Raw genomic sequence first — 57,007 nt, forward strand, 5'->3', positions numbered from 1 at the left:
CCTGCCAGACGAGGCCGGCCGCCGCAGGATGTTCGAGCACATCCGGTCGCTGTAGGCCGGGTCGGGCTGCGCAGGTCGGGCCACGCAGGCTGCATCGCACAAAATAATGCTTCTGGGGTCATAAAATTTTTTGTATTTGGAATTATTGCATCGCACAATCCATCCAGTTAGTATCTGAACCGTCTCCTCCACCCTCCTCCTTAGGTGTGGATTTCAGCCCGGACCGTCAAGCGTCCGGGCTTTTTCTTTTCGGCGCCCCTGTCGCGCCCTTCCTTCATCGCCATGCAAGCCTCGCCGGCGCCGGACGGCCCGGAGCGATCGCGGCTTCGCGCGCAGCTTCATTCCGGCAGCTGCCGGTCGGCTTGCTGCCACCCCCCGATTCTGCTATTAAGTCGCCTCTACCATTCACCAACCTACGGAAGTTGAGATTCATGGCTGACGATACCCTGCACAAACAATTCCCGCCCTACGTTCCCGCCGCTGGCGAGGAATACATGAGCGAGAAGCAGATCGCCCACTTCCGCGAAATCCTGGGCTCGCTGAAGGGTGAATTGATGGAGGACATCGAACGCACCGTGCACACGATGCAGGACGAAGCCACCGTGTTCGCCGACCCCAACGACCGCGCCAGCCAGGAATCCGACATCGCACTCGAACTGCGCAACCGTGACCGCGAGCGCAAGCTGATCAAGAAGATCGACGAAGCCCTCGGGCGACTCAATGACGGCGAGTACGGCTACTGCGACAGCTGCGGCGTGGAAATCGGCCTGAAGCGCCTGGAGGCCCGTCCGACCGCCACGCTGTGCATCGACTGCAAGACCCTGGAAGAAATGCGCGAACGCCAGGTCGCCAGGTAAACACCAACCGCTGCTCCAACGAAAAAGGACGCCGTGGCGTCCTTTTTCGTTGGAGCGTGCACCGCAGCGGACCGGAATCCGCTGCGCGCCGCCAGCCTATCCTCAGCCGGCGTTCTCGTTCAGCAGCGCCTTCATGCTCAGGCGGATCTTGCCGCGCTCGTCGGTCTCCAGCACCTTCACGCGCACCACCTGGCCTTCCTTGACGTAGTCGGAGACGTTGTTGACGCGCTCGTTGGCGATCTGCGACACGTGCAGCAGGCCGTCGCGGCCCGGCATGATGTTGACGATGGCGCCGAAGTCGAGCAGGCGCACGACCGGACCTTCGTAGACCTTGCCGACTTCGACTTCGGCGGTGATCGCCTCGATCTTCGCCTTCGCCGCCTGGGCGCCTTCGGCGCTGACCGACGAGATCGTGATCTGGCCGTCGTCCTCGATCTCGATCACGGTGCCGGTTTCTTCCTGCAGGCCACGGATCACCGCGCCGCCCTTGCCGATCACGTCGCGGATCTTCTCGGGGTTGATCTTCATGTTGATCATGCGCGGCGCGTATTCGGACACCTCGCCGCGCGAAGCGCCCAGCGATTCCTTCATGATGCCGAGGATGTGCAGGCGGCCGGACTTGGCCTGGTCCAGCGCGACCTGCATGATGTCCTTGGTGATGCCCTGGATCTTGATGTCCATCTGCAGGCCGGTGATGCCGTTCTCGGTGCCCGCGACCTTGAAGTCCATGTCGCCGAGGTGGTCCTCGTCGCCCAGGATGTCGGTCAGCACGGCGAAACGGTTGCCTTCCTTGATCAGGCCCATGGCGATGCCGGCGACGTGGTCCTTCAACGGCACGCCGGCATCCATCATCGCCAGCGAGCCGCCGCAGACCGAAGCCATCGACGACGAACCGTTGGACTCGGTGATCTCGGACACCACGCGCACGGTGTAGGAGAAGTCCTCGGCCTTCGGCAGCATCGCCACCAGCGAGCGCTTGGCCAGGCGGCCGTGACCCACTTCGCGGCGCTTGGTGACGCCGAAGCGGCCGGTTTCGCCGGTGCAGAAGGGCGGGAAGTTGTAGTGGAGCAGGAAGCGCTCCTTGTACTCGCCGGCGATGGCGTCGATGATCTGCTCGTCGCGGCCGGTGCCCAGCGTGGCGACGACCAGCGCCTGGGTCTCGCCTCGGGTGAACAGCGCCGAACCGTGGGTGCGCGGCAGCACGCCGGTGCGGATCGTGATCGGACGCACGGTGCGGGTGTCGCGGCCGTCGATGCGCGGCTCGCCGTTCAGGATGCGGCTGCGGACGATGCCCGATTCGATGTTGAAGAAGATGTCCTTCAGCTCGGTGGCCGCCGGCGGGTTGTCGACGCCTTCGCTCAGCGCCGCCGCCACGCGCTTGCGGATCTCGCCCAGGCGGGCCGAGCGCTCCTGCTTGCTGGTGATGCGGAAGGCTTCTTCCATGTCGGCCTTGGCCAGTTCGGTGACGCGGGCGATCAGCGCGTCGTTGCCCGCCGCTGCCTGCCAGTCCCATTCGGGCTTGCCGGCGACTTCGACCAGTTCGTTGATGGCCTTGATCGCGTTCTGCATCTGCTCGTGGCCGAACACGACCGCGCCCAGCATGACCTGCTCGGGCAGCTCCTGCGCTTCGGACTCGACCATCAGCACGGCGGCCTGGGTACCGGCGACCACCAGGTTCATCTGGCTGGTCTGCAGCTCGGTCGCGGTCGGGTTCAGGATGTACTGGCCGTCGGCATAGCCGACGCGGGCGGCACCGATCGGGCCGTCGAACGGAATGCCCGAGATCGCCAGCGCGGCGGAGGCGCCGATCATCGCCGGGATGTCGGCGTCGATTTCGGGGTTCAGCGACAGCACGGTCACGATCACCTGGACTTCGTTCATGAAGCCTTCGGGGAAAAGCGGGCGGATCGGGCGGTCGATCAGGCGCGAGGTGAGGATTTCCTTCTCGCTCGGGCGGCCTTCGCGCTTGAAGAAGCCGCCGGGGATGCGGCCCGCGGCATAGAACTTCTCGACGTAGTCGACGGTGAGCGGGAAGAAGTCCTGGCCCGGGCGCGCTTCCTTGGCGGCCACCACGGTGGCCAGCACCACGGTCTCGTCCATGTTCACGATGACGGCGCCGCCGGCCTGGCGAGCGATCTCGCCGGTTTCCAGAGTGACGGTGTGCGCGCCGTAGGCAAAAGTTTTCTTGATAGCGTTCAGCAAGGGAATTCCTTTAACGATGAATGCAGCGAACCACAACTGCGGGCGGCATGCGGATGGAAGCATCCTGCCGCAGGAGAACCAGCCGGTGTTTGCGGTGCCGCAAACGGCACAAAGCCGGCGGTGCCGCGGAGGCACGCACCGGCTTTGTCGCTTACCTCGCCCTGGCGGGCGCTGTCGGGCTGGTCATGGACGCAATTACTTGCGCAGGCCCAGACGCTCGATCAGGTTGCGATAGCTTTCGGCGTTGCGGCCCTTCAGGTAGTCCAGCAGCTTGCGGCGCTGGCTGACCATCTTCAGCAGGCCGCGGCGGGAGTGGTGATCCTTGCCGTGGGCCTTGAAGTGGGGGGCGAGCCCGTTGATGCGGGCGGTCAGGAGCGCAACCTGGACTTCCGGCGAACCGGTGTCGCCCTGGGCGCGCTGGAAGTCGGAGACGATCTTCGACTTGGATGCGGTATCAAGAGCCATGTGTGTCTTTACTCGTGTTTTTCTGCCAATCAGAAGCGGAGGATTATACCCAAAGCCGCGCCAGAAACTCAATCGATAATCATGCAGATGCGCCAGGCGCATCCGCCCCGGTGGCGATCAGCCGGCGTGCCGCCAGCTTGCCGCCCAGCTGCCACTGCCCCAGGCCGAGGAAGCCCTGCGGGCCGTAGACGCGTACCAGGCCCACGGCGAGCCCTTCGGTGCCAGCATCACCCAGCGCCAGCACCCTGCCCTGCAGCAGCCCGCGCGCCTGCTCGGCGTCGAGATGGCAGGCCGGATATGCGGCCACCAGCGTATCGGCCGGTGCCAGCAGGCCGGCACGGACTTCGGCCGGCTGCGCTTCCAGCGCTTCCAGCGTCAGCGCATCGGCGACGTCGAAGGCGCCGATGCGGGTGCGGCGCAGGGCGCACAGATGCGCGCCGCAACCCAGCGCCGAACCGATGTCCATCGCCAGGCTGCGGATGTAGGTGCCCTTGCTGCAGGCCACGCGGATGCTGAAGCGGGTAGCGGCGAAATCGAGCAGTTCGAGCGCATGGATCCGTACCTTGCGCGCTTCGCGCTCGATCTCGATCCCCGCCCGCGCATACTCGTACAAGGCCTTGCCGTCGCGCTTCAGCGCCGAATACATCGGCGGCACCTGCTCGATGTCGCCGCGGAAGTTCTCGAGCACGGCGTCGAGCTGCGCCCGCTCGACGGCCACCGGCCGGCTCGCCAGCACCGCCCCTTCGGCGTCGCCGCTGTCGGTCTCGATACCCAGCTGGACGACGGCTTCGTAGGTCTTGTCGGCGTCGAGCAGCATCTGCGAGAACTTGGTCGCCTCGCCGAAGGTCAGCGGCAGCAGGCCGCTGGCCATCGGGTCGAGCGTGCCGGTATGGCCGGCCTTGGCGGCGTTGAGCAGGCGGCGCGCCGTCTGCAGCGCGCCGTTCGAACTCATGCCCCGAGGCTTGTCGAGCAGCAGCACGCCATCGACGATGGCGCGGACGATCTTGCGCTGCACCTGCTTCGGCCGGCGCGGACGCGCCGCAAGCTCCTGCATCTCAGCCGCCGGCCTTGCCATCATCGTCCGCGGCGCGGCTGCCATCCGTACCGTCACCGCCATCCTTGCCTTTGTCGCCGTCCTGGCTGCGCGCTTCGTCCTCGCGCACCACTTCGTCGATCAGCCGGGACAGGCGCGAGCCTTCTTCCACCGAGCGGTCGTAGTGGAAATGCAGCTCGGGAATGGTGTGGATGCGGATGCGGCGGCCGAGCTCGCGGCGCAGGAAGCCGCCGGCCCGGCGCAGGCCCTTGAGGATTTCGGGCACGTCCGCCTCGCCCGTCATCGAGGTGAAGAACACCTTGGCGTGGGCGTAGTCGGGCGTGATCTCGACGTCGGTCAGCGTGATGAAGCCGACGCGCGGATCCTTGACTTCGAGCCGGATCAGCTCGGCCAGCTCGCGGCGGATCTGCTCCACCACGCGCTGGCTGCGGGAATACTCCTTGGGCATCGCTTACAGCGTCCTCGCCACTTCCTTGATCTCGAACACCTCGAGCTGGTCGCCTTCCTGGATGTCGTTGTAGTTCTTGAGCTGCAGGCCGCACTCGTAGCCGAACTTGACTTCCTTGACGTCGTCCTTGAAGCGCTTGAGCGATTCGAGCTCGCCGGTCCACAACACCGTGTGGTTGCGCAGCAGGCGAACGTGCGAACCGCGCTTGACCATGCCTTCGAGCACGTAGCAGCCGGCGATCGAACCGACCCTGGAGATCGTGAACACCTGGCGGATCTCGACCATGCCGATGACTTCCTCGCGCTTCTCGGGCGCCAGCATGCCGGACAGCGCCGCCTTCACCTCATCGACCGCGTCGTAGATGATGTTGTAGTAGCGGATATCGACGCCGAAGGTTTCGGCCAGCTTGCGCGCGCCGGCATCGGCACGGATGCTGAAGCCGAGGATGACCGCGCCCGAGGCCTGCGCCAGGTTGACGTCGGATTCGGAGATCGCGCCCACCGCGGCGTGGATGACGTTGACCCGCACTTCGTCGGTGGAGAGCTTGAGCAGCGACTGCACCAAGGCTTCCTGCGAACCCTGCACGTCGGCCTTGATGATCAGTGGCAGGCTCTTGACCTCGCCGTCGGCCATCTGCTCCATCAGGGTCTCGAGCTTGGCGGCCTGCTGCTTGGCCAGCTTGACGTCGCGGAACTTGCCCTGGCGGAACAGCGCGATCTCGCGCGCCTTGCGCTCGTCGGCCAGCGCGATCGCCTCGTCGCCGGCGGACGGCACGTCCGACAGGCCGAGGATCTCGACCGGGATAGACGGGCCGGCTTCCTCGATCTGCTTGCCGTTCTCGTCCAGCATCGCGCGGATGCGGCCGAAGGTGGCACCGGCCAGCAGCACGTCGCCCTTGCGCAGGGTGCCGGACTGCACCAGCAGCGAAGCCACCGGGCCGCGCCCCTTGTCGAGGCGGGCTTCGATGATCAGGCCCTTGGCCGGTGCATCGATCGCTGCGGTCAGCTCCAGCACTTCGGCCTGCAGCAGCACGGCTTCGAGCAGTTCGTCGACGCCCGTGCCCTTCTTCGCCGACACCGGCACGAAGATCACGTCGCCGCCGTACTCTTCCGGCACCACGCTCTCGGCAATCAGTTCCTGCTTGACCCGCTCGGGGTTGGCTTCGGGTTTGTCGATCTTGTTGATCGCCACCACCAGCGGCACGCCGGCAGCCTGGGCGTGGTGGATGGCTTCGCGCGTCTGCGGCATCACGCCGTCGTCCGCCGCCACCACCAGGATGACGATGTCGGTCGCCTTCGCGCCGCGCGCACGCATCGCCGTGAAGGCCTCGTGGCCCGGCGTGTCGAGGAAGGTGACGACGCCGCGCGAAGTCTCGACGTGATAGGCGCCGATGTGCTGGGTGATGCCGCCGAATTCGCCCGACGCCACCTTGGCGCGGCGGATGTAGTCGAGCAGCGAGGTCTTGCCGTGGTCGACGTGGCCCATGACGGTGACCACCGGCGCACGCGGCAGCAGCTCGACGTCCTTGTGCTCGTCGTGCTCGTCGAGGAAGGCGTCCGGATCGTCCAGCTTGGCCGCCAGCGCGGTATGGCCCATTTCCTCGACGATGATCATCGCCGTATCCTGGTCGAGCACCTGGTTGATCGTGACCATGGTGCCCATCTTCATCAGCACCTTGATCACTTCGGTGGCCTTCACCGCCATCTTGTGGGCGAGATCGGCCACGGTGATGGTCTCGGGCACGTGCACTTCACGCACGATCGGCTCGCTCGGTGCCTGGAAATTGCTGCGTTCGTCGCTCTGGTGGCGGCCATGGCGGCCGCCGCCCTTGCCGGCGCCACGCCAGTTGTTGCCGCCCGAGCCCACTTCGCCGCGGGTCTTCAGGCCGCCGCGGCGCTTGCCGCCATCGGCAGCATCGCGGCCAGGCGCACCGCGCTTGGCATCCTTGGCACCCGGCTTGTCGTCGGCCTTGGCCGGACGGTGCAGCGTACCGCTGCCCGGCTTGGCCGCAGCGGGCTTGGCCGGCTCTTCCTGCTTCTTCAATGCGGCAGCGACACGCGCTTCTTCCTCGGCACGGCGCGCATCGGCCGCCGCGCGTGCAGCGGCCTCGCGTTCCTGGCGGGCACGGAGATCGGCGGCCTGACGCTCCCTGAGCGCACGCAGGCGCTCTTCGTCGCGCTTGCGTGCGGCGATTTCCTCGTCGCTGAGGATCTCGTTGATCGGCAGCGGCTTCGAGCGCACCAGCGTGGTGGTGGTTTTCGTCGGTGCCGATGCCGCCGGCACGGCGGCCGGAGCGGGCTCGGCCGCCGGCTCGGGCTCAGGCTCGGCAGCGACCGGTTCGGGCTGGGCAGCCGGAGCGGGCTCCGGAGCAGGCGGCTCGGCCACCACGGGCTGTTCCACCACCGGGGCTTCGGCTTCAGCCGGTACAGGCTCTGCCGCAGCCGGCGCGGCGGCTGCGGCCACCGGCTCGGGCGCCGGTGCTTCGGCCTGCACGGGCGGCAGATCGGCCAGCGGCGCTTCTTCCAGCGCTTCCGGTGCCGGAGCGGCGGCGGCCTGGGCCTCCGCGGCGACTTCGTCACGCTTGACGAAGGTCCGCTTCTTGCGGACTTCGACCTGCACGGTACGCGCGCGGCCGGTCGAATCGGTGGCGCGGATCTCGGTCGTCTGCTTGCGGGTCAGGGTGATCTTGCCCTTGGGCTCGGTATCGCCGTGCGAACGGCGCAGGTATTCCAGCAGTCTCGCCTTGTCCTGTTCTGTCAGCAGATCGGTCGGACCGGATTTGTCGACGCCGGCACGCTTCAACTGCTCGAGCAGCGCCGCGGCCGGCATCTTCAGTTCGCCGGCAAACTGGGTCACGCTCATGTTTTCCATTACTGCCCTCCCATCATTCCTGGAACCAATGGGCGCGCGCAACGGAAATCAGCGCCTTGGCTCTTTCTTCGTCGATCCCGGCCATTTCGACCAATTCGTCGACCGCGAGGTCGGCGAGGTCGTCACGGGTGCGGACACCCTGCTGGGCCAGTTTGGCGGCAAGGGATTTCTCCATGCCGTCGAGATTGAGCAGATCGTCGGAGACGTTCTCCAGCTGCTCTTCGGTCACGATCGCCTCGGTCAGCAACACGTTGCGTGCGCGGTTGCGCAGCTCGTTGACCGTCTCTTCGTCGAAGGCTTCGATCTCGAGCATCTCGGCCAGCGGCACGTAGGCGATTTCTTCCAGGGAGGAGAACCCCTCCTCGATCAGGATGTCGGCGATTTCCTCGTCGACATCCAGTTTTTCCATGAACAGCGCGCGCAGGCCCTGCTGTTCCTGCGCGGTCTTCTCGGCCGACTCCTGCTCGCTCATCAGGTTGATCGTCCAGGCGGTGAGCTCGGAAGCGAGCTTGACGTTCTGGCCGTTGCGGCCGATGGCGATGGCGAGGTTGTTCTCGTCGACCACCACGTCCATCGCGTGGGCTTCCTCATCGACGACGATGGACACCACTTCGGCCGGCTGCAGCGCGGCGACGACGAACTGGGCCGGATCGGCGGCCCACACGATGATGTCGATCTGCTCGCCGCCGATCTCGTTGCGCACCGCGGTGACGCGCGAGCCGCGCAGGCCGACGCAGGTGCCGATCGGGTCGATGCGCGGGTCGTTCGACTTGACCGCGATCTTGGCGCGCAGGCCGGGGTCGCGGGCGCAGGCCTTGATCTCGAGCAGGCCGTCCTCGATCTCGGGGACTTCGAGTTCGAACAGTTTCATCAGGAACTCGGGCGCGGTGCGCGACAGGATCAGCTGCGGGCCGCGGGCGCCGCGGTCGATGCGCAGCAGGAAGGCCTTGACGCGGTCGCCGACGCGCAGGTTCTCGCGCGGGATCTGCTGGTCGCGCGGCAGCACGGCTTCCATGCGGCCGACTTCGATGATGGCGTTGCCGCGCTCCATGCGCTTGATCGCGCCGGAGACGAGGAATTCCTTGCGTTCGAGAAAGTCGTTCAGCACCTGCTCGCGCTCGGCGTCGCGGATCTTCTGCAGGATGACCTGCTTGGCAGCCTGTGCGCCGATGCGGCCGAAGTCGATCGGTTCGAGTTCTTCCTCGATGTATTCGCCGAGCTGCACGTCGGCGCGGATGTCGCGCGCATCGATGATGCCCATCTCGGCTTCGTCGTTGGTGACTTCCTCGTCGAGCATGACCACCCAGCGGCGGCACGAGGTGTAGTCGCCCGTCTCGCGGTCGATCGACACCGCCACGTCGGCGTCGTCATGGATGCGCTTCTTGGTTGCGGAGGCCAGCGCGGACTCCAGCGCGGCGAAAACGATGTCCTTGGCGACGTTCTTCTCACGCGCCAATGCATCAACAAGCAGCAGGATCTCGCGGCTCATTTCAGGAAAACCTCCACATCCACAGTCTCAGAATTTGGGTACAAGGCGTGCTTTCTCGATGTCCTCGAAAGGCAGCGACTGCTCGCCCTTCTCGGTCGTGAGCACCACGGCGCCATCGCGCACACCGCCGAGCACGCCGGCAAAATTACGTTGGTTGCCGATCGGCAGCGACAACCGGACCTGCGCTTCCTGGCCGGCGAAGCGCTCGAAATCGGCCAGCTTCTTCAGCGGACGATCCAGGCCGGGCGACGACACTTCGAGGCGGTCGTAGTCGATGTTCTCGACCTCGAACACGCGCTGGAGCTGGTTGCTCACCGTGGCGCAATCATCGACGGTGATGCCGCGCTCGATGTCGAGGAAGACGCGCAACAGACGCCCGCGCGGCGAAAACTCGATGTCCACGAGTTCATAGCCGAGGCCGGTCACCACCTGTTCGATCAGATTCTCGATTCCTGCTCGCATACCTGTCTTCCGCCGCGCACACGATTGCCGCGCACAAATAAAAAATGGGCCTAACGCCCATCAACCCATCGCCCCTGTCCGGAACACGCCGCTGATCACAACCGCAGGACTGCTCCCGTGCGCCCAAAGATGCGAGCGGACGAAAGCCATCCATCAAAGCCTTGAGAGTATAGCCTCAAAACCGATAGCCGGGCAAACTGCCGCAACGCAGCAATCCGGCCCGGCCGTCAGCCATGGTGACGCAGGAACTTGAAGATCAGCGCGCCACGGGCGTGGTCCGATGCATCTTCGGCGGACGTTTCGCGCGTTCGCCTTTCTGCACCTGGCGCTGCGGCTCCGGCAGGCCGGCGAGCCGACAGGCCTCGGCTTCGGGCATCTCCATCCACATGCCGCGCTTCAGGCGGGTCGGCAGCTCCACCGTGCCGTAGCGCACCCGCATCAGGCGGCTGACGGTCAGGCCGACTGCCTCGAACATGCGCCGCACCTCGCGGTTGCGGCCTTCCGAGATCGTCACCCGGTACCAGTGGTTGGCGCCTTCGCCGCCCTCGTCGCGCAGGCTGTTGAAGCGCGCCGGGCCGTCGGCGAGCTGGATGCCTTCGGTCAAGGACTTCGCCTGCTCCTCGGTCAGTTCGCCCAGCAGGCGCACCGCGTATTCGCGCTCCAGCTCGTAGCGCGGATGCATCAGGCGGTTGGCGAGATCGCCGTCGTTGGTGAACAGCAGCAGGCCCGAGGTGTTGAAGTCCAGCCGGCCGACGGCGAGCCAACGGCCCTTGCGCAGCAGCGGCAGGCGCTCGAACACGGTCGGACGGCCTTCAGGATCGTCGCGCGAGACGATCTCGCCTTCCGGCTTGTGGTAGATCAGCACCCTCGGCGAACGCTGGGTGAAGCGCAGCGGCACCAGCTTGCCATTGACCTTGACGCGGTCGCCCGGCCCGATCTTCTGGCCCAGCGCGGCCGGCAGGCCGTTGACCGAAATGCGGCCGGCGATCACCCATTCCTCGATTTCCCGCCGCGAGGCCACGCCGGCCTGGGCCAGCACTTTCTGCAGGCGCTCGGGCTCGGTCAGCGTCATTGGCGCATTGCGTCCGCCGCCCTGCCCCTGAGGCCGGGCGCGCGGCGCGCGGTCGCCGCGCTCGGGCATGCCGAGCGCGGACTTGTGCGCATCCGGCCGGCGTGCGGGGTCACCACCGCCGCCCGGCCGGCCGCTGCCCTGGCCCCCCCGGCCGCCCTGCCCGCGCGGGCCACGGGGATCGGCGTTGAGATGGGCATTGGGGTCGCGCGGCTGAGCGTCCTCGTCGCGCCCATCCTTGCGCGGCGCGCGGCGGGGACGGTCGAGGATCTCGATCGCGTCAGACTTCTTCTGCGGAGGGCGGAGCGGGCTGTTCGGTTTGCGAGGCATCGACGAGGTCCATGATTTTTTCGATTTCGGTCAGCGCAGGCAGCTCGGTGAGGCTGCGCAGGCCCATGTCATCGAGAAAGCGCCGGGTGGTGGCGAACAATGCCGGGCGGCCCGGCGTGTCGCGGTGGCCGACGATGTCGATCCAGCCGCGCGATTCCAGAGTCTTCAATATGTTGGGCGACACCGCCACGCCGCGCACATCCTCGATGTCGCCGCGCGTGACGGGCTGCCGGTAGGCGATGATCGCCAGCGTTTCCATGACCGCGCGCGAGTAGCGCGGCGGCTTTTCTTCCTTCAGGCGGTCCAGATAAGCCTGGTAGCCGGCGCGCGTCTGGAAGCGCCAGCCGCTGGCGAGCTGCACCAGCTCGATGCCGCGCTCGGCCGCCGCCCATTCGGCGCGCAGCTCTTCCAGCAGCTTGCGCACCAGCTCCGGCCCCGGGTCCTCGTCGAACAGGCGGCGCAGTTCGGACACCGGCAGCGGCGCCGGCGCGGCGAACAACGCGGCCTCGATGACGCGCGACCAGGCTTCAGGCGTCGTCGCCGGCTGCATCGGCCAATTTCACGTAGATCGGCGCAAAGGCCTCGTTCTGGCTCACTTCCACCAGTTTTTCCTTCACCAGCTCGAGCACGGCGAGAAAGCTCACGACCAGGCCCGCCGTGCCGAGCTTCACATCGAACAAGGCGTCGAAAACGACGAAACCGCCACCGCCCAGCTTGCGCAGGATGCCGGTCATGTGCTCCCGCACCGAAAGCTGCTCGCGCCCGACACGATGGTGCTGGGTCAGGCGCGCATTCTTCATGATCCGCAGCCAGGCAAGCTGCAGATCGTGCAGGCTGACTTCGGGCTGGCGTTCGACGACCTTTTCGGCGACGAAGACGCCGACCCACTCGAAATCGCGCTCGGCACGCGGCAGCGTGTCGAGCCGCGCCGCGGCCAGCTTCATGCGTTCGTACTCCAGCAGGCGGCGTACCAGTTCGGCGCGCGGATCTTCCTCTTCCGCATGCTCGCGCGGCGGCCGCGGCAGCAGCATGCGCGACTTGATCTCGAGCAGCATCGCCGCCATCAGCAGATATTCGGCAGCCAGCTCCAGGTTGCTCGCCCGCATCGCATCGACGTATTCGAGGTACTGCGCCGTCAACGGCGCCATCGGAATGTCGAGGACGTCGAGGTTGGCCTTGCGGATCAGGTACAGCAGCAGATCGAGCGGCCCCTCGAAAGCGTCGAGGAAGACTTCCAGCGCATCGGGCGGAATATACAGGTCTTTCGGCAGTTCGAGCAGCGGTTCGCCATAAATGCGCGCCACGTGCTCCAGCACTCCGGGCTCCTCGACCGGCGCCAGTTCCAGCGACAGGTTCATCGGCACATATGCGTCAGATGCCCACGATCACGCCGAGCAGGTAGCGGAAACCCGCGATCAGCGGCCACAGGATGGTGCCCAGCACACCGGTGAACAACAGCACCAGCAGAATTGGAAACCCATAAGGCTCGAGCCGGGCGAAGCCCCAGGCGAGGCGATTCGGCAGCAAGCTGACGGCGATCCGGCCGCCGTCCAGCGGCGGGATCGGCAACAGGTTCAATACCATCAGCACCGCGTTGATCTGCATGCCGGCGTCGGCCATCTTCATCATCGGCAAGGTGTAATCACCCGGCTCACCGGCCATCGCGATGCGGAACAGGATCGCCCAGCCCAGCGCCATCAGCAGATTCATGAACGGCCCGGCCGCGGCCACCCACAGCATGTCCGCCTTCGGGTTGCGCAGACGGCCGAAATTGACCGGCACCGGCTTGGCCCAGCCGAACAGGATGCCGCCGATGCCGGCCAGCGAACTCAGCGCCAGGATGCCCGCCGGCACCAGGATCGTGCCCACCGGATCGATGTGGCGCAAGGGGTTGAGCGTGATGCGGCCGGCCAGATCGGCAGTGGGATCGCCGAAATGGCGGGCGACATAGCCGTGCGCCGCCTCATGCAGGGTGATGGCGAGCACCACGGGCAGCGCCCAGATCGCCAGCGTCGAAATCAGAGAATCCATGGAAGCGTCGGCAGTAAAGCGTGCATTCTAGCAGAGCGCACATGCGCCCACGGCAGCCCACGGCCGAGGCCACTGCGAACCACGGCTGCAGCCGCCTTCTCAGTCCGCCTCCAGGCCGAAGGGTTCGAGCGCGCCGCAGCCGGCGCGCACCAGTTGCGGCGTGCCGGTGGTCAGATCGATCACCGTCGTCGCTGCCGGACCGCAATAGCCAGCCTCGATCACCAGATCGACCTGCTTGCCGAGGCGGTCGCGGATCTCCTCGGCATCGGTCAGCGGCAGATCCTCATCGGGCAGCAGCAAGGTCGAAGTCAGCATCGGGCCGTCCAGTTCGGCCAGCAGCGCCGACACCACCGCGTGCTCGGGAATGCGCAGGCCGATGGTCTTGCGCCGGGGATGCAGCACCCGGCGCGGCAGCTCCTTGGTGCCTTCGAGAATGAAAGTGTAGGCCCCCGGCGTGGTCGCCTTGAGCAGACGGTACTGGCTGTTGTCGACCCGGGCGTAGGTGGCGATCTCGGACAGGTCGCGGCACATCAGGGTGAAGTGATGCCGTTCGTCGACGCCGCGAATCTTGCGGATACGCTCGAGCAGGCCGGCATCGCCGACCGTACACGCCAGCGCGTAGGCCGAATCCGTCGGCAGCACGACCAGCCCGCCGCCGCGGATGATTTCCGCCGCCTGGCGGATCAGGCGCGGCTGGGGCTGCTCGGGGTGGAGGGAAAAGAACTGGGCCATGATCGTCGTTTTTTCTCAAATGAAGCGCGACCACACCGGCGTGAGGTCGGGCGGAAGGGGGTTGCAGCGGCCAAGGTCGACCGGACTTTCGTTTTCGCCGTGGAAGTCGGATGCGCGCGAGGCGAGCAGCCCGCGGCGGCGGGCGACGGTGGCGAAACGGCGCATCTCATCCTCGGAGTGGGCGCCGGACACGACTTCGATCGCCTCGCCGCCGGCAGCCACGAAGCGGTCGAGCAGGCGTTCCATGCCGGCATTGGACAGCCGGTAGCGCGCAGGATGGGCGACGACGGCGGTGCCGCCGGCGCCGCGGATCCAGCCCACCGCATCCTCGAGCGAGGCCCACTCGTGGTCGACGAAGCCGGGCTTGCCGCGCACCAGGTAATGGTCGAACACCGTCCTGACGTCCGGCATCACGCCACTGGCGACCAGATGGCGGGCGAAATGGGCCCGGCTGACCAGCGCCGGGTTGCGCGCGAAGCGGCGCGCGCCTTCGAGTGCGCCGCGGATGCCGGCTTCGGCCAGCGCTTCGCCGATGCGCGCGGCGCGCGCATCGCGCCCCGAGCGGATCTGCTGCAGGCCGGCAATGATGCCGGGCTCCTGCGGGTCGATGCCGAGGCCGACGATGTGGATCGTCTCATCGGCGAAGGACACCGAGATTTCCACCCCCGGAACGAAACGCAGTCCCAGGCCGGCCGCCGCCGCGGCGGCGATGCCGAGCCCGCCGAGTTCGTCATGGTCGGTCAGTGCCAGCAGTTCGACGCCGTTCGCCTTCGCCCGCGCAACCACGTCGGCAGGCTCCAGCCAGCCGTCGGACACGGTGGAATGGCAATGGAGGTCGGCATTGAGTGCATGCAGGTCGGCGAATTTCATCTGAAGGCTCCGGAAAGAAGCGTCATTGTCCATCGGACAGGAAAAACGCTTCGACGATCTCCGCGATCCGCTGCGGCTGGTCGTGGTGCAGATTGTGGCCGGCATCATCGATGCTGCGCACCTCGATCGATGCGAAGCATGCGAAGGCCGCCGCGTGGTCCTCGTCGCTGACGCCGATACGCTCGCGCAAGTCGGCATTGGCGGGCTCGATCGCCAGCACCGGTGCCGTCACCCGCCGCCAGCAGGCCTCGGCCTCGGCACGGCGGTAGAGCACCGGATTGACCCGGCGATGCAAGGGGTCGCCGGCAATCCGCCAGCCCCTGCCGCCATCACCGTCGTCGGGCTGCGCCAGCGTTTCCGCCAGCCAGCCCGCGCGCGCCGCGTCGAGGCGCGGATTGTCCCGCCGCAGGCGCTCGGCCAGCGCGTCGAGGCTGGGGTAGATCCGCGGCCGCGGCACTTCGGTCAGTTCCCGCAGCCACTTCTGATAGCGTCCGGGCGCCTCGCCGGCCGGACGGTCCGGCAGGCCGAAGGCATCGAGCGCGACGACGCGGCCGACCCGTGCCGGGCGGATGCCGGCATACATCAGCGCGACATTGCCGCCCATGCTGTGGCCGACGAGACGCACCGGCGCCGCATCCTCCCCTTCGACCGCGCGCAGGATCGCATCGAGGTCGGCAAAGTAATCCGGATACCAGTAGCCGTCGGCATGGCTCCAGGCGCTGAGGCCGAAACCGCGCCAGTCGGGTGCGACCACATGCCAGTCGCCGGCTAGCGCATCGACCATGAACTGGAACGATGCCGACGCATCCATCCAGCCGTGCAGCAGGTAAAGCCGGGGCGCGCCTTCCCTGCCCCACTCGCGCAGATGCAGGCGCAGGCCACGGATATCCAGGAAACGGGAACGAGAACTTTTCATCGCCGAATGATAGCAAAGCCCCTCCGGCGCCCCGACAGCCGCGATGCGGACGGCTCGCGCATCATCGCCCGGCCGAACGCATCCTGCCCGGATCCACCTCAGCCATGCGGCCGACGAGCATTTCTCCGATTGCAGAGCTTCGCCGCTGCCCCACCTGCAACCGCTGGGGCGGCAAGCGCACGCTGGCGGAAGACGGCAGCACGGTCCGCATCGACCCCGAGGACAGCCGCGGCACCTCCTTGGCACGGCAGCCTGCGCGGGCCGCGCAATGCCTGCGGCCAGTGGCTGCGCTGGGTCGAGATCGCGGCCGGAGGCTGAGCGCAGTCCTGCGGGCCGCATCCGGGACCCGCAGGTGTTTCAGGTCTTATTCCTCGCCGTCATCCGCCTGGCCATCGCCGGCAGCAGCCTCGGCGCGCTCGGTCTCGATCCGCGCGATCATCGCCGCCCGCGACTCCGGCGTTTCCAGGCTGATGCGGCCGATCACGCCATCGCGGTAATCCTGCAGCAGGATCAGCGAGGCCTTTTCCAGATCCAGCCCGCCGCCCTTGACCAGGCAGCCCCGCCTGCGCCCGATCGCCTCCACCAGCGCCTGTGCATCCAGCGACGACGGATCGATACGGTAGCGGGCCGCCAGCAGCGCCGGATAACGCTCCAGCAGGATGCTGCCGAGGAAGGCCGCGACCTCTTCGTCGATGACGGCATTGCGGCCGATCGCATGGCTGGCCGCCAGCATGTAGCCATCCGGGTCGTAGTCGATCTTGGGCCACATCATTCCCGGCGTGTCGGTCAGCGTCATGCCCGGCCCCAGGTCCAGCGTCTGCTGGTGCTTGGTCACCGCCGGCTCGTCGCCGACCTTGGCCACCTTGCGCTTCAGCAGCGCATTCATCAGCGTCGATTTGCCGACGTTGGGAATGCCCATGATCATCATCCGCAGCGGCTTGGTGCCGTCGTCGCGATGCGGCGCGAGCTGGCGGCACAGGGCCGGCACGCGCGCGGCATCGGACGCATTCCTGGCCGAAACCGCAACCGCCTTGACGCCCGGCTGGCGATTGTAGAAGTCCATCCAGACCCGGGTCACCGCCGGATCGGCCAGGTCGGCCTTGTTCAGCAGCTTCAGGCAGGGACGGTTGCGGAAGCGCCGCAGCTCGGAAATCATCGGATTGCCGCTGGCCTCGGGCAGGCGCGCATCGGTCACTTCGATGACGACGTCGATGGCCGCCATGGCCTCGGCCGCCTTCTTCCGCGCCGACGCCATGTGACCGGGAAACCACTGGATTGACATGCTTTAGCTCATCGCCGTTTTTTCGGGTGCGCGCATTATCCCATCGCCCCGCCGCTTTACACCTTCTTTCCCGGCTGGCGCACCGCGCCCTGCATGATGCAATGCACAACAATTTCAGGCGCCACCTGCCCGTTCTCCGCGCGCCCTCTCCGGCAGAAATTTTTTTCGCCCGGCACGCAAAATAAATTCCCCATGCCCCGGAAACGGTGTATCGTGCGGCTCGCAGTCGATTCAAGCAGTGGTTGTTCTGGTGGTTGTCCAGCGTGTTCTACAAGAACGCGTGCCGGTCTGATTCCTCTGGATTACGTTTCTTGATCGTTCCTGCATTTTGGGGCGCATGCCCAGTCATTTTTTATATGGAACGCAAATGAGCACTCAAACCGGTACCGTCAAGTGGTTCAACGACGCCAAGGGCTTCGGCTTCATCACCCCGGAAAACGGCGGCGACGACCTGTTCGCCCACTTCTCCGAAATCCAGAGCAAGGGTTTCAAGAGCCTGGCTGAAAACCAGCGCGTCGAATTCGAAGTCAAGACCGGCCCGAAGGGCCTGCAGGCGGCCAACATCCGCCCGCTGTAATCGCTTCGACGTCGGCGACGTCGATCGATTCAAGACGAAACGCGGCCTTGCGCCGCGTTTTTTGCTTTTCTGCTGCAAGGCACCAACACCCTCCAGGCGCTGCACCAGGAGGTCGCGGCAAGCACGGCCGCCTGTCGCGCCCCGCTCCCCCGTATACCCCCGCTTCACACCCCTTTACGCCGCCTCACTCGTTTGCTGCGCCGGATTCGCCGATAATCGCGACTTCGCAGCATCGCTGCCCATTGCCGCCAACGCGGCTCGACTGCCATGACCGACACCGTTCCCAACGAATCTCCCAGCCACGAGCCCGCCTCGCGGGAGACGCTGCGCTTCACCGATCTCGACCTTCCCGCGCCCATCCTCTCCGCGCTGGCCGAAGTCGGCTACGAAACACCCTCGCCGATCCAGGCCGCCTGCATTCCGCAACTGCTGGCCGGGCGCGACATCCTCGGTGAAGCCCAGACCGGCACCGGCAAGACCGCCGCCTTCGCGCTGCCGATGCTGGCCCGTCTCGATCTGGCCGACAGCCGGCCGCAGGTGCTGGTGCTGACACCGACCCGCGAACTGGCCATCCAGGTCGCCGAAGCCTTCGCCAAATATGCGCACCACCTGAAGAACTTCCATGTGCTGCCGATCTACGGCGGCCAGAGCATGGTGGTGCAGCTGCGCCAGCTGTCGCGCGGCGCCCAGGTCATCGTCGGCACGCCCGGCCGCGTCATGGACCACCTCGAGCGCGAGAGCCTGAAGCTCGACGCGCTGAAGGCGATCGTGCTCGACGAAGCCGACGAAATGCTGCGCATGGGCTTCATCGACGACGTCGAATGGATTCTCGAGCACACGCCGGCAGAACGCCAGACCGCGCTGTTCTCGGCGACGATGCCGCACGCGATCCGCGACGTCGCCCGCCGCCATCTGCGCGAGCCCGAAGAAATCAGGATCCGCGCCGCCACCGCCACGGTGGCGAAGATCAGCCAGCGCTACTGGCTGGTGCGCGGCGTCGACAAACTCGACGCGTTGACCCGCATCCTCGACGCCGAGGAAAGCTTCGATGCCGCAATCGTCTTCGTGCGCACCAAGATCGCCACCGAGGAACTCGCCGACAAGCTCGCCGCACGCGGCTATGCAGCGGCAGCGCTGAACGGCGACATGACCCAGGGCCTGCGCGAGCGCGTGATCGAGCAGCTGAAGAGCGGCGCGCTCGACATCGTCATCGCCACCGACGTCGCCGCGCGCGGCATCGACGTGCCGCGCGTCAGCCACGTCATCAACTACGACATTCCCTACGACACCGAGGCCTATGTGCATCGGATCGGCCGCACCGGCCGCGCCGGCCGCGAAGGCGTCGCGATCCTGTTCGTCGCGCCGCGCGAGACGCGCATGCTGAAGATGATCGAGCGCGCCACCCGCCAGCCGATCACGCCGATCGCGCTGCCGAGCAGCGAGGAAGTGACCAACCTGCGCGTGGCGCAGTTCAAGCGCACGGTGGTCGAGACGGCCGCGGAGCAGGAACTGGGTTTCTACATGGACGTGGTCAACAACCTCGCCGACGAGAACGAGCTGGACGTGCATGAGATCGCCGCCGCGCTCGCCTATCTCGCCCAGCGCGATCGGCCGCTGCTGATCGAGCAGGCCGGCCGCGGCTGGGATCTGGCCACCGCCCAGCCGGGCAGCGGCGGCCGGCCGCCGCGCGACGAGCATTTCACCACCGGCGCGCCGCGCGAACGCACGCCCCGCCCCAACCGCGACGAGATCCTTGCCCGCCGCCGTGCCTTCGCCGACGGCGCACTGGTGCGCTATCGCATCGAAGTCGGCCGCAACCAGGGCGCCAGCCCGAAGGAGATCGTCGGCGCGATCGCCAACGAAGGCGGCATCGAAGGCCGCTTCATCGGCCAGATCCATCTGTTCGACGATTTCTCCACCGTCGAGCTGCCGGCCAACCTGCCGGCCGAGCTGATGGACACCCTGAAGCGCACCCGCGTGCGGCAGATGCAATTGAATATCCGTGCGCTGTCGGCGGCCGAAGCCGCCGCCACGCCGGAACGCCGCCGCCCGCCGCGCGACGACGGCGGTTGGCGCGACAACAAACAGGAGCGCAAACCAGGCGGCTTCGAGCGCCGCGAATCCAGACCGACAGGCGGCTACCCGAAAGGCGACTGGAAGGCACGCGAGCGCTCGTCGGACGGCCAGCAGCGGCAAGACCATGGTCCGTCGCGCCCGGACGCCGGTGGCCACCACCGCAACTTCAGTCGCCCCGCCGACACGCCGCGCCCAGCCTCGCACGGCGCGGGCAAGCCCCGCAAACGCAGGGAAAGCTGAACCACTGGCGGCACTCGGCCCGGACACCCTGCTCCGCATCGACGCCCGGGCCACTGAGGCGCTCAGCAGCCGTGCCGCCTACCCGACATGAACGCTGGACCAAGCATGAAGCTGCAGCCCTGGCATCACACCACCACGGCCGGATTCACCCTGCGCGGGCAACACAGCCCGCCCTCCGGCCGCCCGGTGATCCACTTCCTGCACGGCAACGGCTATTGCGGGCTGACCTATGCGCCGATGCTGGAGCGCCTGGCGGAAGACTTCGATCTCTTCCTGTCCGACATCCAGGGTCATGGCGACAGCGACCAGGGCGGCCGTTTCCACGGCTGGAACCGGACCGCGGAATTCGCCGCCGAGGCCTGGCGGGCGCAGTTGGCACAGTTCGGCGATGTGCCGGCCTACGCCGTCGGCCACAGCTTCGGCAGTGTCATCAGTTGCCTGATGCTGGCCCGCGAGCCGGATCTGTTCGCGCGTGGTGCAGTGCTGCTCGATCCGGTGCTGTTCCCGCCGGCGATGATCGGCCTGATGGCACTGTCCGACGTCGTCGGCCTGCTGTCGCGCAACACGCTCGCCAGCCGCGCACGCAAGCGCCGCCACCACTGGCCGGACCGCACCGCCGCCTACCTCGGGCTGCAGGAGCGCGGCATGTTCCGCGGCTGGCACGAGGACGCGCTGCAAGCCTACGTCGACCACGCCCTGCGTGAAAGTCCGGCAGGCGGCGTCGAACTCAAGTGCCGGCCCAGCCGCGAAGCCGAGATCTTCGGCTCCTATCCCCGCCGCCTGTGGTCCTCGCTGGCACGGGTACGTACCCCCACGCTGGTGTTGCGCGGCGATCGCAGCTACCCTTTCGCCGCCAAGAGCATCGCGCGCTGGTGCGCGGGCAACCCGGCAATACGCGAGCAACTGGTGCCGGGCGGGCACTGCTTCATGCAGGAGACACCGGACGCGGCGGCGGCCGAAATCAAGCGCTTTCTCCAGGCCCTTGGCTGAAGCGCGCCTGCCGCGGGTATTCGGCCGCGCAGGATCGGCAGCACCCTGCCCGGCGTTCTTCACCCGCGCATGCTGCAAAAGGCGTACGCGGGGAATTCATCCGCCGCGCATCGGCACGCCGGTCAGGCCTGGCCGCCGCCCAGCAGGAAGCGGGGTTCGATGGACACACTATCGCGACCGTTGGTCACCCAGACGTGGCCGTCCTGGATGCTGAACTGCAGGCGCATCGTGCGCTCGGCCAGTTTCGCCAGTTCGCCGCTCGCCTCGCGTGCCAGCTCGATGACCTGCAGCGAAGGCTGGCGCGCCAGTTTCTCGCGCACGCCGTTCCACCATACGTCCAGCGCGCGGCCGTAGGCGAGCACGATCACCTCGTCCGCCCGTCCGCAGGCCTTGCGCACCCATTTCTCGTCGGGCTGGCCGACGTCGATCCAGCACTCGATCGCGCCGGTCAGGTCCTTGCGCCACAGGTCCGGCTCGTCGTCCACGCACAAGCCCTTGCCGAAGCCCAGCGCCGGATCGGCGAACAGCGCGAAGGCCAGCAGCCGCACCATCATCCGCTCGTCGGTCTCGGACGGATGGCGGGCAAGCGTCAGGCCGTAGTCGGCATAGTGGCCGCGATCCATGTCCGCGATCTGGATGCCGGCCTTGAAGATCGTCGCCTTGAGCGCCATCAGTGCATCTGTTCCGGCGGACGGCTGGCCTGCTGCCAGGCGATGACGGCACGCGCGGCATGCGCCATCACCCTGTCGCGCTGCTCCTGCGGCAGCTCGCGCGCCAGCGCGCCGAACAAGGCCTGGGTGGCTTCCTGCCCCGCACCTTCGGCAGCGAGGCCGTCGGCCAGGCAGCGGATCTGGATGAAGGCCAGCGTATCGGCCACCAGCCGCCAGCCGGCCAGCGGCATCTCGCGCATCATCAGGCCGAGCAGGCGGCCGCCGAGCTGCGCGGCAAGGCGCAAGGCCTCGTCGCGATCCTCGGTGGCGATGGACGAATGCCATAGCGCAAGGTGGATGCCCCGCCGCAGTTCGACCTTGAAGTCGATGGCGTTCTCCTCGGCCTGGCCGATGGCCTCGAACTGGCGCAGGAAGCGCGCCTCGTCCTCGACTCCGAGCCCGGTCCGCAGGCTGCCGATGAGTTCGGTCAGGCCGGGGATGGACACCAGGCCGAAAGCCTGGCTCCACGCCACGCCCCACTGGTCCATGCCGGACAGCAGCAAGGCCCGCCGCAAGGCGCGGGCCTCGTCGCCATCGCCGGCACACGCCCAGCCATCCAGTTCCCGCTGCAGCTGGGCAACGCCTTTCAGGCGGACCTCATCGCTTTCACCGACGCTGAGGCGGAACACGCGGGCAAAGGCTTCCTGCGCCATCTGCGCGGCCTGGCGCTGGCTGCCGCCGTCGGCATGGACAGCGAGAGGGTCGGGAGGAATCGCGGCATCGTTCGCGCTCATGGGGGCTACCATCGGCAGAAATGGGCGCCCATTGTGCACAGCGATAGCGCTCGAATCAAATCGGGCCAGTTGCATGCGGGCCATGGCAGCCCGCGGCGGCGCTCAGGCGATGCTGCGCGCCGCCCACAATGACACCGGTGCAGCCGCGCCAGCGCGAAAACCGACACTCTCGGCGGTCCCCTCGCGGAAGTTCCGCAGCATGCGATGCAGCGCCGCGGCGTCCTCTTCGGTGAAGCCGCGCTTGAAATCGGTCAGCAGCAGGCGCGAGCGGGTCATCCAGTTTCCCGGCGCGTCGTCCAGCGCACACCACGCGGCACTGCGATGATCCGCCTCGTGCTGGGCGAGCCACAGCATCGCTTCGCGCTCGCGCAGGCCATGCAGTTCGGTACCACTCTTGGGCAGCATGTGCGGCGTGGCGCCGGCGATGCGGGGACGGATGTCCTCGGCGAAACGGGTCAGCAGTTTCTGCATCGAGAACAGCATGCGCCAGTCCGAGGCGATGACCACGCGCGCCTCTTCGAACTCCCGCAGCACCGCCTCGATCAGCGGCAGGCAGCGAAAGTCCTCGACTTCGCCCCAAGGGTGGGTGACGCCATCGAAGTCCATGAAGATGTATGTATTGCGTGTCATGTTGCACTCTCTTTGCGATTTGGACGCATGGCAGCGGTTCTGGATTGCTGCAATGCGGAATATACTCCAATCCAAGGCGCCAGCACCTGCCGCTTTCGTCACGAATCATCGAAAGAAAGTTGCCGCACCCTGTGCGGGCAGGTGATTTTGCACCGCAAAAAAACCGCATTGAACAAAAACCCTACTGCGAGGACTACACATGGCTCCCATCATCGATCTGCAAGGCAAGGTCGGCCTGATCACCGGCATCGCCAACGAGAAATCCATCTCCACCGGCGTGGCCGAAGCCTGCGCCCAGGCCGGCGCCAAGCTGATCATCACCTACCAGAACGAAAAGACCCGCGCCTTCATCGAGCCGGTGATCCACCGCCTCGGCGTCGAGGACGCGTTCCTGCTCGACGTCACCCGGCCCGAGACCATGGATGCCGCCTTCGCCGAAATCGAGGCCCGCCACGGCAAGCTCGACTTCGCCGTGCACAGCATGGCTTTCGCCAAGCGCGACGACCTTCACGGCCGCGTGGTCGACACTTCGGCCGACGGCTTCGCGCTGGCGATGGACGTATCGACCCACTCCTTCGTCCGCCTCGCCAAGAAGGCCGAGCCGCTGCTCGAGAAGGCCGGCGGCGGCGCACTGGTGACGATGACCTACCTCGGCTCGGAAAAGGTCATCCCCAACTACGGCGTGATGGGCCTGTGCAAGGCCGCGCTCGAAGCCGCCACCCGCTACATGGCGGCCGAGCTCGGCGCCAAGAACATCCGCGTGAATGCCGTGTCGCCCGGCCCGCTGATGACCCGCGCCGCCTCGGGCATCGCCGGCTTCGACGGCCTGATGGCCGCCGCGGTCGAGCGCTCGCCGATGCATGCCCTGGTCACGCCCGAGGACATCGGCGCACTGACCGCCTTCCTCGTTTCCGACGCCGGGCGGCTGGTCAGTGGCGGGGTGCATTTCGTCGATGCCGGGTATAACATCATGGCGTAAGCACGGAGCATCGCCATGATCGCCACGATCGATATCACCGCAGCCCGGGCACAGCTCGGTCGAACCAGTATCGTGCTGCCGGACCCCGTTCCGGCGCATCCACTGCTCGACGGCAAGGAGGAAATCGGCCGTGGCGAATATTCGATCGTGCTCGACAAGGGCGACGGCGAGCGGGTCTACAAGATCGTCAGCTCGCCCGCCGACTACTTTCTCTACACCGCCGACGACCGTCCGCGCGGCGAGCATTTCCCCGTCATCCATGCCGACCACGGCATCATCGGCCGTGCGCAGTCCGGCTATCCGCTGCATCTGATCGAGATGGAAAAGCTCTATCCGCTGGCCGACGGCTCGCCTGCGGCAGCGCTCGCGCTGCGCCTGATCGACACCTACTGGTCGGCCTGCCAGCAATGGGGCAAGCTCGGCGCCGACATGGGCCGGATCGCGCTGTACGACATGACGCTGAACCCATTCGCCAGCGACAAGCTGGACAGGGCACTCAAGGCCTTGTCGGACTTCGTCGAGGAATACCAGGTCCTGCCCGACATCCTGAACGCCAACAATCTGATGATGCGCAAGGACGGCACGCTGGTGTTCTCGGACCCGGTCTTCATCGCCTGAGCGCTTTCCCGCTTTCCGGATGCTGCCACGGCGACGCTGGCGGGCGATCCGCGTATCATGGCCTGCCCACCAGCCGCGACATGCATGGAACGCCTGATGCACCCACACGACCATGACGCGCACGAAGAGCCCTCGCCGGCACCGCCCGACACGATCGGCATCGCACGGACCGGCGCCTTCGACGCCCCCGCCTTCGAACGCGCGATCGACGACCTGCTGCGCGCCTGCGGCATCGATCCGCATTCCTCCCATACCGGCCGCACCGCGCAGCGCGTGCGCGAACTGTGGCAGCGGCGCCTGCTCGGCGGCTACGAACTGGATCCGGCCGAAGTGCTGGGCGACGGCTTCGCCGACGAGCGCCGCGACATGGTGGTGGTGCGCGGCATCGCCGTCCATGGCGTCTGCCCTCACCACCTCGTGCCCTTCCGCGGCGTTGCCCACGTCGCCTACATTCCGGACGGGCGCCTGCACGGCTTCGGCCGCATCGCCCGCCTGGTGGACGCGATCGGCCACCGCTTCACCTACCAGGAGTGGATGACGCGCGACATCGCCGACGCGCTGCTGCGGCACGGCAAGGCTGCGGGTGCGGCTTGCGTGATCGAGGCCGAACAGCTCTGCCTGTTGCTGGGCGAGGACCGGCGCGGCGACGAACGCGTCGTGACCCAGGCTTTCAGCGGAGAATTCGAGCGCTCGCCCCAGGCCCGCAGCGAATTCCTGCGCGCGATTTCGGGCTAGACGGCATCAGTGCGGGTGCAGCACGCGGATGCGGTGCTGCGCGGTATCGACCAGCACGACCTCGCGCCCTTCGATGAGCACCGAGCCGCGATAGCGGTCGTCGCCCGACAGCGAATACTCGAAATCGAAGCCGCGGCGCAGCACCACATGCCCTTCGTCGTTGCGTGCGAGCCTGATGCCATGGCCGACGACGGTCTCGTCCAGAAACTGCAGCCCCTCGCGCAGGCAGGCACGCCGCGCCGCTTCCAGCCCGGCCTCGCGCGCCTTCAGGCTGTCGAACCAGAACCAGACGCCGCCGCCGAGCCCCAGCACCGCCATCAGCTCGGCAAAACTCATCTGCAGCGGGTAGCGGCGATCACGGCAGCATCATGCCGCGGATCATGAAGAACAGCATCGCCGCCATCAGCGCCGACGCCGGCACCGTGATGACCCAGGCGGCGGCGATGCGCATCAGTTGCGAGCGCTTCACCAGTTCGCGGCGATAGACCTTGCGCAAGCCCTTGCGCTCGACCTTGGAGAAGTGTGCCGGATCCTCGGCCTTCTTCGAGCGCTGCTTGAGGTCGCGCAGCATCTCGCCCTTCTCCTCGATCGAGGCTTTCTCGAAGCGGGCGACAAAGGCCTCGATCGCGGCCAGGTCGCCTTCCGGGTGATGCGCCTTGATCTCCGCCAGCATGCGGTCGTAGTTGCTCTTCAGGTACTCGCGCAGGAAACCGACGCCGAGCACGCCGCCGACGGCGATGTGCGTCGAGCTGACCGGCAGGCCGAACTGGCTGGCGACGATCACGGTCAGCGTCGCTGCCATGGCGATACAGTAGGCGCGCATCTGGTCGAGCTCGGTGATCTCGCTGCCGACGGTGCGGATCAGCTTCGGCCCGAACAGCGCCAGGCCGAGCGCGATGCCGAGCGCGCCCACCATCATCACCCAGGTCGGGATCGGCGCCGACTTGTGCATCACGCCGTCGCTGGTGATGACATCGACGATCGCGGCAAGCGGGCCGACCGCGTTCGACACGTCGTTGGAACCGTGGGCGAAGCTCAGCAGCGCCGCGGCCGAGATCAGCGGCACGGTGAACAAGCGGTTGACGCTCTGCTTGGTGTTGGCGAGCTGCATGCCGCGCCCGTTCATCGAGCGCTTGGTCAGCAGGAAGATCGGCACGGCGATCATCAGGCCATAGACCACCGCCTCGCCGAAACCGACCGACCACACACGGTTCAGGCCCTTCAGGATCAGGTAGGTACCGAAAGTCCAGGCCATCAGGCCGACCAGCATCGGCACCGTCCTGCGCGCCGCCGCCGCCATGTCGGTCTGATAGGTGATACTGCGCTTGACCAGATACAGGAAGGCGGCGGCGAACACGCCGCCCAGCACCGGCGACACCACCCAACTGACGACGATGTTGCCCATCGTCGACCAGGCCACGATGTCCATGCCTTCGGCGGCGATGCCGGCGCCGAGCACCGCGCCGACGATCGAATGCGTCGTCGACACCGGCGCGCCGACCGCGGTGGCGATGTTCAGCCACAGCGCGCCGGCCAGCAGCGCCGCCAGCATGATCCAGACGAACGTATCGGAATCCGTGATGAGTTCGGGGTCGATGATGCCGCTGCGGATGGTACCGACGACTTCGCCGCCGGCGATCAGCGCACCAGCCGCCTCGAAGACGGCGGCGATGACCAGGGCACCGGCCAGGCTCATCGCCTTGGAGCCGACGGCCGGACCGACGTTGTTGGCGACGTCGTTGGCGCCGATGTTCATCGCCATGTAGCCGCCGATCATGGCCGCCATGACGAGGATCAGGCTGCCGTCGCCGCCACCGCCGCGCATCGCGGCATAGAACATGACGCCGACGATGAAGAGCAGGCCGATGCCCAGGCGAAGCACTTCTCCCCGGCCACGATGCGTTGCTCGTTCAATTTCGCTGATGTGTTTCAGGTCCACGCCAAGTGATCCGAAATGGAAAGGCGCCATTGTTTCAGAAAATCGACAAGCGCCCAAACTCCTTGTGAGTCCCTCCACCGCCGATCACGCTGCGGCGCAGCATCGGTGCAACACCACCCGCGCCGGCCATTACAGCCGATCGTGCTTGTCGGCCCGCCCCCGCGCCTTGTCCACCGGATAGCGCACGGCATTGATTGCCATCTTCCGCACCGCGGCCCCTGCCAGGTCGATCTCCAGCACATCGGCCAGGCGGACGAGATAGAGCAGGACGTCCGCCAGTTCTTCCGCCACTTCGTTGCGCGTCGCAACATCCAGCTTGGCGGACTGCTCGGGGGTCAGCCACTGGAAATGCTCGATGACCTCGCCGGCTTCGCCGGCCAGCGCCATCGCGAGATTCTTGGGCGTATGGAACTGGTCCCAGTCGCGCTCGGCGGCGAAGCGGCGCAGCTCGTCGCGCAGGCGGTCCAGCCGACCCTCTCCCGTTCGATGCGGCTTCATTCGATGCGGTGCTCCAGGTCGAAACCGGCACCATCGTCGACGCCCAGCGCCTCCACCAGCCAGGGCATCGTCGATTCGAGCAGCTTGGGCAATACCCAAGGCGGATTGACGATGAACATGCCGCTGCCGAACATGCCGAAGCCCTCGCGCGGCGGCCGGCGCACCGCCAGGCGGACGTCGAGCCAACTGCCGGCACCCAGCTCCGCCAGCCGCTCCGGCAGCCTGCGCGCTTCCGGACGTGCGAGCATCGGGTACCACACTGCGTAAGTGCCGGTCGGGAAGCGCCGCATCGCATCCCTGAGGCAATCGACCACATGGCGATAGTCGTCCTTGACTTCGTAAGGCGGATCGATCAGCACCACGGCACGGCGGGAAGGCGGCGGCAGCAGGCTCTTCAGCGCACCGAAGCCGTCCGCCTTGCGGCATTGCACGCGCTCGGCCTCGGTGGCGAAAGTGCGTGCCAGGGAGTCGAAATCGGCCGGATGCAGCTCGAACAGGCGCAGCCGATCCTGCGGCCGCGCCAGCGTCATCGCCAGAGCGGGCGAGCCCGGATAGAACAGCAGGCGGCCATGGGGATTGAACTGTGCCAGCGCCGCACGGTAGGCGGCCAGCGGCTCGGGCAGGTCCGCCCGGTTCCAGATGCGGCCGACGCCATCGACATGCTCGGCGGTCTTGCCGGCCTGCTCGCTGTCGAGCGCGTAGCAGCCGCCGCCCGCATGGGTGTCGATGTAATGCCAGGGCTTGTCCTTGCGGTTGAAATAGGACAGCAGCTCGAGCAGCAGGGTGTGTTTCAGGACGTCGGCGTGGTTGCCGGCATGAAAGGCGTGGCGGTAACTGAGCATGAAGGATATCCGTTTGCGACTCGCATGCTAGCACCGCAGAGGGGGAAAGCGCCAAGGCAGTCGGGGATCCGGATGGGGAATTCCCCGCAGGATCAGGGACATTGCCGGCCCCCGGAGTGGTTTGCAGCGCCGGATGCGCTTGCTATGATGCGCCCCCCGAGCGTCGGCATTGGCCGGCAGCCAGAGAGAGCGAGAAAACACACATGAGCATCTACGCCCTGGGCGATCGCACGCCCCGTTTCGGCGAAGGATCCTGGATCGCCCACAATGCGACCGTGGTCGGCGCGGTGGAGGCCGGCCGCGACGTCAGCATCTGGTACAACGTGGTGATTCGCGGCGACAACGATCCGATCAGGATCGGCGACGGCAGCAACATCCAGGACGGCTCGGTGCTGCATACCGACGACGGCGTGCCGCTGACCATCGGCGCGGACGTCACCATCGGCCACATGGCGATGCTGCACGGCTGCTCCATCGGCGACGGCAGCCTCATCGGCATCAATGCCGTGATCCTCAACAACGCGGTCATCGGCAGGAACTGCATCATCGGCGCCAACGCGCTGATCCCCGAGGGCAAGGCCATCCCCGACCGTTCGCTGGTCGTCGGCTCGCCCGGCCGGGTGATCCGCCAGCTTTCCGATGCCGAGATCGAGCACCTGAAGTGGAACGCCCGCCACTACGTCGAGAACGCAGCCCGCTACAAGACCGAACTGCGGGCGATCGACCCCGCGGCGGTACTCGGCCAGCCGCCGGCCTGAGCACCAGGCCTCAGGCCGGCAGTTGCCCGCCGGTCCGGGCCAGCCAGACCACGGCGGTCAGCACGATCGCACCGCCGAGGATCTGCAAGGGCGTGAACGCCTCGCCCAGGAAGATCGCCGCCAACACGATCGTCACCACGGGCTCCAAGGTCGACAGGGTTGCCGCATCGGCCGCCCCCAGGTGGCAGATGCCGACGAACAGGCCGAGCATCGCCACCACCGTGCATACGATGGCGATCGCGAAGCACAGCAGCAGCACGGCCGTCACGTCTGCGCCGCCGGCATAGGCCTGGCGTGCGAAGATCGCCATCGCGCCGAACGATGCTGCCGAAAGCGCCACGCAGAGTGCGCCGACGAGTCGTGGATTCATGATGCAGGCGGCAAAAGCCGGGAAGCTTGCCTCCACACCACGCGCGGGTCAATCAGGCGGCTGTGCAGGCGCGCCGAACGCCGGCAATCGTCGGGCAATGCACACTTACACCCGCCTGCCCCGCCAGGCGGCGAATTGCGGTATACCGGACATCCCATCCATCACGGCGGGCGCATGCGCGCCATCGCTGCACGCGCCGGCCATTCATCGATCATCACTCCCGGGAGTTCGCCCATGTCTCTTCGCCTCTGGCCCAGCATCATCCTCGGCGCCGCCCTCGTCTCACCGCTTGCCTCAGCCGTCGCGCTTGCCGCCCCCGGGCAGGACGCCCGCCAACAGCAGACCATCGAGTTCTCCGCGAATGCAAGCCAGGCAGCGCCGAACGACCTCGGCATCGCCACGCTCTATGCCGAAAGCAACGGAAAGAATACCGCCGTGCTGGCGAAGGAAATCAACCAGCGTATCAGCAAGGCGCTCGAGCTGGCGCGCGGCTTTGCCAGCGTGAAAGCCCAGTCCGGCGGCGTATCGACCTGGCCGGTGTATGCGAAGAACGGCCAGGGGAAGATCGAATCGTGGCGCATGCGCTCGGAGATCCGCGTCGAGAGCCGGGATCTCGGCGTGCTGTCGGAGCTGATCGGCAGGCTGCAGTCGGACCTGGCCCTGTCGGGCGTCGCCATGCAGCCCGCGCCCGAGACCCGGCGCAAGGCGGAAGAGGAAGCCACCGTCAGCGCGATCCAGGCTTTCGAGCAGCGCGCGGCGCTGATCGCCAAGACCCTCGGCAAGCAATACCGCATCGTGCATATGTCGATCGGCGACAGCGGCGGCCTGCCGCCGATCAGGTATCGCATGCAGGCCGCGCCGGCGATGATGGCCGAAGCGGCACATGCGCCGGCGCCGCTCGAAGGCGGCGAGAGCGAACTGGCAGTCAATATCAACGGCCGCATCGAATTGCTGGACTGAGACAGGCCAGACCTGCCACTGCCGGCTGCCGCACTGGACGCGACGGGCCGGCTCGATTATGTTTGCGCGCATGGAACATGCATCGACACCTGCTCCGCGCCCGGCCATGCTGCCAGACATCCGCCTTGCCGGCATCATCGCGCTCGCCGCAGCCCTCCTCGCCGGCTGCAGTTCGACGCCCGCTCCCGGTCCGCGCGCGACCACGGATGCGCCCATCACCCAGCCCGACCAGGGCCGGTACTTCACCCTCGAAGACGAGACTCATGCGCAGGAAATGGTGCTGTTCGCGCTCGGCCTGCTCGACACCGGCTACCGCTTCGGCGGACGCAACCCCGAAGCGGGCCTGGACTGCAGCGGCATGGTGGCCTGGATCGTCGAGAACATCAGCGGCAGGCGCCTGCCGCACAACGCGGCCCAGATCGCCGATCGTACGCGGCCGATCAAGCTCAGCCAGCTCCAGCCCGGCGACCTGGTGTTCTTCAACACCCTGAAGCGCCGCCATTCGCACATGGGCATCTACATCGGCGACGGCCGCTTCATCCATGCGCCATCCAGCCGCGGCAGCGTCCGCGTGGAAAGGCTGGACAACCGCTACTTCGCGCCGCGCATCGACGGTGCGCGAACGCTGATCGCCTTGAATTGAGGTTGCGGTCCATGCCCGGCGGCGGGCATGCAGGTTACCGGCGCGAGCCCTTGTGCCCGGCTTCCGTTCGGTTTTCTTCGCGCCGTGCGGGCTTGCCGGCGCAGGATTTCATTTCTGCGGCACCTGCACGTAGATTTCTTCCGGCCGGGTCAGGCCGAGTTCGAAGCGCGCCCGCTCCTCGATCGCCTCGTTGCCCGACTTGAGATCGCGCACTTCGGCATCGAGGCCGGCGTTGCGCTGTTCGAGCCTCAGGTTCTCGGCGCGCTGCGCCTGCAGCAGGCGGTCGACTTCCCATACCCGCAGCCAGCCGCCCTTCCCCAACCAGAGCGGGTACTGCAGCAGCACGACGAGGGCGAGCAGGATCAGGATGGGCCAGCGCATGTTCGGGAAATGGTCGGAGCGTGCACGACAAAGGCCGGCGGATCGTCCACCGGCCTCGCGCATGCTTCAGTCTCGGTTCGGCACCCTGCTCAGCGCAGGTTGTAGAACGCGCGCTTGCCCGGGTAGAAGGCGGTGTCGCCCAGGTCTTCCTCGATGCGCAGCAGCTGGTTGTACTTCGAGATGCGGTCCGAGCGCGACAGCGAGCCGGTCTTGATCTGCATCGCGCGCAGGCCGACGGCGATGTCGGCGATGGTCGAATCGTCGGTTTCGCCCGAACGGTGCGAGATCACCGCGGTATAGCCGGCCAGCTTGGCCATCTCGACGGCAGCGAAGGTCTCGGTCAGGGTGCCGATCTGGTTAATCTTGATCAGGATCGAGTTGGCCACGCCCTGCTCGATGCCCTGCTCCAGGATCTTGGTGTTGGTCACGAACAGGTCGTCGCCCACCAGCTGCACCTTGTTGCCCAGACGCTCGGTCAGCAGCTTCCAGCCGTCCCAGTCGCCTTCGGCCATCGCGTCCTCGATCGACACGATCGGGAACTTGTCGCACAGGGTCGCGAGGTAGTCGGTGAAGCCTTCGGCGCTCAGCGACAGGCCCTCGCCCTTCAGTTCGTACTTGCCGTCCTTGTAGAACTCGGAGGCGGCGCAGTCGAGCGCCAGCAGCACGTCCTGGCCGGGCACGTAGCCGGCGGCGATGATGGCTTCCTGGATCAGGTTCAGCGCCTCCTCGGTACCGGACACGTTGGGAGCGAAGCCGCCTTCGTCGCCGACGGTGGTCGGGTAGCCCTTGGCATCGACGATCTTCTTCAGGTTCTGGAAGATTTCGGCGCCGCAGCGCAGGGCTTCGCGGAAGCTCGTCATGCTCACCGGCATGATCATGCATTCCTGGATGTCGAGGCTGTTGTTGGCATGCTCGCCGCCGTTGATGACGTTCATCATCGGCACCGGCATCACCATCGGGCTGGAGCCGCCGAAGTAGCGGTACAGCGGCAGGCCGGACTCCTCGGCGGCGGCCTTGGCCACTGCCATCGACACCGCCAGCATGGCGTTGGCGCCCAGACGCGACTTGTTCTCGGTGCCGTCGAGTTCGATCAGCGTGCGATCGATGAAGGACTGGTCTTCGGCGTCGAGGCCGATGATGGCTTCGGCGATCTCGGTGTTCACGTTCTCGACCGCACGCAGCACGCCCTTGCCGAGGAAACGCGACTTGTCGCCGTCGCGCAGTTCGATCGCCTCGCGCGAGCCGGTGGACGCGCCCGAGGGCACGGCGGCGCGGCCCATCACGCCGGACTCCAGCAACACGTCGGCTTCGACGGTCGGGTTGCCGCGAGAATCGAGAATCTCGCGGGCGATCACATCAACGATTGCGCTCATGTTTTTTTATCTCCTGTTGTCGCTACGGAATGATTCAAATCGGTCACGGAGGGGCATGATCCGACAGAAAGGATGCTCGCGCCCGATCGCCAGCGTGTGGGCGCAGCCGCACAATAGCGCTTATCAGTCCATCCGGATACTGCAGGCCCCCAAGTCATTGTCAAAGCGTCGCTTCCAGAAAGCCTTCGCGCTTGACCAGCGCGTCGATCTCCTTCAGCGTCGTCAGCAAGGCCTTCATCTTCGGCAGCGGCCAGGCATTGGGGCCGTCGGACAGCGCCTTGGCCGGGTCGGGATGGGTTTCCATGAACAGGCCCGCCACGCCGACCGCGACCGCCGCGCGTGCCAGCACCGGCACGAACTCGCGCTGGCCGCCCGAGGCCGTGCCCTGCCCGCCCGGCAACTGCACCGAATGGGTGGCATCAAACACCACCGGACAGCCGGTGTCGCGCATGATCGCCAGCGAACGCATGTCGGAGACGAGGTTGTTGTAGCCGAAGGAGGCGCCGCGCTCGCAGACCATGATGGTGTCGGCGCCGCCGTTGGCCTCGCGCGCCTTGTCGGCGACGTTCTTCATGTCGCCCGGGGCGAGGAACTGCCCCTTCTTGATGTTCACCGGTTTGCCGCTGGCCGCCACCGCATGGATGAAATCGGTCTGGCGGCACAGGAAGGCAGGCGTCTGCAGCACATCGACCACCGCCGCCACGGCCGGGATTTCCTCGATGGTATGGACGTCGGTCAGCACCGGCAGGCCGAGCTGCGTCTTCACCGCTTCGAGCATCTTCAGCCCGCTGTCCATGCCATGGCCGCGGAAGCTCTTGCCCGAGCTGCGGTTGGCCTTGTCGTAGGAGGCCTTGAAGATGTAGGGGATGCCCAGTTCGCCGCAGATTTCCTTCATCTGCCCGGCGATGTCTAGGCATATCTGCTCGGACTCGGCCACGCAGGGACCGGCAATGACAAAGACGGGCTTGTCGAGGCCAACTTCGAAACCACACAGCTTCATGCTTCGCTCCTTCAGGCGCTGGCCTGCTTGCGTGCGATCGCCGCCTTCACATAGGCGGTGAATAGCGGATGCCCCTTGCGCGGGTTGGAAGTGAATTCGGGGTGGAACTGACAGCCGACGAACCACGGATGCACGTCGGTGGGCAGTTCGACCATCTCGCACAGGTCGGTGGCCGGTGCGCGGCCCGCCACCACCAGGCCCTTGTCTTCGAGCCTGGCCAGCAGCGTGTTGTTCACTTCGTAGCGGTGGCGGTGGCGCTCCATGATCTCGGCCGCGCCATAGATCTCGCGTGCCAGCGTGCCTTCCTTCAACTGGCAGAGCTGGCCGCCCAGGCGCATCGTGCCGCCGAGGTCGGACGCTTCGCTGCGCTTCTCGATCCTGCCGCTGCGGTCCTTCCATTCGGTGATGAGGCCGATCACCGGGAAACGGGTGTCGGGCGCGAATTCGGTCGAATGCGCGCCTTCCATGCCGGCGACGTCGCGGGCGAACTCGACCACGGCAAGCTGCATGCCGAGGCAGATGCCCAGATAAGGCACTTTGTTCTCGCGCGCATGGCGGATCGCCGCGATCTTGCCTTCGGTACCGCGCTTGCCGAAACCGCCGGGCACCAGGATGGCGTCCATCGCGCCGAGCACGCCGCAGCCGTCGCGCTCGATGTCCTCGGAGTCGATGTAGTGGATCCTGACCTTCGACTCGGTGTGCATGCCGGCGTGGTTCAACGCCTCGATCAGCGACTTGTACGATTCGGTGAGATCGACGTACTTGCCGACGAAGCCGATGTTGACCGTCTGCTTCGGATTCTCCAGCGCATGGATCAGCTTTTCCCACACCGACAGGTCGGCCGCGCGGGCCAGGATGTCGAGCTTGTGGCAGACGATCTGGTCGAGCATCTGATCGTGCAGCATGCCCGGAATCTTGTAGATCGAGTCGGCGTCCAGGCATTCGATGACCGCTTCGGGCATCACGTTGCAGAACAGCGCGATCTTGCGCCGCTCGTCCACCGGGATGGAGCGGTCCGCGCGGCACAGCAGGATGTCGGGCTGGATGCCGATCTCGCGCAGTTCCTTGACCGAATGCTGGGTCGGCTTGGTCTTCAGCTCTCCCGCGGTCGGGATGTAGGGCAGCAGCGTCAGATGGATGAAGCAGGTTCCGTTGCGGCCTTCCTCGAAGCCCATCTGGCGGATGGCTTCGAGGAAGGGCAGCGATTCGATGTCGCCCACGGTGCCGCCGACTTCGACGATCGCCACGTCGGCGCCTTCGGCGCCGCGCTTGACGTAGGCCTTGATCTCATCGGTGATGTGCGGGATGACCTGCACGGTCTTGCCGAGGTACTCGCCGCGTCGCTCCTTCTTCAACACCGACTCGTAGATCTGGCCGGTGGTGAAGTTGTTGCGCTTGCTCATCTTGGCGCTGGTGAAGCGCTCGTAGTGGCCGAGGTCGAGATCGGTTTCGGCGCCGTCCTCGGTGACGAAGACTTCGCCATGCTGGAACGGGCTCATGGTGCCCGGATCGACGTTGATGTAGGGATCGAGCTTGAGGTGCGTGACCTTGATGCCACGGGACTCGAGGATGGCCCCCAATGAGGCCGCCGCGATGCCTTTGCCCAGGGAGGACACGACACCGCCGGTAACGAAGACGTATTTGGTCATGGGAACAGTGCTGCGGGAAAGCGCGATGATAACCGATCCGCTCGACCGAAGTCAGCACGCCGCGCCGGCGGGCCACGGTCAACTGCAACAACACCATTCATGCGCCCGCCCGCGCGGATGGCGCAGGGGCCGCTTACGTCCGGCGTTTCCTCAAACCCTCTTCTCGCAGCCGATGCAGCGATAGAGCACGGCGCCGAGCACCGCATCGATGATCGGCACGACCCGGAACAGCCACGCTCGGGCCATTCCCCAGCCATGCCGCACCGCGACACTTCAGCCCCGAAAAACGATTTCCTTCAAATGACGCCGGCAAATCCGCCTGACGAATGCCCCCCCGCAGTCAGCTCAGCGGATGAAATCCCGGCTCACTTCGCGAAAGAGCTCGGTGCCGCCACGCTGCAGCCATTCGAAGGCGACCATCTCGCGCGACACGATCTCGATACCGTGCGCGCGCATGCGCGCGAAGGCCAGCTCGCGATCGGCCGGATTGCGCGAGCCGGCGGCATCGGCGACGATGAACACCTCCTTGCCCGCCCAGCGCAGCTCGAGCGCGGTTTGCTGCACGCAGACGTGGGCCTCGGTGCCGCAGACGACGACTTGCCGGCGCGCTTCCACCGCGGTTGCGTCCAGGCGGCCCTCGGCTTGCGCCGAAAAGCACTGCTTGACGACATATTGCGCATCGGCGGTCGCCGCACGCACTGAAGCCAGCGTAGCGCCGATCTTCTCGGGAAAATGCTCGGTGACGACCACCGGCACGCCGATGCGCGCCGCCACCCGCGCCAGCCATACGCAATTGGCCTCGATGCGCTCGGTATCGTGGATGGCAGGCGCGAGCTTTTCCTGCACGTCGACGATCAGCAGTACGGATTTTTCGCGGTTCATCAGCATGTCTTTCTCCTCGTCAGGAAGCCAGTTCGTCCCGGTCGCGGAAATGCGCCAGCGCCTCGGGGTTGGCCAGCGCTTCCTGGTTCTTCACCGGGCGGCCATGCACCACGTTGCGCACCGCCAGCTCGACGATCTTGCCGCTCTTGGTGCGCGGAATGTCCTTCACCTGCAACACCTTGGCCGGCACGTGGCGCGGCGTGGTGTTGTCGCGGATCGTCTGCCGGATGCGCCCGATCAGTTCATCGTCCAGCGCCAGGCCCTCGCGCAGCCTGACGAACAGCACCACGCGCACGTCGCCCGGACTCTGCGGCGGCCAGTCCTGTCCGATCACCAGGCTCTCGACGACTTCGTCCAGCTTCTCGACCTGGCGGTAGATTTCCGCCGTGCCGATGCGCACCCCGCCCGGATTGAGCGTGGCGTCCGAACGCCCGTAGATGACGACGCCGCCGTGGGCGGTGATCTCGCAGAAGTCGCCGTGGCACCAGACCTTGGGGAAGCGATCGAAATAGGCCGCGTGGTACTTGCTGCCGTCGGCGTCGTTCCAGAACCCCAGCGGCATCACCGGGAAGGGCTTGGTGCACACCAGCTCGCCTTTCTCGCCGCGCACCGGCTGCCCGTCGTCGTCCCACACGTCCACCGCCATGCCCAGGCCGCGGCACTGGATCTCGCCGCGCCACACCGGCCATACCGGGCTGCCCAGCACGAAGCAGGAGATGATGTCGGTGCCGCCCGAGATGGACGACAGCTGCAAGTCGGCCTTGATCTCGCGATAGACGTAGTCGAAGCCTTCGGGCACCAGCGGGCTGCCGGTGCTCATCATCGCGCGCAGGGTCTCGAGCCGGTGCGTTTCGCGCGGCTCGAGGCCGAACTTGGCGCAGGCGTCGATGAACTTGGCCGAGGTGCCGAAGTGGGTCATGCCTTCGGCGTCGGCGTAGTCGAAAAGGACATGATTGCCGCCGGCGAAGGGCGAGCCGTCGTAGAGCAGCAGCGTGGCGCCGGCCGCCAGGCCGGACACCAGCCAGTTCCACATCATCCAGCCGCAGGTGGTGAAGTAGAACACGCGGTCGCCGGGCTTGACGTCGCAGTGCAGGCGATGCTCCTTGAGGTGCTGCAGCAGCGCGCCGCCGGCGCCATGCACGATGCACTTGGGCACGCCGGTGGTGCCCGAGGAGTACATGATGTACAGCGGGTGATCGAAAGGCAGCTGCGCGAACGCGATGTCGTCGACGAAATGGAAGGGCGCGATGAAGTCGGCGTACAGGCGCGCATGCGCCACCTGCGACAGATCATGTTCGCGATGCACGTAAGGCACGACCACCACGCGCTGCAGCGAGGGAAGCTGGCCGGCGATCTCGCCGAGCTTGTCGAGCACGTCGATGGTCTTGCCGCCGTAGTAATAGCCGTCGCAGGCCACCAGCACCTTGGGTTCGGTCTGGCCGAAGCGGTCGAGCACGCCCTGCACGCCGAAATCGGGCGAGGCCGAGGTGAAGATCGCGCCGATGCTCGCCGCGGCCAGCATCACGATGATCGTCTCGGGCATGTTGGGCATGTAGGCGGCGACGCGATCGCCCGCCACCACGCCCTGCTCGCGCAGTGCGGCGGCGAAATGGGCCACCGCGCGGTACAGCTCGCCGCGGCTCATGCGATTCTGCACCCGGTCCTCGCCCCAGAACACGAGGGCATCGCCGGCATCACGCGAGCGCAGCAGGTTCTGCGCAAAGTTCAGCCGCGCATCCGGAAACCATTTCGCCCCCGGCATGCGCTCGCCATCGACCAGCACCCGCTCGCCGCGCGTGCCGATCACGCCGCCGTCTTCCCAGACGCTGACCCAGAACTGCTCCGGATGCGCGACCGACCAATCATGAAGCGCAGCGTAGTCGGGCAGCGAAACGCCCCAGCGCCTTTCCGCCGCAACACGGAACGCGGTGACATTGGCCGAGGCGATGCGCTCCGGCGAAGGTGCCCACAAGGGCATGTTGTCTGCAGGATTCATGATGCCTCCTCACCACCGATCAAGTATTCATGCAAGCGCCGCCGCTTGTTGTTCTATACTGCCGCGCGACGCCCTGCGCTTGCGGCTTCAGCCGGCGGCGGCGTCGAACAGCGCCCGGATCGCTTCGGGCAAGGGCACGGACCTGCCGGTGGCGTTGTCCATCCACACGATCTTCGCCGCACCTTCCGCGTAAAGCTTGTCCTGCCCTTCCACGAAAAGTTCATACCACGTCATCACGCTCGAGCGGCCCGGTTCGCCCGCATGCATCCTGATGACGAGAGTGGCAGGATAATTGACTGGCACGAAAAAAGTGCAGCTCGCATTGATGATCACCGGCCCGGCTGCCTCCCTGGGGCTGACCGGAAAACCCATCTGCTCGATCCACTCGCAGCGCGCCTGCTCGAAGTAGCGGAAATAGACCGTGTTGTTGACATGACCATAGGCATCCATGTCGCCCCAACGCACCGGTATACGGGAGGTATGGATGAGCTTTGCCCCTTCCTTCATGCTGCTGTCTCCTGTTATTTGTTCGACCCGACCGGGTAATGTAGCATACGCATCCGTATGTTTTGCGCAGCCGCACCCTGCATTTCGCGAGGAGTTTAGACTAAGCCTTTGGGCTGAACCCTGAACCCCCTTGAACCCATTTCGCAGCTTGAACAAGAACCATGCCTTCGGCAACAGGAGAACAGAATGGAACGCGACTCGATGGAATTCGACGTGCTGGTGGTGGGCGGGGGGCCTGCCGGGCTGTCGGCGGCGATCCGCCTGAAGCAACTGGCGGCTGAGCGGGGCCGGGAACTGTCGGTGTGCCTGATCGAGAAGGCGGCCGAGCTCGGCGCCCACATCCTGTCGGGCGCGGTGATGGACCCGCGCGCGCTCACCGAACTGATCCCGGACTGGAAGGAACGGGGCGCACCGCTCAGGACGGCCGTCACCGAGGACAAGGTGCTGTTCCTGTCCGAGACCGGCGCCCGGCAGACGCCCAACGGGCTGCTGCCGGACTGTTTCGTCAATCACGGCAACTACATCGTGCGCCTGGGCAACGTGGTCAAGTGGCTGGGCGAGCAGGCCGAGGCGCTGGGGGTGGAAGTCTATCCGGGCTTCGCCGGCGCCGAGATCCTGTACGACGAGGCCGGTGCGGTCAAAGGCGTGGCCACCGGCGACATGGGCCTGAACCGCGACGGCACGCCCGGCCCGCAGCACCAGCCGGGCATGGAACTGCACGCCAGATACACCCTGTTCGCCGAAGGCTGTCGCGGCCACCTGGGCAAGCAGCTCGAAGCGAAGTACGCGCTGCGCGACGGCGCCGACCCGCAGACCTACGGCATCGGCATCAAGGAGCTGTGGGAAGTCAAACCCGAGCACCACCGCCCCGGCCTGGTCGTGCACACCGCCGGCTGGCCGATGGACAGCGCCACCTATGGCGGCGGCTTCGTCTATCACCTCGAGGACAACCTGGTCGCGGTCGGCTACGTCGTCGGCCTGGACTACAGCAACCCGCACCTGTCGCCGTTCGAGGAGATGCAGCGCTACAAGACCCACCCCGAGATCCGCAAATATCTCGAAGGCGGCAAGCGGCTGCAGTACGGTGCCCGCGCCATCGCCGCCGGCGGCCTGCAGAGCCTGCCGCGGCTGATCTTCCCGGGCGGCGCGCTGATCGGCGACGACGCCGGCTTCCTGAACGCGGCGCGCATCAAGGGCAGCCACGCGGCGATCAAGTCGGGCATGCTCGCGGCCGACGCGGCCTTCGACGCCCTGGCACAGGAACGCCAGCGCGACGCGCTGACCGCCTACCCGGCAGCCTTCCAGGACTCCTGGCTGCACGCCGAGCTGCACAAGACGCGCAACTTCAAGCCCTACATGAAGAAGGGCCTGGTCCTGGGCTCGCTGCTGTTCGGCATCGACCAGGTGCTGTTCAAGGGCAAGGTGCCGTGGACGCTGCACAACAGCGCCGACCACGACAAGCTCAAGCCGGCGGCCGAGTGCGCGAAGATCGACTACCCGAAGCCGGACGGCGTGCTGACCTTCGACCGGCTGTCCTCGGTGTTCCTGTCCAACACCAACCACGAGGAAGAGCAGCCCTGCCACCTGCGGCTGAAGGACCCGACGGTGCCGATCGCGATCAACCTGGCCCGCTACGACGCCCCCGAGCAGCGCTACTGCCCGGCCGGGGTGTATGAGATCGTGCAGGAAGCGGCCGGCCCGCGGCTGCAGATCAACGCGCAGAACTGCGTGCACTGCAAGACCTGCGACATCAAGGACCCGACCCAGAACATCGACTGGGTCGTGCCCCAGGGCGGCGAGGGGCCGATTTACCAGGGGATGTGATACGCAGCCTGCCGGCTGCCGCCAAGCGCGGGATCGACGAAGCCCCACGGCCCTCCCCGGCCGTGGGGCTTTTTGCCAGCCCCGTCAGTCGAGCGCGATCTGGGCCTTCACCCAGAACGTACGCCCCGGTTCGTTGATGCGCTCGCCGGTCACTGCGCCGCCGGCAAAGTCCCAGCCGCCCTTGCCAAGATGCTCGCTGTACTTGCGATCGAAAACGTTATCGACGCCGACAGTCAGCAAGGCGAGCTTGTTCGGGCGCCAGCCGGCATTGAGCGACAGCGTCGCGAAACCGCTGGTCGGTCCGAGATCCTGGCCGTTCGCGACGATGCTGCCCGATCCCAGGTCGTAGCGGTTCTGGCTGGCGACCATGCGCAACATCGCGCCGTAGGAAAAGCGGCGATCATCGTATTCGAGCGCCAGCCGCGCCTCCAGCGGCGGCTGCTGTGCCAGCGCCTTGCCGTCGGTATCGTTGTTGCCGCGAACCCAGGCAACGGTGCCGACCGCCTGCCAGTTGGTCGCGAAGCGCCAGGTGACATCGCCTTCCAGTCCATAGACCGTGGCATCGATGTTGCGGACGCGCGCGGTCGACGGATTGACCCAGCGCAGCAGGATGTAATCGTCGACCTTGCCATAGAAGCCGGACACCGAGGCCGACCAGGCCCCGGCGCTCCAGTCGGCGCCGACGTCGAGCTGAGTGGTCTTTTCCGGCTTCAGGGTGTCGAAGCGCTGCCCTCCCGCAGTATTTGCGCGCATGAACTCCCAGAAGTCGGGGAAACGTTCGACATAGCCCACACCCGCATACCAGGTGCCGGCGCCTTCGCCGAAATCGGCCTCGTAGCGACCGAATCCGCTCTGCAGCGTCTTGTCGACGGTCACGCCACGGGTACTCGAGGACGGCCGGTAGTCGCGCACCTCGTGTTCGTCGATACGCAGGCCGGCAACGATGCGGCGGACGTCGTCCAGTGCATAGCTGGCCTCGCCGAACACCCCGTAACGTTCGAAGCCGATGTCCTTCTGCCACCTCTGGTTGCGATAGTCCACGCCACCACGGGTTCGATGCTGGTCGTCGCGGACATCGGCACCCACGGTGATCTGCCACTGCCCGCCCGGCGCCAGCACGACCGCGGCACGCGCGCCCGTGGTCCTGCGATCGGGATTGCTGAGCATCCTCATGCCGCTATTCGATCGCAGGCTGAAGTTGTCCATCACGTGATCGATGTAGCTGTAATACGCGTGCGCCTCGACCTTGCGCACGAGCGGCGAGATGTTTCGCTTCTCGAACCTGAGCCCCGCGTGCTCGCGCTCGAACTTGGCACCGTCCATCGCGCGGTCTGCATAGGCCGCCTCGCCGTCGCTGCGGCCGAAATTGAGTTCGAGCAGCGTGTTGTCGTCCGGCGTCCAGCCGATCGCCCCTGTGGTGCTCCAGCGGGTATAGAAAGAATGGACCTCGTTGCCGTCGCCGTCATCGTAGTTGTTGCTGTCCGAACGCGTCGCGCCGATCCGCGCATAGAAATCCGGATTGCCGCCCTTGGCATCGAAGACCTGGTCGTTGCGCCCCCAGCTGCCGAGGGTGAGGCTGCCGCTGGCGCTCCAGCCGCTCTCCCTCATGCGCTGGATGTCGCGCTCGAAGAGGACGACCGCCGCGGAATTGCCGGAGCCATAGAGCACGGTCTGGGGGCCTTTCAGAACGGTCACGCGGTCGAAGGATTCCGGGTAGATGTAGGCCGTCGGAGGGTCCATCCGGCCGCCGCATCCGCCGTAGATTTCCTGGCCGTCCTGCAGAATGCCGAGACGCGAACCTGACATCCCGCGAAACACCGGGTCGCCGTCGGTGCCGCCCTTGCGGATCACGGAAAAGCCCGGGATGCTCTTGAGCATGTCCGCGCCGTCGTGCGCGGGGAGCGGCTGGCGCGGCGCCTTCGGGTCGGTCGTGACGGTCAGCGGCGCAGAAATCACGGGGGCAGTGACCACGACGCTGTCGAGCCGAGCCTCGGTGCCTTGTGCAAATGCCGGCAAAGCCAGCGAAATCGCCGCCACGAGCGGCAGTTGCCTGAAGCTGTGTTTCATGTTCTGGATCTCTTTGAATGCTTGATCACCGCATGGATCCGGCCCTGGAAGCAGGCGCGGCCAGAGCCGCCGCCGCCCGTTTCCGGGCTTCGGTCCGCAGTGTGTCGTCATGGGCAGGCCTTGCGCGGAAAGCGACGGGGAGCGGCAGCTCCCCTGGGCGCAGGCTGTCCGCGGGTTTTCGGGCTCAGTGCTTGCCGTGCTGCATCCGGCCTCCGGCCGATGCATTGAGCGGACGCGCCGGCGCCGTGATCTCGATCGTCTGGCGCTCGCCGCCGGCGCGCTCCACGACGATCTTCAGGGGCACCGCGTCGCCGTCCTTCACCTGCTGCTTCAGATCCATCAGCATCACGTGATGAGCACCGGGCTTGAGCTCGACGGTCGTTCCCGCCGGGAGATCGAGGCCCGGGATGGCATTCATCTTCATGACATTGCCGTCCATGACCATCTCGTGGATCTCGACCACGCCGGCAACCGGCGAGTCGACGGAAACAAGGCGGGCATCGGTGTCCGACGTCAGGCGCATGAAGGCGCCGGTGGCCTTCTGCTGCGACACGGTGGCGCGCACCCAGGCATCGGCCACGGTGACGTCGGCCAGAGCCGGCAGGGAACCCAGGGTGAAGGCAAGGGCGATGACGATTTTTTTCATGATGCGAGTCCTCGAACGACGAGCCGACGGCGCGATCGGCGCCGGCATGCAAGCGGCGTCGGGCGGATCGGCAAATTGGGAAGCTTGAACGCGGAATTGAACGCGGAACTCACCGCGCAGCACGGCTCACACGGACAGCGGAGGCGCGCGAGGACTCGAGGGCGACCATGCAAAGAGCGGTCGCGGAGCAACAAGGAAAAGCAGCGGCAGGCGTTCGCTCGCCCCGCCTGCGACAAGCAGCGCAGTGCGCTCCATGGGCGGCAGGCCGACTCCGGCTGCATGCGAACCGCAATACGGGCAGGAAGACAGCGACTCCAGCAGCGAACCGTCGGAGCCCTCGCCTTCAGCCAGTGCCGCATCGAGGTAGAGCCCGGCATCCGCAGCCGGAATCGCAAGCCTGTGCGTTCCGCCCGCCGAGCAGATGTCGATCAGGAGCTGCCCCTCCGCATCCGCCATTGCCCGGCTCACCGCAGGCGCCAGCGCAGCGACCAGCATCGCAGCGACGGCGAACCAGGCATGAAGGCGTTTACGAAAGCGGAACACGGGATAGGGTCAGCAGCGCAAGGGCGGGATCGTCTTCGCGGAATTATACCGAGTTGCCTTGCGCGGGACTTGATTCCGCTCAGGTCGACACGCTGGACAGACAGCTCGGGCGGCCAGCGTCGTAGAGCTTGAGCCAATCGACGAAATCGTCCAGCGCCAGCGCCGGCGAAAAATGGAAACCCTGCAGGTAGTTGCAACCGAGGGCGGCAAGCGCAGCCGCGGTCTCCGCATCCTCGACGCCTTCGGCCGTCACCATGACCCCCAGGCGATGGGAAAGCGCGATGATCGACGAGGCGATTTCCCGATCCCGTTCCGAGCTCAGTAGATCGACGACGAAACTGCGATCGATCTTCACTTCCTGCACCGACAGGTGCTTGAGCCGGCTCATGCCCGAAAAGCCGGTGCCGAAATCGTCGATGGAGAGCTTGACGCCGAGCAGACGCAGGCGGCACAGCACGTCGGCGACACCTTCCCCCGCATCGTCGACCATGTCGGTTTCGGTGATTTCGAGACACAGCTGGCGAGCGGGCACCCCCCATGTGGACAGCGCCTGCGCGATGAGATCGGGAACCTCGGCATCGTAGAGATCGGTGGCGGACAGATTGATCGACAGCGTGATGTCGAAACCCTCCGCATCCAGCCGCGCAAGCGCCTGGGCTGCATGCTGGAACAGCCAGCGGTTGAAGCGATGGCGCATGCCGAGCCTGTCGATCAGGCCGAGCACCACGGTCGGCGCCACCCATTCGCCGGGCACGCGCTCCCAGCGCAGCAAGCCTTCGGCAGCATCGCATTCGCCGCCGATCGCGTGGACCTTGGGCTGCAGGAAAAGCTGCAGGGGCTTGTCACCGCCGAACGCGCCATGCAGATCGCGTTCGAGGATGGCGAGCTGCGGCGACGTCCGTTCCATCGACTTGTCGTATATCGCGCCTCGCTCGCCTCTTTGCTGCGCATCGAGCGCCGCGATCCGCGCCGACTGCATCAGATAGAGCGGCCCCTCGCCGTGCTCGGGAGACACTGCCGCGCCACAGACGAACTGGACCGGCAGTTCCAGGCCATCGAACCGGAACGGAGACTCGCCGAAGACCTGCTCGATCTTCAGCATCGCCAGGGTCAGCACCGCCCTGCTCGGCAGTGCCGGCAGCACGATCAGCCATTCTCCCCGGCCAAGCGCGAACAGGCTGTCGCCGCTGCGCAGCAGCCGTTTGAGGGTCATGCCCATCTCGCTCTCGAGCCTGCGGCCCTGCTCGAGCGACAGCCGGCAGATGGAGACATTGGGCTGCATGCTGACCGCGATCACCCCCAGTTCGGTCCCCATGGGATCAGCCTCCATCGGGTGGCGCGAAATTTCGTTCAGGGCCGGCAACAAGTCGGGGGAGTTCAGAAGTGCCATCGGTCAGGCCAGGTAGAAATCATTGGGATCGATGCCGTATGCATTGGGCGGCAAGGCGCGGAGAATCCGGTAAGGCTCGCCAGCAGCCGTTTCGGGCTGCATCAGCAGGTCCAGTATTCGCGGAAAGCGCTCGACCGCCTTGTCCGGTGCCAGAATGACGATCACGCGCGGCTGCAGGCGCCGCACCTGGTTCTGCTGGATGACCACGGCCACTTCGCCGGAATTGAGTTCCACCAGCGTCCCGATCGGGTACAGCCCGATGCATTGCAGGAATTGATCGACCAGTGCGTCGCGGAACAAGGTGTTGCGCAGCCGGTTGATCTCTTCCATGGCGCGCTGGCTCGACACCGCCGGCAGATAGACCCTGTCCCGGGTCATCGCACAGTAGGTGTCGACGAGGCCGGCCATCTCGGCGGCCAGTGGAATGTTCATGCCCTTCAGACCGCGCGGATAGCCGCTGCCGTCGAAGCGCTCGTGATGCGCGGCAATGATGCCGAAGATCTCGGGGTCCACAGTGTTGTTGGCCTTCAGCAGCGCCAGGGTGTGCAACACATGGGCACGGACATGCTCGAACTCCTTGTCGTCCAGCGGCCCCGCCTTGGCCAGAACCTCAGGATCGATCCTGACCTTGCCGATATCCTGCAGCAGGCCCGCCAGCCCGAGCTGACGGATGCTTTGCGTGTCCAGCCCGATGAAACGGGAGAACACCATGGCGTGGACCGACACGTTGACCGCATGGTCATAGGTGTAGCGGTCCGTGCGCTTCAGACGCGTCAGCCACATCAGGGCATCGGAATTGCGCTCGACCCCCTGCGCCATCTCGCCCACCAGGCCTTCCAGGCGAGCGATGTCGATGTTGTCGCCGGCATCGATCGCCACCTGGGTTTCCCGCAGGGCGCGATACACGTCGTCGACGATCGGCGCGGAATAGAACAGCTCGGATTCGAGGCGGCTGCGGCCATCGGCGGCCCTGACACGCGGAATGCTCGGCCTGCGCTGGGTGTGTATCCTGCCTCTGAAGCTGCGTGCGACAGCGAGGAAACGCGAGGCCTCCTCGCGGCCGTCCCGCTCCTCTTCGTCGACCGCCGTCGAACGAAGGCCCGGCCCCTTGAGCGGCTCGTCCTTTTCTATCACGCGGGCGCGCTGGTGCTCACCGACCGAGCGGCTGCGGTCGATGACGACCTGCTTGCAAAGGCGCTGCAAGGTCTGGATTTCGTCGGACGTCGTGACAAGAAAGCCCTGCAGCATGAAGGGCGTCTCCACCCAGGGCCGGTCGATGTCCGCGACGTACATCCCGATCTGGACTTCGCTTGCCGGTATCGTGCTATTCAATCAAAGGCTCCATGAGCACCCTTTCGACGAAGGGTGATTTCTCGGTCGGGAACGCTTTAACGGCAGAACGACACCGGACCTGAGCCCAGTTCGGGCCCCGCATCCCCAGTTTGGGCAATACAGGGCCGGCAGGATCACCTCCGGAGAATCACCCCAGCCACACCCTCGCATTGCGGAACATGCGCAGCCAGGGCGAGGCATCCGGGCTCTCCTCCACCAGCCAGCGCGGCGCCCAGGACATCTGCAAGGTCCGCGCCGTGCGTTCGGGGTGGGGCATCATGATGGTGAACCGTCCGTCCGCCGTGGTAAAACCGGTCGCACCGCCCGCCGAGCCGTTCGGATTCGAAGGGTAGCGCTCGGTGGGCGAGCCATGACGATCAATATATCGCATTGCCATCAAGGCGGCTGTGCGATCCTGCTCGCTCGCGAACACGGTCCGGCCTTCGCCGTGGCTGACGACGATCGGCATGCGGCTGCCCGCCATGCCCTTGAACAGGATCGACGGACTGTCGGTGATTTCCACCATGACGAAGCGGGCTTCGAACTGTTCGCTGCGGTTGCGGTGGAAGGTCGGCCAGTTTTCGGCCCCCGGGATGATCGGCGCCAGATGGCCCATCATCTGGCAGCCGTTGCAGACGCCGAGTGCGAAGGTATCGTTGCGGCGGAAGAAAGCTTCGAATTCGTCGCGCAGACGGTTGTTGAACAGGATGGACTTGGCCCAGCCCTGCCCCGCGCCCAGCACGTCGCCGTACGAGAAACCGCCGCAGGCCGCCAGCCCGTGGAAGCCGGCCAGATCGGCCCGCCCGGCCTGCAGCTCGGACATGTGCACATCGACCGGCACAAAGCCCGCCCGCTCCAGTGCGGCAGCCATTTCCAGCTGTGAATTGACCCCCTGCTCGCGCAGCACCGCGACTTTCGGCCGCACGCCGCTGGCGATGAAGGGAGCGGCGACGTTCTCCTTGACGTCGAAGCTCAGCGACACCGACAGACCGGGATCGGTGGCATCGGCCAGATCTTCGAACTCCTGGCGGACCGACTCCGGATCGTCGCGCAGCATCGCGATGCGATGGCTGGTCTCCGACCAGGCCTGCAACAGCTCGACGCGGCTGGCGGCGAACACCAGCTTGGCGCTGCGGCGCAGGCGGATCTCGTCCATCGCGTTCGGCTCACCGATGAAGTGGTAAGCGAGCCCTGCCGAGCGCAGCAGTTCGGTGACGCGCGAGCGATCGTCGCGGCGGATCTGCACCACCGCACCGAGCTCCTCGGCGAACAGGGCGGCGAACAGGCGATCGTCGAAACGGCCCTTGAGCGTGTCGGGCTTCTTCTCCAGCCCATCGACGTCGTTCATGTAAGGGTCGTAGCAGACGGTGTCGAGCACCAGCGACAGGCCGCACTTGGCTGCGAAAGCCATTTCGCAGACGGCAGCGAACAGCCCGCCGTCGGAACGGTCGTGGTAGGCCAGCAGCAGATCGTCCCCACGCAGGCGCTGGATGGCCTCGAAGAAGGCCTTGAGCTGTACCGGATCGACGTCCGGCGCATGCTCGCCGACCGAGCCGTAGGCCTGGGCGAAAGCCGAGCCGCCAAGGCGATTCAGGCCGTTGCCGAGGTCGATCAGCAGCAGTTCGGTGTCGACGCCTTCGGGCAGCTGCAGTTGCGGCGTGAGCGTGTTGCGGATGTCGCGCACCGGCGCGAAGGCGGTAGCGATCAGCGACAGCGGCGCGACCACCTGCTTGTCCTCGCCTGCGTCCTGCCAGGCGGTGCGCATCGACAGCGAATCCTTGCCGACCGGGATCGACACGCCCGCCGTGATGCAGAAATCGGACACGGCCTTGACCGTGTCGTACAGCCTGGCATCCTCGCCGCGATAGCCGGCCGCCGCCATCCAGTTGGCCGACAGCTTGACGTCGCCGAGCTTGTCGATGTCGGCGGCGGCGATGTTGGTGATCGCCTCGCCGATCGCCATGCGGCCCGAGGCCGGCGCATCGACGCAGGCCAGCGGCGTGCGCTCGCCCATCGCGAAGGCTTCGCCGCGATAGCCCTGGAAGCTCATCGCGGTGACCGCCACGTCGGCCACCGGCACCTGCCAGGGGCCGACGAACTGGTCGCGCGCGGTCAGGCCGCCGACCGAGCGGTCGCCGATGGTGATCAGGAAGCTCTTGCTGGCGACCGCCGGCATTCGCAGCACGCGCAGGCCGGCTTCCTTCAGGTCGAAGCCGGTGGTGTCGAAAGGCGGCAGATGGACGGCGCGGCGCGATACCTTGCGCGTCATCTTCGGCGGCTTGCCGAGCAGCACCTTCATGTCCATGTCGACCGGCTTGTTGCCGAAATGGCGGTCGGAGACGGTGAGATGGCCATCGGCGGCCGCCGTGCCGAGCACCGCGAAGGGGCAGCGCTCGCGTTCGCAGAAAGCCTGGAACATCGGCAGGCTTTCGGGCGCGATCGCCAGCACGTAGCGTTCCTGGGATTCGTTCGACCATATCTCGCGCGGGCTCATGCCCGGCTCCTCGATATGCACTTCGCGCAGCTCGAAGTGCGCACCGAGGCCGGCGTGGTCGGCCAGTTCCGGCATCGCGTTCGACAGTCCGCCGGCACCGACGTCATGAATGGCGATGATCGGATTGTTGTCGCCCTGCTGCCAGCAGGCGTCGATCACTTCCTGGCAGCGGCGCTGGATCTCCGGGTTGCCGCGCTGCACCGAGGCGAAATCGAGGTCAGCAGTGTTGGTGCCGGTCGCCATCGACGATGCCGCACCGCCGCCGAGGCCGATCAGCATGCCCGGGCCGCCGAGCTGGATCAGCAGGGTGCCGGGCGGGAAAGTCGGCTTTTCCGACTGCCGGGCCTGGATGCTGCCGAGGCCGCCCGCGATCATGATCGGTTTGTGGTAGCCGCGCACCTCGCCTTCGACTTCCTGCTCGAAGGTGCGGAAATAGCCCGCCAGGTTCGGACGGCCGAATTCGTTGTTGAAGGCGGCGGCGCCGATCGGCCCCTCGATCATGATGTCGAGCGCGGAGGCGATGCGGTCGGGCTTGCCGTAGGCCTTTTCCCAAGGCTGGCCGAACTCCGGGATGTTCAGGTTGGACACGGTGAAGCCCGCCAGCCCGGCCTTGGGCCGCGAACCGCGCCCGGTCGCGCCTTCGTCGCGGATCTCGCCCCCGGCGCCGGTCGCCGCTCCGGGGAAGGGCGAAATCGCCGTCGGGTGGTTGTGCGTCTCGACCTTGGCGAGGATGTGGGTCTCTTCCTCGTGGTAGCGGAAGGCCCTGTCCGCATCCGGATACAGTCGCGCGATGCGGGCGCCCTCGATGATCGAGGCATTGTCCGAATAGGCGACCACCGTGCCTTCGGGATGGGCCTTGTGCGTGTCCTTGATCATGCCGAACAGGGATTTCTCCATCGGCCGCGCATCGATCACCCAGTCGGCGTTGAAGATCTTGTGCCGGCAGTGCTCCGAATTGGCCTGCGCGAACATCATCAGCTCGACGTCGGTCGGGTTGCGTCCCATGCGGCCGAAGTTGTCGACGAGGTAGTCGACCTCGTCCTCCGACAGCGCGAGTCCGAGTTCCCCGTTCGCCTTCTCCAGCGCCTCGCGCCCACCGGCGAGAATATCGACCGAGGTCAGCGGCTGCGGCTCGTAGTGGTGGAAGAGCGCTTCGGCCTCATCCACGGTCTTCAATACCGACTCGGTCATGCGGTCGTGCAGCAGCGGCAGCAGCGCGGCGCTGTCTTCCGCGCCGCGGACATCGATGGTGTAGGCAATGCCGCGCTCTATCCGCACGATCTGGCTGAAGCCGCACTGGCGAGCGATGTCGGTCGCTTTCGACGACCAGGGCGAAATCGTGCCCAGCCGCGGCACGACCAGCTTCAGAACACCCGTCGGCAGTGCCGGCGTCGCGGGACGCGCATCGAGCAGATCGGCCAGGCGTTCCTGCTCCTCGTTCGACAGCGGCGCCGAGATCTCGACGAAATACCAGTGCTCCGCGACAATGGCCTTGAGCCTGGGCTGAAGCTCGGCGACAGCCCTTGAAAGACGTTCCAGACGAGAGGAGGACAGCGCCAGGGCACCGCGTAGCTTGAGGATCGAAGTCATGTTCTTCATGGAGAGGAAGCGTGGACGAACGGCAGGCAGCCACTCGATATCGAGCCCCGGATTATACCTGAGGCACCGAAGCTCTCCGGGCCGCGAGCGCCCTTTGCGCGCAAGCTCCACGGCAGGATGCTTCATTCATGTCCTGGGCAATCAGATCGGCTATATTGACGTCTCCCGGCGTCACCTACCTGGACGCAGCGATCATTTCAACAGGAACTGGAACATGAGCGACAACACCCGGAATTTCGACGAACTGTACGGCTACCGCTTCGAGGATCTCAGTGTTGGCCAATCCGCCTCGATGTCCCGCACCGTCACGGAGGCAGACATCCTGCTGTTTGCCGGCGTGTCGGGTGACACCAACCCCGTCCATCTGGACGAGGAATTCGCTTCGAGCACGATGTTCGGCGGCCGTATCGCGCACGGCATGCTTTCCGCCGGCCTGATCTCCGCCGTCTTCGGCACCCGCCTGCCCGGCCCGGGCTGCATCTACCTGTCGCAGAATCTGAAGTTCAAGGCACCGGTGAAGATCGGCCAGACCGTCGTTGCCCGTGTGACCGTGAAGGAGCTCAAGGCGGAAAAGCGCCGGGCCGTGTTTTCGACGGTCTGCACCTGCGGCGATACGGTCGTCATCGACGGCGAAGCAGAGCTGCTGATTCCCGCCCGCAATTGAGCATGAAAAGCGGGGACGCCGAATATCGACGTCCCCGTGTCAGTCGGTGAACGGCAGGCCTGGCCTGCCGAACGACTCAATCAGTGCCCTGCCCCAGCAGCCCGCCATTCACCTTTTCGCCGTACAGGTTCACGCCGTCGTCGGCGTGATAGTGCAACCCGACCATCCATTTCCATTGCCGATGGCGCCGAAATGGATTGAGATTGCCGCTGCTCCGCGTTTTCCCGTGCAACCAAGTACACGCGGATTGACGCAAAAAGCCCGAATACCTTGTGGCATTCGGGCGTTGTTGCGCATGGATTAGTCTGACGATGACCTACTTTCACGAGGGCGTGCCTCACTATCATCGGCGCGTTTGCGTTTCACGGTCCTGTTCGGGATGGGCAGGGGTGGTTCCACAAAGCTCTGGTCGTCAGACTGTGACTTGTTGCCTGCGCGTGCTGTCGGGCAGCGTGAGCGCGGGCCAAAGTGAGAAGAAGTGCGTGTGAGTTGTGTGATGTGCAACGAGTTCTAGTGTGCATTCAAGGTTATAGGATCAAGCCACACGGGCAATTAGTATCGGTTAGCTCAACGTGTTGCCACGCTTCCACACCCGACCTATCAACGTTGTGGTCTTCAACGACCCTTCAGGGGGCTCGGGGCCCCGGGGAAGTCTCATCTTGAGGCGAGTTTCCCGCTTAGATGCTTTCAGCGGTTATCTCTTCCGCACATAGCTACCCGGCGATGCGACTGGCGTCACAACCGGTACACCAGGGGTGCGTCCACTCCGGTCCTCTCGTACTAGGAGCAGGCCCTCTCAAACTTCCAGCGCCCACGGCAGATAGGGACCAAACTGTCTCACGACGTTTTAAACCCAGCTCACGTACCACTTTAAATGGCGAACAGCCATACCCTTGGGACCGACTACAGCCCCAGGATGTGATGAGCCGACATCGAGGTGCCAAACTCCGCCGTCGATGTGAACTCTTGGGCGGAATCAGCCTGTTATCCCCAGAGTACCTTTTATCCGTTGAGCGATGGCCCTTCCATACAGAACCACCGGATCACTATGACCTGCTTTCGCACCTGCTCGACGTGTGGGTCTCGCAGTCAAGCCACCTTTTGCCATTGCACTATCAGTACGATGTCCGACCGTACCTAGGTGACCTTCGTACTCCTCCGTTACCTTTTGGGAGGAGACCGCCCCAGTCAAACTGCCCACCATGCACGGTCCCCGACCTGGATTCACAGGCCTGGGTTAGAACCTCGACGACACCAGGGTGGTATTTCAAGGATGGCTCCACCGGAACTGGCGTCCCGGTTTCATAGCCTCCCACCTATCCTACACAAGTCCCGTCAAAGTCCAATGCAAAGCTACAGTAAAGGTTCATGGGGTCTTTCCGTCTAGCCGCGGGGAGATTGCATCTTCACAAACATTTCAACTTCGCTGAGTCTCAGGAGGAGACAGTGTGGCCATCGTTACGCCATTCGTGCAGGTCGGAACTTACCCGACAAGGAATTTCGCTACCTTAGGACCGTTATAGTTACGGCCGCCGTTTACCGGGGCTTCGATCAAGAGCTTGCACCCCATCACTTAACCTTCCGGCACCGGGCAGGCGTCACACCGTATACGTCCACTTTCGTGTTTGCACAGTGCTGTGTTTTTAATAAACAGTCGCAGCCACCGATTCTCTGCGGCCCCTTCGCCCTTCGGATGTGCTCCTACAAGCTAACGGGGCATACCTTCTCCCGAAGTTACGGTATCAATTTGCCGAGTTCCTTCTCCTGAGTTCTCTCAAGCGCCTGGGTATTCTCTACCAGCCCACCTGTGTCGGTTTGCGGTACGGTCGATTCTAGACTGAAGCTTAGAGGCTTTTCCTGGAAGCAGGGTATCAGTTGCTTCGGCTCCTAAGAGCCTCGTTATCACGCCTGAGCTCAGCCCGGCGGATTTGCCTACCGGGCACGCCTACACGCTTGAACCACCTATTCCAACAGATGGCCAACCTAACCTTCTCCGTCCCCCCATCGCATCTAGAACCGGTACGGGAATATTGACCCGTTTCCCATCGACTACGCATTTCTGCCTCGCCTTAGGGGCCGACTCACCCTGCGCCGATGAACGTTGCGCAGGAAACCTTGGGCTTACGGCGAGGGTGCTTTTCACACCCTTTATCGCTACTCATGTCAGCATTCGCACTTCCGATACCTCCAGCATCCCTTACGAGACACCTTCGCAGGCCTACGGAACGCTCCCCTACCACGTGTCAAAGACACATCCGCAGCTTCGGTTCATGGCTTGAGCCCCGTTACATCTTCCGCGCAGGACGACTCGACTAGTGAGCTATTACGCTTTCTTTAAAGGGTGGCTGCTTCTAAGCCAACCTCCTAGCTGTCTATGCCTTCCCACCTCGTTTGCCACTTAGCCATGCATTTGGGACCTTAGCTGGCGGTCTGGGTTGTTTCCCTCTTGACACCGGACGTTAGCACCCGATGTCTGTCTGCCGTATATCACTTTGCGGTATTCGGAGTTTGCTATCGCGGGGTAGATCGCAGTGACCCCCCCAACGATTACAGTGCTCTACCCCCGCAAGTGTCCGTACGACGCACTACCTAAATAGTTTTCGGGGAGAACCAGCTATTTCCGGATTTGTTTAGCCTTTCACCCCTATCCACAGCTCATCCCCTAACTTTTCAACGTTAGTGGGTTCGGACCTCCAGTGCGTGTTACCGCACCTTCATCCTGGCCATGGATAGATCATCCGGTTTCGGGTCTACGCCCAGCAACTACGACGCCCTTATCAGACTCGCTTTCGCTACGCCTCCCCTATTCGGTTAAGCTCGCTACTGAACGTAAGTCGCTGACCCATTATACAAAAGGTACGCAGTCACCCCTGCACGATGGACTCTCGACGAGTCCATCGTGCAGGGGCGCCTTTCGTCTCGCTACGCGAGCCGAAGTCACCTTCTACACTGATGAACTCATCAGGATCTATTTCATCTTTGAGTTCTTTTGAGTCGCGCTGCGCGCGCCTCGAAAGAACCGAAAGCCCATTGTGCAGGGGCTCCCACTGTTTGTATGCATGCGGTTTCAGGATCTATTTCACTCCCCTCCCGGGGTTCTTTTCGCCTTTCCCTCACGGTACTGGTTCACTATCGGTCGATCACGAGTATTTAGCCTTGGAGGATGGTCCCCCCATCTTCAGACAGGATTTCTCGTGTCCCGCCCTACTTGTCGCACGCTCAGACCCGCCACCGGCTTTTCGCATACGGGACTATCACCCTGTATCGTCGGACTTTCCAGACCGTTTTGCTGAGCTGATGGTTTAGTCGTGCAGGCTACTCCGCGTTCGCTCGCCACTACTTGCGGAATCTCGGTTGATTTCTGTTCCTGCGGCTACTTAGATGTTTCAGTTCGCCGCGTTCGCCTCCTCTGGCCTATGTATTGAGCCAGGGATGACCCTTGCGGGCCGGGTTTCCCCATTCGGACATCGTGGGATCAAAGCTCTATTGCCAGCTCCCCCACGCTTTTCGCAGGCTTACACGTCCTTCATCGCCTGTGATCGCCAAGGCATCCACCACATGCACTTAGTCGCTTGATCCTATAACCTTGGTGCCTCCAAAGAAGCACCCCGTCACAGGTCGAACTCGTTTGTGCGGTCCAGACTGTGCTGACAACGCAGCCTGAACCAATGCAATCACACAACTGCAGTACGCACCGGCTACAGTACGCACTGCACTTCTTCCACTTTGTTAAAGAGCAAACCTCAAACCGGCTTCTCGCCGATCAAGAAGTCAGAGATGAGACCTGAGCCCAAACCCCATCTCTGACTTCCCGAAACACGCATGACCTGGTGGAGCTGGTCGGGATCGAACCGACGACCTACGGCTTGCAAAGCCGCCGCTCTCCCAGCTGAGCTACAGCCCCCTTGTCTTCATCAACCAAGCCATCAAGCAACCCTGACATCCTGGTGGGTCTGGTTGGGTTCGAACCAACGACCCCCGCCTTATCAAGACGGTGCTCTAACCAGCTGAGCTACAGACCCTCTTCTCATGCACCTTCGAGGCTCTTCGCCTGAACAACCGATAAGTTGTGGATACTTGGCCGCTGCGGCCCTCTTCTCTTGAAAGGAGGTGATCCAGCCGCACCTTCCGATACGGCTACCTTGTTACGACTTCACCCCAGTCATGAATCTCACCGTGGTAAGCGCCCTCCCGAAGGTTAAGCTACCTACTTCTGGTGAAACCCACTCCCATGGTGTGACGGGCGGTGTGTACAAGACCCGGGAACGTATTCACCGCAGCATGCTGATCTGCGATTACTAGCGATTCCGACTTCACGTAGTCGAGTTGCAGACTACGATCCGGACTACGATCGGCTTTTTGGGATTGGCTCCACCTCGCGGCTTGGCAACCCTCTGTACCGACCATTGTATGACGTGTGAAGCCCTACCCATAAGGGCCATGAGGACTTGACGTCATCCCCACCTTCCTCCGGTTTGTCACCGGCAGTCTCACTAGAGTGCCCAACCAAATGATGGCAACTAGTGACAAGGGTTGCGCTCGTTGCGGGACTTAACCCAACATCTCACGACACGAGCTGACGACAGCCATGCAGCACCTGTGTCCAGGCTCCCGAAGGCACGCTCGCCTCTCAGCAAGCTTCCTGGCATGTCAAGGGTAGGTAAGGTTTTTCGCGTTGCATCGAATTAATCCACATCATCCACCGCTTGTGCGGGTCCCCGTCAATTCCTTTGAGTTTTAACCTTGCGGCCGTACTCCCCAGGCGGTCGACTTCACGCGTTAGCTGCGTCACTCAGTGCATTGCTGCTCCGAACGACTAGTCGACATCGTTTAGGGCGTGGACTACCAGGGTATCTAATCCTGTTTGCTCCCCACGCTTTCGTGCATGAGCGTCAGTACAGGCCCAGGGGGCTGCCTTCGCCATCGGTGTTCCTCCACATCTCTACGCATTTCACTGCTACACGTGGAATTCCACCCCCCTCTGCCGTACTCTAGCCTGCCAGTCACAAGCGCAGTTCCCAGGTTAAGCCCGGGGATTTCACGCCTGTCTTGGCAAACCGCCTGCGCACGCTTTACGCCCAGTAATTCCGATTAACGCTCGCACCCTACGTATTACCGCGGCTGCTGGCACGTAGTTAGCCGGTGCTTCTTAGTCCGGTACCGTCATCCACATCCTATGTTAGAGAATGCGATTTCTTCCCGGCCGAAAGAGCTTTACAACCCGAAGGCCTTCTTCACTCACGCGGCATGGCTGGATCAGGGTTGCCCCCATTGTCCAAAATT

Annotated in this window: 49 protein-coding genes, 2 tRNA genes and 3 rRNA genes (2 of these 54 only partly in view); 13 read left to right on the plus strand and 41 right to left on the minus strand. The window is 65.3% G+C overall.

What is annotated here, in order from left to right; translation table 11 throughout:
* Together ACNQFN_RS13755 and dksA are read left to right on the plus strand one after the other, a co-directional pair.
* Window positions 1-55, plus strand: the end of a protein-coding gene (locus ACNQFN_RS13755) for an aldo/keto reductase (protein WP_068638148.1). 890 nt of this gene lie to the left of the window's left edge; only the last 55 of its 945 coding nucleotides appear in the window; its start codon lies beyond the left edge, outside the window; the stop codon is at window positions 53-55.
* A gap of 376 nt (window positions 56-431) precedes the next feature.
* Entirely contained in the window at window positions 432-857 is a 426-nt protein-coding gene (dksA, locus tag ACNQFN_RS13760; protein ID WP_068638146.1) for an RNA polymerase-binding protein DksA, read from the plus strand.
* 102 nt (window positions 858-959) lie between these two features.
* Here the strand turns inward: dksA and pnp are convergent, their stop codons facing one another.
* From pnp to ylqF, 15 genes are all read right to left on the minus strand, one after another.
* Window positions 960-3,065, minus strand: a complete 2,106-nt coding sequence (gene pnp / locus ACNQFN_RS13765) for a polyribonucleotide nucleotidyltransferase (RefSeq protein ID WP_369404216.1) — start codon at window positions 3,063-3,065, stop codon at window positions 960-962.
* Window positions 3,066-3,254: 189 nt separating this feature from the next.
* Window positions 3,255-3,524 (minus strand): 30S ribosomal protein S15, encoded by a 270-nt coding sequence (rpsO, locus tag ACNQFN_RS13770; RefSeq protein WP_068638143.1) that lies wholly within the window; start codon window positions 3,522-3,524, stop codon window positions 3,255-3,257.
* 79 nt (window positions 3,525-3,603) lie between these two features.
* Window positions 3,604-4,578 carry a tRNA pseudouridine(55) synthase TruB gene (gene truB / locus ACNQFN_RS13775; RefSeq protein ID WP_418646794.1) on the minus strand — a complete coding sequence of 325 codons (975 nt, stop codon included), beginning with the start codon at window positions 4,576-4,578 and terminating at the stop codon, window positions 3,604-3,606.
* Between the two features lies 1 nt (window position 4,579).
* A complete protein-coding gene (gene rbfA / locus ACNQFN_RS13780) occupies window positions 4,580-5,026 on the minus strand; it encodes a 30S ribosome-binding factor RbfA (RefSeq protein ID WP_068638142.1) in 447 nt (148 codons plus the stop codon).
* A gap of 3 nt (window positions 5,027-5,029) precedes the next feature.
* The gene (infB, locus tag ACNQFN_RS13785; protein WP_068638141.1) at window positions 5,030-7,897 is read right to left on the minus strand and encodes a translation initiation factor IF-2; all 2,868 of its coding nucleotides are present in this window, start codon (window positions 7,895-7,897) and stop codon (window positions 5,030-5,032) included.
* 13 nt (window positions 7,898-7,910) lie between these two features.
* Window positions 7,911-9,386: a transcription termination factor NusA gene (gene nusA, locus ACNQFN_RS13790; protein WP_068638140.1), complete on the minus strand. Its 1,476-nt coding sequence runs from the start codon at window positions 9,384-9,386 to the stop codon at window positions 7,911-7,913.
* Window positions 9,387-9,413: 27 nt separating this feature from the next.
* Window positions 9,414-9,848: a ribosome maturation factor RimP gene (rimP, locus tag ACNQFN_RS13795; protein WP_068638137.1), complete on the minus strand. Its 435-nt coding sequence runs from the start codon at window positions 9,846-9,848 to the stop codon at window positions 9,414-9,416.
* A 256-nt stretch (window positions 9,849-10,104) separates the two neighbouring features.
* Window positions 10,105-11,247 carry a 23S rRNA pseudouridine(2605) synthase RluB gene (rluB, locus tag ACNQFN_RS13800; protein ID WP_068638132.1) on the minus strand — a complete coding sequence of 381 codons (1,143 nt, stop codon included), beginning with the start codon at window positions 11,245-11,247 and terminating at the stop codon, window positions 10,105-10,107.
* Window positions 11,198-11,797 carry an SMC-Scp complex subunit ScpB gene (gene scpB / locus ACNQFN_RS13805; RefSeq protein WP_068638131.1) on the minus strand — a complete coding sequence of 200 codons (600 nt, stop codon included), beginning with the start codon at window positions 11,795-11,797 and terminating at the stop codon, window positions 11,198-11,200. Before scpB ends, rluB begins: the two co-directional genes overlap by 50 nt.
* Window positions 11,775-12,605: a segregation and condensation protein A gene (locus tag ACNQFN_RS13810; protein WP_068638129.1), complete on the minus strand. Its 831-nt coding sequence runs from the start codon at window positions 12,603-12,605 to the stop codon at window positions 11,775-11,777. The genes scpB and ACNQFN_RS13810 overlap by 23 nt, the downstream gene beginning before the upstream one ends.
* A 13-nt stretch (window positions 12,606-12,618) precedes the next feature.
* Window positions 12,619-13,278, minus strand: a complete 660-nt coding sequence (locus tag ACNQFN_RS13815) for a site-2 protease family protein (RefSeq protein WP_068638125.1) — start codon at window positions 13,276-13,278, stop codon at window positions 12,619-12,621.
* Window positions 13,279-13,377: 99 nt separating this feature from the next.
* Window positions 13,378-14,010: an L-threonylcarbamoyladenylate synthase gene (locus tag ACNQFN_RS13820; protein ID WP_068638124.1), complete on the minus strand. Its 633-nt coding sequence runs from the start codon at window positions 14,008-14,010 to the stop codon at window positions 13,378-13,380.
* Window positions 14,011-14,025: 15 nt separating this feature from the next.
* Window positions 14,026-14,880: a 3',5'-nucleoside bisphosphate phosphatase gene (locus tag ACNQFN_RS13825; RefSeq protein WP_068638121.1), complete on the minus strand. Its 855-nt coding sequence runs from the start codon at window positions 14,878-14,880 to the stop codon at window positions 14,026-14,028.
* A gap of 22 nt (window positions 14,881-14,902) precedes the next feature.
* Window positions 14,903-15,796 (minus strand): alpha/beta fold hydrolase, encoded by an 894-nt coding sequence (locus ACNQFN_RS13830; protein WP_068638114.1) that lies wholly within the window; start codon window positions 15,794-15,796, stop codon window positions 14,903-14,905.
* Window positions 15,797-16,160: 364 nt separating this feature from the next.
* Window positions 16,161-17,078, minus strand: coding sequence for a ribosome biogenesis GTPase YlqF (ylqF, locus tag ACNQFN_RS13835; protein WP_418646795.1), 918 nt, complete (start codon window positions 17,076-17,078; stop codon window positions 16,161-16,163).
* A 367-nt stretch (window positions 17,079-17,445) separates the two neighbouring features.
* On the opposite strand from ylqF, the gene ACNQFN_RS13840 reads away from it, so the two are divergent.
* The 3 genes from ACNQFN_RS13840 to ACNQFN_RS13850 all read left to right on the plus strand — a co-directional run bounded on the left by ACNQFN_RS13840 (window position 17,446) and on the right by ACNQFN_RS13850 (window position 20,961).
* The gene (locus tag ACNQFN_RS13840) at window positions 17,446-17,655 is read left to right on the plus strand and encodes a cold-shock protein (RefSeq protein ID WP_004260632.1); all 210 of its coding nucleotides are present in this window, start codon (window positions 17,446-17,448) and stop codon (window positions 17,653-17,655) included.
* Between the two features lie 267 nt (window positions 17,656-17,922).
* Window positions 17,923-19,971, plus strand: a complete 2,049-nt coding sequence (locus ACNQFN_RS13845; protein WP_068638110.1) for a DEAD/DEAH box helicase — start codon at window positions 17,923-17,925, stop codon at window positions 19,969-19,971.
* Between the two features lie 105 nt (window positions 19,972-20,076).
* Complete coding sequence (locus ACNQFN_RS13850) at window positions 20,077-20,961, plus strand: alpha/beta fold hydrolase (RefSeq protein WP_068638108.1); 885 nt, start codon at window positions 20,077-20,079, stop codon at window positions 20,959-20,961.
* A 122-nt stretch (window positions 20,962-21,083) separates the two neighbouring features.
* Here the strand turns inward: ACNQFN_RS13850 and ACNQFN_RS13855 are convergent, their stop codons facing one another.
* The 3 genes from ACNQFN_RS13855 to ACNQFN_RS13865 form a co-directional block, all read right to left on the minus strand.
* Window positions 21,084-21,632 carry a YaeQ family protein gene (locus tag ACNQFN_RS13855; protein WP_418646796.1) on the minus strand — a complete coding sequence of 183 codons (549 nt, stop codon included), beginning with the start codon at window positions 21,630-21,632 and terminating at the stop codon, window positions 21,084-21,086.
* Window positions 21,632-22,405, minus strand: coding sequence for a hypothetical protein (locus ACNQFN_RS13860; RefSeq protein ID WP_068638100.1), 774 nt, complete (start codon window positions 22,403-22,405; stop codon window positions 21,632-21,634). Before ACNQFN_RS13860 ends, ACNQFN_RS13855 begins: the two co-directional genes overlap by 1 nt.
* Before the next feature lie 102 nt (window positions 22,406-22,507).
* Window positions 22,508-23,035 (minus strand): HAD domain-containing protein, encoded by a 528-nt coding sequence (locus ACNQFN_RS13865; RefSeq protein WP_068638098.1) that lies wholly within the window; start codon window positions 23,033-23,035, stop codon window positions 22,508-22,510.
* A gap of 199 nt (window positions 23,036-23,234) precedes the next feature.
* On the opposite strand from ACNQFN_RS13865, the gene fabI reads away from it, so the two are divergent.
* From fabI to folE, 3 genes are all read left to right on the plus strand, one after another.
* A complete protein-coding gene (gene fabI / locus ACNQFN_RS13870) occupies window positions 23,235-24,014 on the plus strand; it encodes an enoyl-ACP reductase FabI (RefSeq protein WP_068638096.1) in 780 nt (259 codons plus the stop codon).
* Window positions 24,015-24,029: 15 nt separating this feature from the next.
* Window positions 24,030-24,632, plus strand: a complete 603-nt coding sequence (locus ACNQFN_RS13875) for a hypothetical protein (protein ID WP_068638094.1) — start codon at window positions 24,030-24,032, stop codon at window positions 24,630-24,632.
* A gap of 96 nt (window positions 24,633-24,728) precedes the next feature.
* Entirely contained in the window at window positions 24,729-25,367 is a 639-nt protein-coding gene (gene folE / locus ACNQFN_RS13880; RefSeq protein ID WP_068638107.1) for a GTP cyclohydrolase I FolE, read from the plus strand.
* Window positions 25,368-25,373: 6 nt separating this feature from the next.
* Here the strand turns inward: folE and ACNQFN_RS13885 are convergent, their stop codons facing one another.
* The 4 genes from ACNQFN_RS13885 to ACNQFN_RS13900 form a co-directional block, all read right to left on the minus strand.
* Entirely contained in the window at window positions 25,374-25,703 is a 330-nt protein-coding gene (locus ACNQFN_RS13885; protein ID WP_068638092.1) for a DUF3301 domain-containing protein, read from the minus strand.
* A 19-nt stretch (window positions 25,704-25,722) separates the two neighbouring features.
* Complete coding sequence (locus ACNQFN_RS13890) at window positions 25,723-27,306, minus strand: inorganic phosphate transporter (protein WP_068638106.1); 1,584 nt, start codon at window positions 27,304-27,306, stop codon at window positions 25,723-25,725.
* A gap of 129 nt (window positions 27,307-27,435) precedes the next feature.
* Complete coding sequence (locus ACNQFN_RS13895) at window positions 27,436-27,804, minus strand: nucleotide pyrophosphohydrolase (protein ID WP_068638090.1); 369 nt, start codon at window positions 27,802-27,804, stop codon at window positions 27,436-27,438.
* Window positions 27,801-28,646 (minus strand): 23S rRNA (adenine(2030)-N(6))-methyltransferase RlmJ, encoded by an 846-nt coding sequence (locus ACNQFN_RS13900; protein ID WP_418646797.1) that lies wholly within the window; start codon window positions 28,644-28,646, stop codon window positions 27,801-27,803. Before ACNQFN_RS13900 ends, ACNQFN_RS13895 begins: the two co-directional genes overlap by 4 nt.
* Before the next feature lie 203 nt (window positions 28,647-28,849).
* On the opposite strand from ACNQFN_RS13900, the gene ACNQFN_RS13905 reads away from it, so the two are divergent.
* Entirely contained in the window at window positions 28,850-29,404 is a 555-nt protein-coding gene (locus ACNQFN_RS13905) for a gamma carbonic anhydrase family protein (protein ID WP_068638086.1), read from the plus strand.
* Window positions 29,405-29,414: 10 nt separating this feature from the next.
* Here ACNQFN_RS13905 and ACNQFN_RS13910 read toward each other — a convergent pair whose 3' ends face one another.
* Entirely contained in the window at window positions 29,415-29,774 is a 360-nt protein-coding gene (locus tag ACNQFN_RS13910) for an EamA family transporter (RefSeq protein ID WP_418646798.1), read from the minus strand.
* A 234-nt stretch (window positions 29,775-30,008) separates the two neighbouring features.
* On the opposite strand from ACNQFN_RS13910, the gene ACNQFN_RS13915 reads away from it, so the two are divergent.
* On the plus strand, window positions 30,009-30,734 hold the full coding sequence (locus tag ACNQFN_RS13915; RefSeq protein ID WP_068638104.1) for an SIMPL domain-containing protein: 726 nt from the start codon (window positions 30,009-30,011) through the stop codon (window positions 30,732-30,734).
* A 106-nt stretch (window positions 30,735-30,840) separates the two neighbouring features.
* Window positions 30,841-31,377, plus strand: a complete 537-nt coding sequence (locus ACNQFN_RS13920) for a C40 family peptidase (RefSeq protein ID WP_068638082.1) — start codon at window positions 30,841-30,843, stop codon at window positions 31,375-31,377.
* Between the two features lie 108 nt (window positions 31,378-31,485).
* Here ACNQFN_RS13920 and ftsB read toward each other — a convergent pair whose 3' ends face one another.
* The 7 genes from ftsB to ACNQFN_RS13955 form a co-directional block, all read right to left on the minus strand.
* Window positions 31,486-31,758, minus strand: coding sequence for a cell division protein FtsB (gene ftsB / locus ACNQFN_RS13925; protein WP_068638080.1), 273 nt, complete (start codon window positions 31,756-31,758; stop codon window positions 31,486-31,488).
* Between the two features lie 89 nt (window positions 31,759-31,847).
* Window positions 31,848-33,131, minus strand: a complete 1,284-nt coding sequence (gene eno / locus ACNQFN_RS13930; protein WP_068638078.1) for a phosphopyruvate hydratase — start codon at window positions 33,129-33,131, stop codon at window positions 31,848-31,850.
* A gap of 160 nt (window positions 33,132-33,291) precedes the next feature.
* Entirely contained in the window at window positions 33,292-34,131 is an 840-nt protein-coding gene (kdsA, locus tag ACNQFN_RS13935) for a 3-deoxy-8-phosphooctulonate synthase (RefSeq protein ID WP_418646799.1), read from the minus strand.
* An 11-nt stretch (window positions 34,132-34,142) separates the two neighbouring features.
* Window positions 34,143-35,780, minus strand: coding sequence for a CTP synthase (locus ACNQFN_RS13940; protein ID WP_068638076.1), 1,638 nt, complete (start codon window positions 35,778-35,780; stop codon window positions 34,143-34,145).
* Between the two features lie 345 nt (window positions 35,781-36,125).
* The gene (locus ACNQFN_RS13945; protein ID WP_068638102.1) at window positions 36,126-36,668 is read right to left on the minus strand and encodes a hydrolase; all 543 of its coding nucleotides are present in this window, start codon (window positions 36,666-36,668) and stop codon (window positions 36,126-36,128) included.
* 13 nt (window positions 36,669-36,681) lie between these two features.
* Window positions 36,682-38,658 (minus strand): acetoacetate--CoA ligase, encoded by a 1,977-nt coding sequence (locus ACNQFN_RS13950; RefSeq protein WP_418646800.1) that lies wholly within the window; start codon window positions 38,656-38,658, stop codon window positions 36,682-36,684.
* Window positions 38,659-38,745: 87 nt separating this feature from the next.
* Window positions 38,746-39,165: an acyl-CoA thioesterase gene (locus ACNQFN_RS13955; protein WP_068639741.1), complete on the minus strand. Its 420-nt coding sequence runs from the start codon at window positions 39,163-39,165 to the stop codon at window positions 38,746-38,748.
* Between the two features lie 186 nt (window positions 39,166-39,351).
* Here ACNQFN_RS13955 and ACNQFN_RS13960 point away from each other — a divergent pair, with 186 nt between their 5' ends.
* On the plus strand, window positions 39,352-40,989 hold the full coding sequence (locus ACNQFN_RS13960; protein ID WP_418646801.1) for an electron transfer flavoprotein-ubiquinone oxidoreductase: 1,638 nt from the start codon (window positions 39,352-39,354) through the stop codon (window positions 40,987-40,989).
* 84 nt (window positions 40,990-41,073) lie between these two features.
* On the opposite strand, the gene ACNQFN_RS13965 is transcribed toward ACNQFN_RS13960, so the two are convergent.
* From ACNQFN_RS13965 to purL, 6 genes are all read right to left on the minus strand, one after another.
* On the minus strand, window positions 41,074-43,167 hold the full coding sequence (locus ACNQFN_RS13965; RefSeq protein ID WP_418646802.1) for a TonB-dependent copper receptor: 2,094 nt from the start codon (window positions 43,165-43,167) through the stop codon (window positions 41,074-41,076).
* Between the two features lie 73 nt (window positions 43,168-43,240).
* The gene (locus ACNQFN_RS13970) at window positions 43,241-43,702 is read right to left on the minus strand and encodes a copper chaperone PCu(A)C (protein ID WP_068639574.1); all 462 of its coding nucleotides are present in this window, start codon (window positions 43,700-43,702) and stop codon (window positions 43,241-43,243) included.
* Between the two features lie 126 nt (window positions 43,703-43,828).
* Entirely contained in the window at window positions 43,829-44,245 is a 417-nt protein-coding gene (locus ACNQFN_RS13975; protein ID WP_083953787.1) for a DUF2946 domain-containing protein, read from the minus strand.
* Window positions 44,246-44,324: 79 nt separating this feature from the next.
* Entirely contained in the window at window positions 44,325-45,560 is a 1,236-nt protein-coding gene (locus ACNQFN_RS13980) for an EAL domain-containing protein (RefSeq protein WP_418646803.1), read from the minus strand.
* A 78-nt stretch (window positions 45,561-45,638) separates the two neighbouring features.
* Window positions 45,639-46,967 carry an HD-GYP domain-containing protein gene (locus tag ACNQFN_RS13985; RefSeq protein ID WP_083953788.1) on the minus strand — a complete coding sequence of 443 codons (1,329 nt, stop codon included), beginning with the start codon at window positions 46,965-46,967 and terminating at the stop codon, window positions 45,639-45,641.
* A 148-nt stretch (window positions 46,968-47,115) separates the two neighbouring features.
* Entirely contained in the window at window positions 47,116-51,051 is a 3,936-nt protein-coding gene (gene purL / locus ACNQFN_RS13990) for a phosphoribosylformylglycinamidine synthase (RefSeq protein WP_068639579.1), read from the minus strand.
* Window positions 51,052-51,274: 223 nt separating this feature from the next.
* Here purL and ACNQFN_RS13995 point away from each other — a divergent pair, with 223 nt between their 5' ends.
* A complete protein-coding gene (locus ACNQFN_RS13995; protein ID WP_068639578.1) occupies window positions 51,275-51,724 on the plus strand; it encodes a MaoC family dehydratase in 450 nt (149 codons plus the stop codon).
* A gap of 303 nt (window positions 51,725-52,027) precedes the next feature.
* Here the strand turns inward: ACNQFN_RS13995 and rrf are convergent.
* The 5 genes from rrf to ACNQFN_RS14020 all read right to left on the minus strand — a co-directional run.
* Window positions 52,028-52,141, minus strand: a 5S ribosomal RNA gene (gene rrf, locus ACNQFN_RS14000).
* Window positions 52,142-52,255: 114 nt separating this feature from the next.
* Window positions 52,256-55,302, minus strand: a 23S ribosomal RNA gene (locus tag ACNQFN_RS14005).
* A gap of 250 nt (window positions 55,303-55,552) precedes the next feature.
* Window positions 55,553-55,628: transfer RNA gene (locus ACNQFN_RS14010), tRNA-Ala, on the minus strand.
* A gap of 41 nt (window positions 55,629-55,669) precedes the next feature.
* Window positions 55,670-55,746: transfer RNA gene (locus tag ACNQFN_RS14015), tRNA-Ile, on the minus strand.
* A gap of 81 nt (window positions 55,747-55,827) precedes the next feature.
* Window positions 55,828-57,007 (minus strand): 16S ribosomal RNA (locus tag ACNQFN_RS14020) (it continues 356 nt past the right edge of the window).
* The 16S, 23S and 5S rRNA genes sit together here with 2 tRNA genes alongside, the layout of an rRNA operon.

Source organism: Thauera butanivorans (assembly GCF_048398245.1).
GTDB classification, from domain to species: Bacteria; Pseudomonadota; Gammaproteobacteria; order Burkholderiales; family Rhodocyclaceae; genus Thauera; species Thauera butanivorans.

Excerpts from the sequence above, each read along its gene's own strand:
- dksA (WP_068638146.1), top strand. The coding sequence starts at position 432 with ATGGCTGACGATACCCTGCACAAACAATTCCCGCCCTACGTTCCCGCC.
- rpsO (WP_068638143.1), bottom strand. The coding sequence starts at position 3,524 with ATGGCTCTTGATACCGCATCCAAGTCGAAGATCGTCTCCGACTTCCAG.
- truB (WP_418646794.1), bottom strand. The coding sequence starts at position 4,578 with ATGCAGGAGCTTGCGGCGCGTCCGCGCCGGCCGAAGCAGGTGCAGCGC.
- rbfA (WP_068638142.1), bottom strand. The coding sequence starts at position 5,026 with ATGCCCAAGGAGTATTCCCGCAGCCAGCGCGTGGTGGAGCAGATCCGC.
- infB (WP_068638141.1), bottom strand. The coding sequence starts at position 7,897 with ATGGAAAACATGAGCGTGACCCAGTTTGCCGGCGAACTGAAGATGCCG.
- nusA (WP_068638140.1), bottom strand. The coding sequence starts at position 9,386 with ATGAGCCGCGAGATCCTGCTGCTTGTTGATGCATTGGCGCGTGAGAAG.
- rimP (WP_068638137.1), bottom strand. The coding sequence starts at position 9,848 with ATGCGAGCAGGAATCGAGAATCTGATCGAACAGGTGGTGACCGGCCTC.
- rluB (WP_068638132.1), bottom strand. The coding sequence starts at position 11,247 with ATGCCTCGCAAACCGAACAGCCCGCTCCGCCCTCCGCAGAAGAAGTCT.
- scpB (WP_068638131.1), bottom strand. The coding sequence starts at position 11,797 with ATGCAGCCGGCGACGACGCCTGAAGCCTGGTCGCGCGTCATCGAGGCC.
- ACNQFN_RS13810 (WP_068638129.1), bottom strand. The coding sequence starts at position 12,605 with ATGAACCTGTCGCTGGAACTGGCGCCGGTCGAGGAGCCCGGAGTGCTG.
- ACNQFN_RS13815 (WP_068638125.1), bottom strand. The coding sequence starts at position 13,278 with ATGGATTCTCTGATTTCGACGCTGGCGATCTGGGCGCTGCCCGTGGTG.
- ACNQFN_RS13820 (WP_068638124.1), bottom strand. The coding sequence starts at position 14,010 with ATGGCCCAGTTCTTTTCCCTCCACCCCGAGCAGCCCCAGCCGCGCCTG.
- ACNQFN_RS13825 (WP_068638121.1), bottom strand. The coding sequence starts at position 14,880 with ATGAAATTCGCCGACCTGCATGCACTCAATGCCGACCTCCATTGCCAT.
- ACNQFN_RS13830 (WP_068638114.1), bottom strand. The coding sequence starts at position 15,796 with ATGAAAAGTTCTCGTTCCCGTTTCCTGGATATCCGTGGCCTGCGCCTG.
- ylqF (WP_418646795.1), bottom strand. The coding sequence starts at position 17,078 with ATGTCAATCCAGTGGTTTCCCGGTCACATGGCGTCGGCGCGGAAGAAG.
- ACNQFN_RS13840 (WP_004260632.1), top strand. The coding sequence starts at position 17,446 with ATGAGCACTCAAACCGGTACCGTCAAGTGGTTCAACGACGCCAAGGGC.
- ACNQFN_RS13845 (WP_068638110.1), top strand. The coding sequence starts at position 17,923 with ATGACCGACACCGTTCCCAACGAATCTCCCAGCCACGAGCCCGCCTCG.
- ACNQFN_RS13850 (WP_068638108.1), top strand. The coding sequence starts at position 20,077 with ATGAAGCTGCAGCCCTGGCATCACACCACCACGGCCGGATTCACCCTG.
- ACNQFN_RS13855 (WP_418646796.1), bottom strand. The coding sequence starts at position 21,632 with ATGGCGCTCAAGGCGACGATCTTCAAGGCCGGCATCCAGATCGCGGAC.
- ACNQFN_RS13860 (WP_068638100.1), bottom strand. The coding sequence starts at position 22,405 with ATGAGCGCGAACGATGCCGCGATTCCTCCCGACCCTCTCGCTGTCCAT.
- ACNQFN_RS13865 (WP_068638098.1), bottom strand. The coding sequence starts at position 23,035 with ATGACACGCAATACATACATCTTCATGGACTTCGATGGCGTCACCCAC.
- fabI (WP_068638096.1), top strand. The coding sequence starts at position 23,235 with ATGGCTCCCATCATCGATCTGCAAGGCAAGGTCGGCCTGATCACCGGC.
- ACNQFN_RS13875 (WP_068638094.1), top strand. The coding sequence starts at position 24,030 with ATGATCGCCACGATCGATATCACCGCAGCCCGGGCACAGCTCGGTCGA.
- folE (WP_068638107.1), top strand. The coding sequence starts at position 24,729 with ATGCACCCACACGACCATGACGCGCACGAAGAGCCCTCGCCGGCACCG.
- ACNQFN_RS13885 (WP_068638092.1), bottom strand. The coding sequence starts at position 25,703 with ATGAGTTTTGCCGAGCTGATGGCGGTGCTGGGGCTCGGCGGCGGCGTC.
- ACNQFN_RS13895 (WP_068638090.1), bottom strand. The coding sequence starts at position 27,804 with ATGAAGCCGCATCGAACGGGAGAGGGTCGGCTGGACCGCCTGCGCGAC.
- ACNQFN_RS13900 (WP_418646797.1), bottom strand. The coding sequence starts at position 28,646 with ATGCTCAGTTACCGCCACGCCTTTCATGCCGGCAACCACGCCGACGTC.
- ACNQFN_RS13905 (WP_068638086.1), top strand. The coding sequence starts at position 28,850 with ATGAGCATCTACGCCCTGGGCGATCGCACGCCCCGTTTCGGCGAAGGA.
- ACNQFN_RS13910 (WP_418646798.1), bottom strand. The coding sequence starts at position 29,774 with ATGAATCCACGACTCGTCGGCGCACTCTGCGTGGCGCTTTCGGCAGCA.
- ACNQFN_RS13915 (WP_068638104.1), top strand. The coding sequence starts at position 30,009 with ATGTCTCTTCGCCTCTGGCCCAGCATCATCCTCGGCGCCGCCCTCGTC.
- ACNQFN_RS13920 (WP_068638082.1), top strand. The coding sequence starts at position 30,841 with ATGCTGCCAGACATCCGCCTTGCCGGCATCATCGCGCTCGCCGCAGCC.
- ftsB (WP_068638080.1), bottom strand. The coding sequence starts at position 31,758 with ATGCGCTGGCCCATCCTGATCCTGCTCGCCCTCGTCGTGCTGCTGCAG.
- eno (WP_068638078.1), bottom strand. The coding sequence starts at position 33,131 with ATGAGCGCAATCGTTGATGTGATCGCCCGCGAGATTCTCGATTCTCGC.
- kdsA (WP_418646799.1), bottom strand. The coding sequence starts at position 34,131 with ATGAAGCTGTGTGGTTTCGAAGTTGGCCTCGACAAGCCCGTCTTTGTC.
- ACNQFN_RS13940 (WP_068638076.1), bottom strand. The coding sequence starts at position 35,780 with ATGACCAAATACGTCTTCGTTACCGGCGGTGTCGTGTCCTCCCTGGGC.
- ACNQFN_RS13945 (WP_068638102.1), bottom strand. The coding sequence starts at position 36,668 with ATGCTGATGAACCGCGAAAAATCCGTACTGCTGATCGTCGACGTGCAG.
- ACNQFN_RS13950 (WP_418646800.1), bottom strand. The coding sequence starts at position 38,658 with ATGAATCCTGCAGACAACATGCCCTTGTGGGCACCTTCGCCGGAGCGC.
- ACNQFN_RS13955 (WP_068639741.1), bottom strand. The coding sequence starts at position 39,165 with ATGAAGGAAGGGGCAAAGCTCATCCATACCTCCCGTATACCGGTGCGT.
- ACNQFN_RS13960 (WP_418646801.1), top strand. The coding sequence starts at position 39,352 with ATGGAACGCGACTCGATGGAATTCGACGTGCTGGTGGTGGGCGGGGGG.
- ACNQFN_RS13965 (WP_418646802.1), bottom strand. The coding sequence starts at position 43,167 with ATGACGACACACTGCGGACCGAAGCCCGGAAACGGGCGGCGGCGGCTC.
- ACNQFN_RS13970 (WP_068639574.1), bottom strand. The coding sequence starts at position 43,702 with ATGAAAAAAATCGTCATCGCCCTTGCCTTCACCCTGGGTTCCCTGCCG.
- ACNQFN_RS13980 (WP_418646803.1), bottom strand. The coding sequence starts at position 45,560 with ATGGGGACCGAACTGGGGGTGATCGCGGTCAGCATGCAGCCCAATGTC.
- purL (WP_068639579.1), bottom strand. The coding sequence starts at position 51,051 with ATGACTTCGATCCTCAAGCTACGCGGTGCCCTGGCGCTGTCCTCCTCT.
- ACNQFN_RS13995 (WP_068639578.1), top strand. The coding sequence starts at position 51,275 with ATGAGCGACAACACCCGGAATTTCGACGAACTGTACGGCTACCGCTTC.